The sequence below is a fragment of the Streptomyces sp. NPDC086549 genome, from assembly GCF_044746205.1.
GTDB lineage: Bacteria > Actinomycetota > Actinomycetes > Streptomycetales > Streptomycetaceae > Streptomyces.
Genome location: NZ_JBIVBS010000021.1, coordinates 1 through 55,724, shown reverse-complemented (window position 1 = coordinate 55,724; position 55,724 = coordinate 1). Strand labels below are relative to the sequence as shown.

The following is a 55,724-nucleotide window of genomic DNA, read 5'->3' as shown; positions in this document are numbered from 1 at the left end:
ACGCGTAGTGGAGGAACAGGTTGGCGAGCACGGGCGAAACCGCTGAACCCTGTGGGGTCCCGCGGTCGCGCTCTTGCAAGGTCCCGTCGGGCAGTGCCAGCGGTGCGACCAGCCACCGCTTGACATACAGCACCACCCACGGCAGGTCGGTGTTCGCCTCGACCGCTTTGACGATCAGGTCCCACGGCACGGAGTCGAAGAACTTCCGGATGTCCAGATCGATCACCCAGTCGTTGCCCCAACAGCGTGTCCGGCAGGCCCCGACCGCATCCAGCGCGGACCGCTTGGGCCGGTAGCCGTAGGAGTCCGGATGGAAGATCGGCTCGACCTTCGCCTCCAGCACCCCGGCCACCACCGTCTGCGCGATCCGGTCGGCGACGGTGGGCACGCCTAAAATTCTGGTGCCGCCGCCGTGCGGCTTCGCGATCTCACCGCGCGGACCGCAGGAGGGAAGTACGTCCCCGAGGACATCCGGTTCCAGATCTTGTACAGGTTGCCCCGCAGATCCTTCTCGAACTCCTCGATCGACACGCCGTCCACCCCGGCCGCGCCCTTGTTCGCCCTGACTTTCTCCCACGCCTCCCAGACAGCCCACTTCGAGATCTCGAACGGCTTGCGTGATGATTTCAGCTCGTCCACACGACTCCTCCCGGAGCACTTCCGGTTGATCGAACAAACGGCCACGAACGACCCGGTCCCTTGGCTCCACCCCCATTACAGGGGCTTCATCGCTACTACGAACCGGTCCGCCAGCACGACCCGCGACGGTACTCAAGTCCCCCTGCAACCCCAGCCGCAGGAGACGCTCCCTCTCGCCGCCCACGGGGCGGACAGTGTCGGATCGTGCCTTCTCACGTTCCGCGTGAAAGCCGCAGATCGGGCTCGCGTCGCCTCCATGCCGGACACCGCCTGGCCAGTCGACGGGCTTCCGCCAGGCTCATCCCGGGATCAAGTGGACACCCCGGTTTCGATGTCGTCTGCTTCTATTTCGACACGTCAGCAGCGATTCGCTTGCGCTCGCCTTCCCGATCCCCACCTGACGCCTCGTCGGACGCCTTTTCCACATCGCTCACCACGGTCGGCATTCAGCCGCCGCAGCATGTGGCGGTTTGGAGCCTCCCCCCGCAGGGCGACTCCGAAGGGCCAAAACCTTCATCTTCCACGCAGCACCGCCCCAGGAAGCGCTACCTACATCGAGCCTCCTTCGGCGTTCGTGACACACCCACTTGTAGAACCATGCCTCGCTCACGCCCAGGACACGGCAGGCCACCGTGTGCGGGATGCGCTGTTCGGCCTTGCAGTCGCTGATCACCCCGGCCAGGCGGGCCGGGTCCGCTCCAGCTACTTCACCCACAAGGCCATGCAGCGTTTGAAGACATCACGATCCATCTCCAGCTCGCGTATGCGCTTGTTCTTTTCGCTCATCTCCCGCCGCAGCCGGTCCAGTTCAGTGCGCTCGCTCTCCCGCAGCCGTCCGACGGAGCCGTCGGACACGGGCCGGTCCGACGTCGTTGAGCCATTGCGCCGCCATCGCGACACCCAGCTGTGCAGCGTGCCCGGATGCACCCCGAGCTCCTCGGCCACCTCCGGTATCGGCTTCCCGGTCTCGATCACGATGCGTACAGCACCCTCACGAAACTCAGGCTCGTACGTACGTTGCTTGGACCCCATGAACCCCAACTTCCCTTGCAATCACAGGCTCCACAGTACGAGGGGAGGCACACCTGGCACCTCATCAACGACCCGCAGGCCCGCTACCAGGAACTCGGACCAGACTGGCACCACAAGCACCTCAACCCGCAGCGCAGGACACGCGATCTCGTCCGGCAGCTCGAACACCTCGGCCACACCGTCACCCTCGCCCCGACTGCTGCGTGACCGCGCACCACAGACTCATCCGGCCGGCTTCGCCGGCCGGATGCTGCCGCCTGCCCACCTGAGCTTTGATTTTCCGTTCAGCCCTATCACGGTCACCAACCCGGCGATCCCGGTCTCCGTCCTGCACCGCATCCTTACCGCGTCTGCGGCAGCCCCGCGCTGAACACCGACACCCCGCACGGCGGCCGTGGTGGTCCGCCGCTGAACTCCGGCACGCCCATCCGACCACCCCCTACTCCAACTCCGCGAGCACCCGCCGTGCCCCGTCGTACGTGCGCCGCCAGCGCACCTGCAGGGTTGGCCGCGACGTCGTTCGGGCGGCCCCACCCGGGCGGCTGGAATCGGCCCCTACTTGAGCCTCGGCAGCTTTCTCAGACTCCGGCAGAGACCTGGCCCGTGACGGCGCGGGGACCGCTTCGAGCCGTCATGGATCTTCACGAAACGGGGCCGCTTCGAGTCGTCATGCCGGGCCGAATTACGACGTCGTAGCCAGTGATGGTCCTCCGCCCTCGGCGGAGAACCATTGTCCCGTCTTCGTCGATCTGGTCCCAGTCTCAAATGGTCTGGTCCGATTCGCTTGACGTCTCAGATGATCTGGTCCGCCAGGACTGCCAGCAGGTGTCAGAATCCGGGCAGTTCCATGAGGTGCGCGTTGCGGGAGCCTCCACGCATGGAGCGTGCAAGCTCGGAAACGTGTCGTGCCTGGGCGGCGGACAGACGCCGCCCCTCCCACAGCAGTGCTGCGGCATCCACGGCCTCCGGGGGCGGAGGCGGTGGCACCTCACACAGAATGACGCCCGTCAGCGCGGCCAGATCGCGGGCGTCGATCCCCAGCAGGGCAGCGAAGTCCGTTACCAAGCGCGGGGTCAGCTCCTTGCGACCAGAGCCGATCACACCGTAAGTGGCTGCCGACAGGTATGTGGGCGTCACGAACGCAAGCGTCATCGCCATTCCCGTCCAGTTCAGGCTGCGGTACTGGAGCATGCGGATGACCGAAGCGCCGGGACCGCCGGCGAGGGGCATGAGCGGCTTCGGGGCGAAGCTGGAACGCCGTTCCTCCTGCGGCAGTGAGCGGATCAGCTGCAGGAGTTCACGGCGTCCCGCTGCGGGGAGACGCACCGCATCCGTCACCGTGCTCTTCACCCACATCGCGGCCGTGGCGTCCAACGGCGCCATGTCGTCCGGGACCGCCAGCCTCGCGAGGATGAACAGATCGACGGCATGGAAACCCAGTGCGGGCGCAAGCCGTCGGAGCAGCTCCTCGCCGGGGCTGTTCCCTGCGAGCACTGCGCGGACCTCGTCTTCGTGCAGCCCAGCGCGGTCGGCCAATTCCTGCTCGCCGAGCTCTCTGTGGTCCAGCAACCGCGCCAGCATCGCGCCGAACCCGGGGTGCTCCGTCATGCCCGCAGACTAGCCAGAAGCGCGAGCGGGACACAGCCGTCGCCGGAGAGCTCGGGCCGCTGGGGTTCGCGTGTGAGGTTGTCACTGGTGTAGTTCGGATCGGTCCGTGGTGCTTGCCTGGATCCGGGGCCTGGCGCACGCAGCCGGGAACGATCAGCTCGGACAACGACCCGCCACCCTGCATCCCCCACCAGCCACAGCTGATGGGGATTCAGATTCACTCTGGCAACGACGGCTGCGGACTGCCGACAGGCCGTCAGCCGGGCAGCCTGTCACGCATCGTCAGGCACAGCCCATCGCCCCGATTCCTCGAATTCCTCACACCCGTCATGCTCGAACCGGATAGTCCCGTCGAAAGGCGACGCCGAGTTCGCACATGCACCGTAATCCGACCCAAGCGTTCCAGACAGTGGAATCCAGAAACGGCATCCGCCGCACTGCTCGTCGTACCAGGATTCTTGATACGCCGGATCGTCCGTGCGTCGATTCCTGTTCTGGATCCATCGGGAATGGATCACATCGAGCTCGCCAGGCTTGTGCATCACATGATCCTTACTCATCGCTAGCCACCGCCCAATATCCGCAGGATTCCGTCGATTGAAGTAACTCGGCGATCAATTGGAATGGCTCGGGATCCGAATCCTCCGTCCATCTGGCGCCCGCGATCTCTGGTCAGTACACGAGCATTCACATTCTCAGCAAATTGCATCAGCTGAGGATCCTTCGTTCCGCTCAGGCCCATTTCGGAAACGCTGCGCGCGTCATATCCTGCAGCCCGCAGCTGTTCGGCAAACTTGAGAGACATGTTCTCATCTACGATGATTCGCTGCCCATTTCCGGTGAACCCTGCCTTCTTGGCCAGCATTTCCCTCATTCCTGCGGCAGCGTCAGCGGCAGGGCAATTGTGAACGAGGACCGGAGTCTCGCCCGCCAGCACATAGTACGTGTGGAGCTGCTGGACGGTGAGGTTCCAACGGTCGGCCGTGCCGGGCATGGGGTGGATGTCGATCACGTAAGCGTGACCGTTGCTGGAGGTATTTAGGGCGTCGCCCTGGTGGAGTTTACCGGCAAGTATCCAAGCGTGAGTGGTGTCGTCCCAGAAGGGGTGGTTGGCGGTAGTGTGGACGACGGCAGTGCGGCCGTTCGTGGTGCGGATGGTGAGGTCGAGCAGCTTGCGGTCGTGGTTGATCCATACCTGCTGGACCTCGCGGGCGCCTACGTGCTGCCGCGACGAAGTACCACACCGCCCGCTTCTCCGAGAAGATCAGCACCCGGGTGAAGACGCGGCCGGAGCTTCAGAAGGCGCTGAAGCTGGCGTACGACATCAAGGAGGCCGCCCCCGACCAGGAGGTCATCCTCACCGTCCACGAGCTCAAGCGCCTCGCCCGCAACGCCGCCGAGCTGATGACGCTGTCCGGCCAGCTCCAGGCCGCCGGCGTCCAGCTCGAACTCCTCACCGGCCCGCTCAGCGGCATCTACGACCCCAACGGCATGGGCGCGATGTTCTTCGCCGTCCTGGCCGCCGCCGCCCAGATCGAGCGCAACTACATCCGGGAGAAGGCCCTGGAGGGCCAGGTGACCGCCGCCGCGAAGGGCAACCACGGCGGACTGCCGAAGGTCATCGACGACGACATGCTCACCTTCGCCCGCGCGTTGAAGGACAAGGGCGTCCCCGTCCCGGAGATCGCGAAGAAGCTGACCATCAAGACCGGCAAGAATGCCGGACAGCACCCCTCCGTCGCCTCCGTCTACCGCGCGCTCGCCGAAGCCGAGGAGAACCAGGCACCGGCCGGGCTGGAGATCATCGCCCCGCGCCGCCCGACCCGGGTGGACCTCACCGGGCCCGGCAGAGGCACCGATCCCGAGCTGATGGAACGCCTCCAGCGGCACGTTCTCGGCCCCGCCACCGGCGTGGTGGACACGCTCGTTGAACCGACCGAAGACGGGAGAGGCGACGTCGTGGCGGCGCTGCTGGCGCAGGCACGACACGAAGGGGAGGACACGTGATCCCGCTGCCGCCGCATCGTACGAAGGGGCCGGGCGTGCTCGGCGCGACCCCCGAGCAGCCCGCCGGGCCGTTCGGCCGCTGGCCCGGGCCCGGCGAGGACGAGGACCAGGGCGAGCCCGACGAGGAACATCCGGCCGGAAACCGGCGGTAGGCCGCCCGGCCACCGGGACAAGATCCATCTCAACGGTCGACAGCGGGCGATCGGCCAGAGACTCGGCAGGGCGCATCCAACTTGCGAGGAGGAGCGCGCCTACTGGCTCCCGCGCAGCATAACCTCGCCGCCGACGCGACCGGTCCAGACGCAGCCTGACAGCCAAGACCCGTGCTGCCGTGAATCGTTCGCGGTGTTCCCGCGCTGAAGACTTGAGCAGTTCAGCCCACCGGTCGGCTCCGTCATCGACGGCCGCATCGACGGCCATTCGGTCCGCATCCAGCTCACCGGCGGCCGCCTGTCTGCGGAGCTCAGCAGCCACCGGCCTATCGCGGTCAGCTCCAGGGGTCGGGGATGAGCTGGTCTTCCGTTGAGCGCCCGGGCTGCAGGGTCAGGCGGTGCGCGGTCCCGGCGGCGGGGTCGGCGACGAGCACGTCGGGAACGTCCCTCTCAAGGGACCGCAGGTAGCCGATGGTTCCGAAGGTGCTGGTCCGCGCGGCGAGCCATTCCACGAGTTGGCGGAGCTCATCGAATTCGTCAGGATGCACTTCCTGCCGGGCGGTGAGCGCCCAGCCCCGTTCCCCGCGTTGGATGTCACCGACGAGCGTTCCGCCGATCCGCGCGGCGGGCCCCCGGGCGGAGAGCAAGGGGTAGGCATCCGGGTCGGGGGACTCTTCGTTTTTCTCCCCGAGGTGCCAGCGCAGCAGCGCGACGTCGGCGGCCGGGAGGGAGTCCGGCAGGTCGAGGGTCAGCTGGAGTTCGTGGAAGTCACTCATGACAGCAGGCTATGAGGGCCACCGCTCTGCCCTGAGCGCCGGGGGGCAAGAGGTACGGGCCTGCCGACACGCCCGGCTTGCCCACAGCACCCCACCCGGCGCATCGGACAAGCCTGGTGACTGACCGCCGGGCCGGACCGCGCACCGACCGGCTGCCAGACTGGCCGAAGCGGGCGGAAACGTCGAAGGGCCCGGCAGTAATGCCGGACCCTTCGACTCTCGTAGCGGGAGCAGGATTTGAACCTGCGACCTCTGGGTTATGAGCCCAGCGAGCTACCGAGCTGCTCCACCCCGCGTCGGTAGTTCCACCCTAGGCCACCCCTTCCACACGGGCAGCCGAATTTCATCTGCGCCGGGCAGCCCGCCGCCCCCAGTCAGCCGGCGCTGAGCCGGGTTCAGTTGGGACAGCTACCGAAACATGGAGGACAGGGCCGACTTCTCGTCGGCGGTGGTGGTCAGCTTCCACACCGACTTGATGTGCGTGTAGTCCTTGGCATACGCGCACCAGAACGCGTGGTTGGCGGGCTTCCAGTCAGCCGGGCCACTGTCGGTGGTCGTTGCGCAATGCTCGGCTTTGAACGCCGGCGAACCAAATGTTTCCGGCGCGGATGCACGCGGCCTGGCGCCGCCCCTCCGCAAGCGGCCCCCGTCCAACCCGAACATCTGCGCTCCGGCGGTCTCGGCCTGGTCCGGGTTGAAGGTGCGGCCGGGCCCGCTGCAGCACCACCCACGTCGCCTGCCTGGTGACTGCTCCTTCGCAGCCAGGAACACGTCGCGCCAGCGCGAGGTTGGAAAGCCCTCATCGAGGCAGTTCGAGGGGCTTTCCAAAAGTTGCCCACGTGCGCAACGCACCGCTGTCCACCAGCAAAATGCCGTACCTCGCTGCTGCCGCCTCCGCGTCCTGAGTGAAGCGTGCGTTCGTCACCATGAGCGGATGCGTGGCCTGGTGATCCGGCCGTGCCGTGCCGTTGAACGTCTGCACCTCGGGGGATCCGATCTTGGCGGACGGAGTCTTCCGGAGCTTGCACTGTGCGACGATCCGCTCACCGCGGCCTCCCGTCGCGATGACATCCGCCCCCCTGTCGCCGGCGCCGCCGTGCGCGCGGTGCACCTCGTAACCATCGCGTTCCAGGAGTGAGGCGATGAGCATTTCGAACTCACGGCCGGAGAGATGGCGTATCGCTTCAAGAGAGACGCTGGCGGTGCTTTGGAGGAACTCCTGCCGCCGCTGTTCCTCCTCGGACAACTGCCGCAACTCGTCCCGGTAGCTCTCCAAGCAACGGGAGTAGCGTGCTCGTGCCCGCTTCAACTCCTCAAGCAACTCTCCCAAGGGAGCGGCTTTGGCAGAGGGAAACTGTGTGCGCCGCTCCCTCATCAGCCGGCCGAGGTCCGTGATGACGTCTAGAGATCTTTAAGGGCTGGGGTTACGGCGGTCGGAAGTCGAGTCCGGTCCTGGCCACGAGTCCCTCGCTGAAGCCTGGGCGGTACTGCATGCCGAACCCCCGCTGCCGGTGCAGCGGGGGTTCGGCGTCATGCGTACGTGGTGGCGTGCGAACGCTGACCGGCCCCCAATCTGGGCGGCCGTGGAGGCCGCTGCCGGCTGAATCGCGCAGCGACGGCAACCTTGCCGCCCTGTCGATGGTCCATCGTGTGTATTTGGCATCGTCGACGTGCGAGGGACCTATGAAGCGGATGCTGCAGGTGCTGCGGAAGGCGGAGGTTGCTGCTGACGGCGGTCCTGAAAGCCGATCGGTATCTCGGCATGGGCGAGAGGTACCGGCCTCCGGCGCCCATCGCGGTTCGCGTCGCCAGCCGCCCGCTGCGCTCCGCGGTTGTCCTGGCAGTGCCGCTCGCGGCGCTGGGCGGCATGACCTTCGGGGCATTCACCGATGGGACGCGTTTCTTGCAGGCGGTCTTGTTGGGCGCTGGGCTGATGCTGTTCTTCGCACTGTGCCTGCGGTTGGAGCGTCTGACTCAATTGCACTACGAGCGCGTCGGCTACGACCCCGCCGCCCGTCTGCCCGCGCACCGTCCGCGTCCCGGCGGGCTCGGACGGGCCCTTGCACAGCTGTGTACGAGCTGGGGCGTGCTGTCGGTGGTCTTCTGGAGTGTGGAAAGAGCCAAAGGAGCTCCGGTCAGTTGGCTCTTCAGTGGGGTTTCCATGGGGCTGGTGCTACTGGGCGCAACCGCGGTCGGCTACTTGGTGGAGCGGAAAAGGCAGCGGGCGCGCCCGCCGGGCAGCTAGAGATCGTTAATGGCTGAGGTTACGGCGGTTGGAGGTCGAGCCCGGTCTTGGCGATGAGGCCCTCGACGAGGCGGGGGCGGTACTGCATCCGTTTCAGCCGCGTCTTCACCAACGCGGTGAGCTGGTCGAGGCTGTGTTTGGTGAGGTTGGCCAGCGACCGCTTCAGGTGCGACCACACGCCCTCGACGGGGTTGAGCTCGGGAGCGTACGGCGGCAGCTGGTAGACGGTCAGCCATAATCGGGCGGCGATCAGCTCACGCATGGTGCGGCTGACGTGCGTGTTCAAGTTGTCCCAGACCAAAACGATGGGGCCGCCGAGCTGCTGGTGCGCGGCATCCAACAGGCGGACGTAGCCGGTCTCGGTGAAGCCCTTGCGACGGCCCTTGGCGGGACCGCGGTCGAGGTGGATGCGGTAGATCAGCCGTGATCTACGTCCGGCCTTGGTGCAGATCAGCGCCGCCATCGAGACACGTTTGGTGCCCGCGGCGGTGACCCGCACCACCGGGGTGTGGCCTCGGCGGCCCCAGGTGCGGCCCTTGGGCGGCCTCAGACCCTGGCCGGCTTCGTCCTCGAAGCAGAGCCAGGCGCCCAAGTCCGCCGCCCTCTTTTTATGACGGGCCACTGCTCGTCCTTCCAGGCGGCGATCTTCGCCTCGTTGCGCTCGGTGGCCTTGCGGGACGGGACCTGCACGCTCCAGCCGATGCGATGCAGCAACAGGTCCAGCCCAGCCAGGGTGTACTCGACGCCGAACCGGCGGCGCACGATCTCTGCGATCCGGGCCAGCGTCCAGCACTGGTCACTCCAGCCGGAGGCGGCCGGGCCGGCATCCAACACCGTCTCCATAACCCGGAGTTGTGTCGGGTCGAGCTTGCAGCGGGCGCCGCCGACGCCCTTGGAGGCAAGGGCCTGCCGACCCCCTGAAGCCAACGCCCGCCGCCAGCGATTCGCCGACATCCGGGTCACCCTGAACCGCCGGGCCACCTCCCGGTCACTGGTTCCCGCCTCGATCAGGTCAGCGGCGGCGAGCCGGACTTGCTCACGCCGAGCCCGGTCCTCGGCCGTCAGTCCACCGCCATCGGGATACCTCATCCTCCCGGCATAGCGCAGCCCACGGCAGCCGTCACGACCCGCCGCAACCCGCACCGTTAAAGACCTCTAGACTCTGTCCGATCGGATCTTACTCAGGAGATTGCTCGTCAAGCAGGCGTGCTCTCTACGAGGTTGTCGGCACTGCCTCAGCCGCGACGCGGACGTCGCGGTAATGGCAGGTCGTCAGGATGATGCACCAGGAATCTCTGTTCCCCGAGCCGTGTGGCCGTCATGGCGCTTGCGTTGGGCAGGAAGAGTTCCTCGCGGACCGCATGTCGGCTACGACCGCGGCTTGACTTGGCCATTGGGAAGCCGCTGCTGGGCGCCGTATGGCACGTCGGCGCTGAGCGACTCTGTCGGCAGTCTTGGGGGTCCGCCGCAGACATCAAGACCAGCTGGACAAGGTGACAGCACACGTTTGCGCCCAGATGATCTACGGCATCGTCCCCGGCGGGAAGCTCACCCTGCACCATCCGGACATGCCGGACGTGCACAGGACCCCGGACCGCAAGATGCAGAGCCTGCGCCTGCGTAAAACTTTGACCATCGGATCCTTCCGGACCAGTCCCCCCACCAGGCCCGGCGTCGCTAGAGTTCCTTCGACACGTGGGTGAACGGGGGTGGCGTCATAGAGGTCAGGACGATACCGGTCGTGCTCGTACTCGACACCGGAGACGACGACGCAGAGTATGCCGAGGAACAACTCCAGTATCTGATCGCCGAGTTAAGTGAGCTGGACCTTGACAGCATCAACCGCGTGACACAGGGCCCGCCGCCTCCTGGCAGCCGCTCCACGGAAGCCGTCCAACTGGGCGCCCTCCTCCTCGGCCTGGGCGGCAGCGGCGCCCTGCTCCCGGTGCTCGCCGCCCTCGTCCAGGACTGGCTGAACCGCCGCCGCACGGGCAGCGTCCGCCTCAAGATCGGCGAGGACGAGATCGAGCTGACTGGCACGAGCGACGAGGTGCAACAGCGCGCCCTGGAGGAGTTCCTCCGCCGCCACGGGGAGTGACCCGCCGTGGCGAGCCGCGCCCTGATCATCGCCAACAGCACATACGACGACGACCACTTCGCCACACTCCCGGCGGCCATTGCGGACGCCGCCGCCCTCGCGGAGGTGCTCGGCGCCCCCAACATCGGCGGCTTTGAGGTCGAGACTCTCGTCGACGCACCCCTTCGCCCCGCGATGCGCGCCCTGGAGTCCTTCTTCACCAATGCCGCCCGCGACGACCTGCTCGTGCTCCATCTCTCCCTGCACGGCTGGAAGGACACCAGGGGCCGCCTGCACTTCGTCATGCGGGATACCGAGCTCGACTACCTCCGCTCAACCGCCGTCCCCGCGGAGGTCCTCGGCGATTGGATGGGCGCGAGCCGCTCCCGCCGTATCGTCGTCCTCCTGGACTGCTGCTACAGCGGCGCTTTCCCCATGAACGCCCTGCGCCGGGACGCCGGCCCGCCCACCGTCGACGTGGCCGAGCCGTTCGCGGGCAACGGCCGAGTGGTCCTGACGGCTTCCACGGCTCTCCAGTACGCCTACGAGGGCGAACACGACGTCCGCCACAGCCGCGCCCCGGCCCAGCCGTCCGTGTTCACCTCGGCGGTGGTCAGCGGCCTCCGCGACGGCTCCGCGGACCTGGACGGTGATGGCTTCGTCTCCGTCGAGGAGCTCTACGAATACGTCCACGAGCAGGTCCGCAACCGCATCGCTGGCCAGACCCCCACCATCAGCGTGGACAGCGCCCAGGGCACGATCTACCTCGCCCGCAGCCCCCGCCACGCGGACGTGGACCGCCTGTCCGAGATGCGCGCGGCCACCTTGGACCCCCAGCCGTGGAAACGCATCGGCTCCCTCCACCTCGTCGAACAACTCCTCGGCAGCGTCCGCGAACCCACCCGCGACGCCGCCCGCGCCTCCCTCCTCGGCCTGATCGCCGACGCCGACCGCGAAGTGGCCCGCAGAGCACGACAGTTGTGGCACGACCGAGGCCTCGGCGAAATCCCCACGGCCCGCGCCCCCCGCCCCGCCACACCCCGCCCACCTGCCACGACTTCCACCTCCGGCAACGGCTACGGTCCGGTGGTGGGCATCGATTTCGGTACGACGAACTCGGCGATCGCGCTGTTCGAGGGCGAGGACGTCCGTTTGATCCCGAACGCGGAGGGCGCCCTGACCACTCCCAGCCTGGTGGCGATCACCGAATTGGGCGACATCCTGGTGGGCGCCCCTGCCAAACGCCAGGCGATCACCAACCCCGACTACACGATCCGCTCGGCGAAGCTGAAGCTCGGCACGGACTGGAGCATCACGCGGGGCACGGTTCGCCTGACGGCGGAGGACGTGGCGGAACACATCCTGCGGAGGCTGCGGGAGGATGTGGAGGCCTATGCCGGGGGGCCGTTGTACAGGGCTGTTCTTACGGTTCCCGCGAACTTCGACCTGGACCAGCGGGCAGCCTTGGTGGAGGCCGCTGACCGAGCTGGGATCCATGCCTGGCGGGTCATTAACGAGCCAACGGCGGCCGCCATGACGTACGGCATGGGGCACAACGGGGACGACTGGGTGACCGTCCTCATCTTCGACCTGGGCGGCGGCACCCTGGACGTCTCACTCATCGAAGTGACCGATGGGGTCGTCGAGGTGAAGGCGACCGCGGGCGACAACCACCTCGGCGGCGACGACTGGGACCGGCGCATCGTCCAGCATCTCATGCGCCGTGTGTGGGACTTGCACGGAGTTGGCCTCGGCCAGAACGTCGAGGCGATGCAGCGACTCCAAGCGGCGGCGGAAGCGGCGAAGATCGAACTGTCGTCGGCGAGCACCACGACCGTCACGCTGCCCTACCTCACGGCTTCGGGCGGCGCCCCGGTGCACCTCGAAGAGACCTTGACCCGCCGAGAGTTCGAGTCGATGACGCAGGATCTTCTGGAACGCTGCCACGGGCCGGTGGAACAGGCCCTCCGCGACGCCGGCATCCAGCAGTCCGACCTGAACCAGGTGATCCTGACCGGCGGCGCCACTCGGATGCCCGCCATCGGCGAGCTGATGAGCAGGATCATGAACGGCAGACGTCCCTATCGCGGCCTGATCCCGGAGGGGATCGTCACTGGAGCTACCCTCCAGAGCGGCGTCCTCGCCGGAGTAGTGAAGGACACGCTTCTCCTCGACGTCTGCTCGGCCTCGCTCGGCCTGGAGACCTCCGACGGAGCGATGACGAAGGTGATCGAGCGGAACACCACCATTCCGACGCGGCGCAGCGAGGTCTTCGTCACCATGGCGGCGAACCAGACGACGGTGGTCCTGCACATCCTCGAAGGCGAGCGGGAGCAGGCCGCGGAGAACCGATCACTCGCCGTCCTCGAACTGACCGATCTGCCACGCCACCCGAAGGGCACCCCACTGCTCGAAGTAACCTTCGACATCGACGCCAACGGGATCCTGCACATCGAAGCCACCGAACTCCAGGTCCCCGACTCGGCGGCAGCATTCACCAACCGCACGTGCTCGACCACGGTGAACCGCACCACCGCCGCCCAAGCTGCCGCCCTCGTCGGCTCGCCCCGCTGGCAATCTCTTCGCAACCTCGTCCCTGGAGGCCAGGTACCGTCCGAGCCCCCCGAAGCCTGAAACCCGCCGCAGCGTCACCTACCCAAACAGCCAGGTCACCGGAACTGGGCTAACCTTGCGCTTTCACGAGGTGGGCTGTCTGACGCTTGATCAAAAATGCGAGGAGCACATCTGACCTGGGACGATGTGACTTGTCTAGGGTCCTGTTCGTCGTCAGGAAACCTGCACTCCTCAGATGGAGAAGTCTACCGGGTCGTACCCACGTGTCCGTGTCGAGGGCGGTGGCCGTGGAGCGGTCTCGCAGGCCGGAGCCGTGTTGTTGGTGGAGACGGTCCGCAAGAGCGGCCTGGATACGGCGGCGTTGGCGCCGTGGCGCAAGGCGCCGGGGGCCGTGATCCGGGCAAGGTCCTGCTCGATGTGGCGCTCGCGGTGGCGCTGGGCGAGGACTGCCTGTCCGATGCCGCCATGCTGCGGGCCGAGCCGACGAATTGGCTGCGGAGCGCCAGTCAGGACAGGGATCGTACTGCGAATGGGTGGTTTCCATAGGCTGACTGACCCTTGTCACTGTGCGCACGAGCAAGCAAAGAGAGATCCCGGTGTTTCTGCGCGGACGTTCGAGGGCTGCCCGCCCGAGTCCGCGGGTAGGCCTGCGGCAACGCCGGTCCTAGATGGATGGCCGTCGCCCCGGCGTCCGCGAGGACACCGGGGAACAGAACCCGGCGTACAGCCCGACTCGTCTGCCCCCACCCGCGGCTCCGCCTCGAAGCGTCGGAATCACTGGTTGCCGGAGTCGTCGGGGCACACTACTTCGGCGGACACATGATCGGTACTCTTGCCGGAACTAAGATCCTTTCCCGCTGCGGACACCGAACTCTCGCATTCAAGTGTGGGCCTTACTGTTGCAGTAAAACTGACCAATCCGTTCTGTTTCACGTCCACCGCCCCCTGCGCCAAGGTCCTTCCCCCTGCCGTGAACACAAAATGAGCCTTTCCGCCCGGGGTGAAGTCCTCACCATCAACTATGAGTGAAGTGACAGGATGACGGTGGGGGATTTCGACGGGGAGATCGTTGACGGCATGGACGCCTCTGATCCGAGGGGTGGGTTGGGTCATGTTGCGATCCTCTGCGTCGGCTCACGTCTCCATGACCTGAGTGATGGAACCTTCGTTTCCAATGTGTGGCAAGTCCGGTATCACTGCAACCTGGGCGTAGGCACCTTCTGGTTCCGCTGACCGGAGGCCCAGTGACAGAGCCTCAGGACTCGGACACCGGGGAACTCGCCACTCGCCGACTGCGTGATTCGGAGGAACGTCACGGCCGAACCCGGGAGCACGGCACCCACTCGCGGACGGGCCCGTCCGCCGCGTTGCCGAACCTGTGCGCGAGACAGTCACACGCAGGAGACGGCGCGTTGGACTCCACGGAAGCGAACGCGACAGACTACGACAACAGGGCCTCCTGGTACTGCTCGGTTGGGATCGCAACCCCGAGCTACCAAGAGGCCCTGCTGCTATGCCCCGACCACCGGGAGATCACCCGAACAGGAACACTGTTCGACTGATCAAGCTTGTAGAGCGGTAAGCGGATGGCGTCTCAGCCCAGGGTGGGGAATTACGTGACGCTGATCATGAAGATCCTGGGGAATTGAATTGCATGACCGCAGACACCTACCACGTCATTTTCCACTGGAACCGGCTCGGCCTGTCCATCGGCACACAAAGCGCGCTCGCGCACGCCGCACGCACAGCGATTTTCGATCCGCCCGTATGGGGCTGACGTGATGCCTCCATGCGCCACCGCGTCTCCCAGAGTGACCATGGCCTCGCACGAAAGGCGGGATGCTCTCGCCGCACGGACCGATACCCGAACCGTTGCCGCCGCTGACTTGTGTGGGTCCCTTCAGCGCTCCCACACGTCGGGCCCGCCACCGCGCCATTCGATGAGCGCGGACCGGACGACGTCCATCTCGTCCCAGTCCTGCAGCCCAGCCTCCTGAAGGAACGCCGCGACATCCAGCAGCCCATAAGCCATGCCAACGAAGTGGTCGCCGACCCGGACACGCCGGCCGCCATCCTCGGCGGGCGGGTACACGACAACGAGATGGTCGCTGGCCATAGTGTCAGCGTCCCGCTGAGCCGGGTGGGGTGCACGGTGTGCTGCGCCAGCCGCGTGGCGGCCGTAGGCGGGCAGGTCCGCTACCAATGAGGCTGCGCCATCCTGAAGTGGCTGGTCAGCAGGGGTCGTGCAGCCCCTGCTCGCCTTCCGACCGCCAGCGGCGGAGCCACTTGTGGGCCGTGGCCCGCGAGATGCCCATTTCGGCCGCCACATGGGCGACGGGCCGACCGGAACGGACACGCTCAGCCAGAAGCCGTCTGCCGTGAACGGTCAGCCGGGCATTACGGTGGGGCACGAAGACCTCCGTGCGGTGTGTTCCTAGACAGCTCCACCACACCGGAGGTCTTCACCATGATCAAGCACCGTGACTGTCAACAACGCTCGTGATCAATACACCTAGGGCGTGTCCCTAGTCGTGATCAAGATGCGGGACGCCTCTTCCGGCGGCCGTTTGCCAACTGGTAGATGTCCAGCGTGGCGCATGAGGAACTCACGTATAGCGAGTGGGAGTTGGGGGCCGCCGAAAGGGACGAAAGGCGCAGACCGAGGACGAGGCGGACGAGTCCGACCCGCGTAGACGAGAGCGGCGGCGGATCCGGCGCAGGCGCCGGGTCCGCCTGAGGCCGCCCGGCTCGGGCGTTCGTGCGGCGGGCTGACCAGCAAGGTCCACCTGATCCGCAGGACCCTACGACGTACCTCCAAGCAGCACCACGCGGCTGACATGTCGGCGCTGAAGGCTTTCTACACGGCTGCGGCCATCCCGCCGCTCCGGCCAGACCTCACGGCAAGCGGTTGCCCCTGTCTACCAGCTGATTGAGGGGGCCGTCTGTCAGGGTCGCACGCTGGTCCGTCACGACGGGCAGCCGTGACAGCGCCGCGGGCTCGATGAGTTGCGTTTGGCTGAGGACCGATGCCTGGTCCCAGTAGATGTGCTCGCTCGAGATCAAGGAGCCCTCGAAAGTCACGATGGCGATCACGGCGATGCTGACGGGGCGCCCAGTCGGGGCCACCCCCGGAAGGATCCAGGGCACCTGGCTGTCATGGGTGAACGAGATCAGCATTTCATCGACGATGCGGTCGCGTCCCGTGGTGCGGCTCAGCGATGTGATCGTGAAGTCCTGCGGATTGTGTCCTACGAACCAGCGGGCGTAGAAGTCCCGGACGGCCGGCCTGCCGCGGGCGCCCATGGCTGTGGGCACATGGAGCACCTCAGGTGAGTCCGTCATCGTGGCCATGGTCGCATCGACATCGAGCGTGACGAATTCGTTGCTGGTATGGAGCTCCCAGATGCGCTCCAGGTCCTGGGCGGTGGTCATGAGCAACCTCCTCGAGGTCAGACAGTTGGCCGCACCGATCTTTTACCGCGCCGACGCGCGCCTGGCTGAAACACGCCGAGCGGGACCAACCATGTTGAGCGGATCGCCCGACGCGAGCCGCGCCCACCTCGCCCGGCTGGCGCCCTTGCGGTCACGGCCGAGGTCTGGCTCCGCCGACTTAACCCCACGGCGGCCGCCCCAGGGCTCTACCGCCAGCCGCCTAGTAGGACTCCATTAGGTCTCTCTTGATCTTGGTGTGATTCTGCTGGGCAGCGGTCGGCGGCAGGTGGTGCAGATGCCGGTCCAGCAGTTCAGCAGGTCCTGGAGGGCGTCGAGGATCTGGTAGAGGGTGAGTCCGTTGTGTCGACTTTTGGGGCCAGCCGCTGCTCGGTGAGGAAGGCATGGGCGGCGGTGACCAGGGTGGAGTGGTGGTGCCAGCCGTTCCAGGAACGGCCTTCGAAGTGGTCTAAGCCCAGGCCGTGCTTGAGTTCGCGGTAGTCGTGCTCGATGCGCCAGCGGATCTTCGCCAGCCGGACCAGGTCGGCGACCGGGGTGTCGTCGGGCAGGTCGGACAGCCAGAACCGGGTCGGTTCGTCCTCACCGTCGGGCCATTCGGCCAGGAGTCGCACCTCGGGCAGGACGCCGTCCCACCAGCCGTGCCCGGCCACCGCGGCTGCCTGGGCCAGCCGGCGCGAGCGCACCCCAGCAGGCCGGACCCGCACTGTGAGGAAGCGGGAGGTCATCGGCCCGCGGGAGCCTTCCCGCCAGGTCACCTCCCCGAAGGCTTCCCGTCCAGGGGCAGCGGCCAGTTCCGCCGCCGTCACCGGTGGCTGCCGGTAGCGGGGCACCGGCCGCCGGCCATTGCCGGACCAGGCAGGGGCGGCGGGCACCGCCTCATGCGGCTGGACGGTGATGTCGTGGCGGATGCCGACCACGTACGCATGTCCCCGCGCGGCCAGGCCGGCGCGGAAGTCGGCGTTCTGGCCGTAGCCGGCATCCGAGACCACGACCGGCGGCACAAGGCGCCATGTGGCCAGTTCATCCAGGGCGTCCAGCGCCAGCCGCCACTTCTCCCGGTGCCCGACGTCCTTGGGCACGCCGGTCCGCCTTCGCCGGACGGTGTCATCCGCCCACTCCTGGGGCAGGAACAGCCGCCAGTTCAGCGGGCTTGAGGCAGCGTCGGAGACTGCGTGCACGCTGACTGCGACCTGGCAGTTCGCCTGCTTGCCCAGCGCACCGCAGTACTGGGGAGCAACCCCGACCGACATCCTGCCGTCCTTGGGGAACGACACGTCGTCGACCGCCCAGGCGTCCGGGCCGATCAACGGCACCATCCGTTCAGCGATCCGCCGCCGCACCGGCACCGGATCCCACGTGGACTGGTTCACGAACTGCTGCAGGTTCTGCTCGTTGCCGTCCGGCAGCCGCGCGGCCATGGCCTGGATGGACTTGCGGCGACCATCCATCATCAGTCCCCGCAGATAGCAGTCGCTCTTGGCCCGCTGGTCCTTGCGCGGCACCGAGGCGAACACATCCGCCACGAATAACGCCAACGTCGCCCGAACACGATTGACTTCATGTGCGTCCACCCATTCAGAATGCCCCTGAACAAGGTCGACACACAGACCTAACGGAGTCCTACTAGTGCTCGATTCCGCTTTCGGTGGGTATAGCTGCTGGTAGCGGGGTGGTTGCGTGTGTTCGGGGGCGGGTGCTGGGGCATGGTGCTGAGGGCACGGCCGGGCCGTGACGAGGGCGAGCAAGCGGTGGTCCACCGCCTGGCGTCGGCCAGAAAGGCGTCGAAGGTTCTGGTGGAGCGGTGCCGGATGGTGGAACTGAGCTGGGACGGCTGGCTGGTCCCGCAGATCGCCGACGAGCTGCGGTGCAGTCAGAAGACGGTGCGCCGCTGGCTGCACCGCTTCAACCGCTCGGGGCTTGAGGGTCTGGAGGATCTGGGCGGGCAGGGCCGCAAGCAAAGGATCACCGAGGCCGAACGCTCCCGGATCATTGGCCTGGTCAAGCAGATCCCGCCCGGCCGGCTCGAGCTGCAGCCGTCGAATGTCAATCCCCCACGGTACGAGGGGAGGCACACCTCATTGCCGGGGAGCGTGATCCCGGTCGCCTGGCCGACCTTGCGGTCGGCCGGGCCCGCAACAAGATCCCCGCCCTCATCGAGGCACTGGACGGCGAGTTCACCGACCACCACGCGTTCATGGTCCGGCACTACCTGGACGAGATCGACCGCTGGAAGCGGGTCATTGCCGGCTTCGATGCCAGGATCGCCCGGATGTTGGCCGACCGCGAGCAGGACCTGGCGAGTCTCGTTACTATCCCCGGCATCGGCCGACTGGGAGCTGAGATCATCATCGCCGAGACAGGCGGCGACATGACCCAGTTCGCTTCCGCCCACCACCTGGCCTCCTGGATCGGAGTCTGCCCGGGCCAGAACGAGTCGGCCGGGGTGAGCCGGTCCGGCCGCACCCGCCCCGGGAACAGCAACCTCAAACGGCTGCTCGGAATCGCCGCCATGGTCGCGATCAGGAACAAGAACTCCTACCTCGGCGTCTTCTTCCGACGCCTGGCCGCCCGACGCGGCGGCAAACGGGCCCTGGTCGCCGTGATGCACAAACTCGCCATCGCTATCTGGCACGTCCTGCACGACAAGACCCACTACCGGGAACTCGGCGCCGACCACTTCACCCGACGAGATCCCGAACGGGCCATGCGCCGCATGCTCAAGGAAGCCAACAGCCTGGGCCTGACCATCCGCTTCGAACCCATCACGGCCTGACCGACGTACTCACCCACGAGTCATTTTCGTGTCAGTCCCGCGTGATGCTGCCGGCGATCCGGTGTTGTCTGGTCGATCAGGTACGAGGTGCGTCCGGCACTGCACACGGCTGTTCGGCGCTGGCTTGGGGCGGCCCTACGCCTCCGCGGGGGTGGTCGGTCGTGTCGCATATCGGTCGCGCATGGCGTCGCTGGCTGCGGGACCTGCGGTGAAGACGTAGGTGTCGCTGTCGTCGAGTCGGCGGCCGGTCTTGGCGTCGACGACGACGGGCTCGACTTCCTCGCCGCTGTGCGCATCGATGAGGATCATGCTGCGTTCGGCCGGCGTGAGGCGGGAGTTACCCCACGCGGCCAGGGCGACGATCACCGGCCGGAGGGAGTGCCCGAGTTCGGTGAGGACGTACTCGTGGCGTACGGGGTTGGTCTGGTAGGGCCGGCGCTCCAGCAGTCCGTCGGCGACGAGGGTTTTCAGCCGGGTGGTGAGCATGCTGGAGGAGATGCCCAGGCTCTCCTGGAACTGGTCGAAGCGCGTGTAGCCGTCAAAGGCGTCGTGGAGGATCAGCAGCGTCCACCACTCGCCTACGTGTTCCACCGTCGTGGACAGTGGGCACTCCCGGTCCTCCAGCCTGATCCGGCTTGCCATGGTGGCCATCCCCTCAGTTACTGCTAAAGTCGAAGTTAGTAGCTTCTATTTTAGCAGTAATGACGGGAGCGGCGCCTTCTGCGCCCGATCCCGGGAACGGAACACACCGTGACCACATCCATCAGCGAATCCCTCGAAGGCCGACGCGCTCTGGTCACCGGCGGTACCAAGGGCACGGGAGCCGCCATCGCCCGACGTCTCGCCCAGGCCGGCGCGACCGTGCTGGTAACGGCCCGCAACCGCCCCGACGACGTCGAGGAGAAGACGTTCATCACCGCCGACCTGTCCAGCGCCCAGGGCGCCTCTCACGTGGCCGCCGAGGTGGACGCCCGCGTGGGCGGCGTCGACATCCTGGTCAACACCCTCGGCGGGTCCGAGGCGCCGGCCGGAGGGTTCGCCGCGCTCGGCGAGGACGACTGGGCCAGGGAGCTGAACACGAACCTGCTGGCCGCCGTCCGCCTGGACCGCGCACTCCTGCCGCACATGATCGCCACAGGTAAGGGCGTGATCGTGCATGTCACCTCGATCCAGCGCCGCATGCCGCTGTGGAACGGAACCCTGGCCTACGCTGCCGCCAAGGCCGCCCTGACCACCTACAGCAAGGGCCTGGCCAACGAGGTCGCCCCGCACGGCGTCCGCGTCAATACCGTTTCGCCCGGTTTTGTGCAGACCTCGGCCGCAGAAAACCTCGTCGCCCGGATCGCCCACGACGCAGACATCACGCAGGAAGCGGCGCTGGGCCGGCTCATGGACTCCCTGGGCGGCATCCCGCTGGGCCGTCCCAACCGACCCGAGGAAGTCGCCGAGCTCGTCGCCTTCCTCGTCTCCGACCGCGCCTCGGCCATCGTCGGCGCCGAACACGTCATCGACGGCGGCACCACCCCCACCGTCTGAACCCGCCACCACCCCAAGGAGCGTCATGCACGACAACCAGCCCCGAACCAGCACCCCGGACACCCTGCCCGAGGTGATCACCCGCTACCTGACAGCGCACCGCGCCCACGACACCGCAACCGCAATCACGGCGTTCACCCGCGAAGCCACAGTGATCGACGATGGCAACACCTACGAGGGCATCGAGGCGATCGGGAAGTGGCTCAACCGATCGGCCACCGAATTCACCTACACCATCCACCTCACCGGCGCCCAGCAGACCGACGCAACCCGCTACATCGCCACCCACCACCTCGAAGGCAACTTCCCTGGCGGGACCATCGATCTGCGTTACCAGTTCACACTCCGCGACGGCCTCATCGAACGCCTCGTCATCGAACCCTGAGTCCCTGCCGGCGCCACCCGTTGCCGCCTCAGGCGAAAAGCCCCGCTCGCCCCGTAATCTCGGTGACTCACCTTCCTGCCAGGTCAGGCCGCCGATCGCTGGGGCCGTCCGCCCCAGCGGATGCCCTACTTTCTTGGTCCTGGGTTCGAACTGGTCATTCGTAGGATCAGCTGGACCCAGGGGCTCTGGGTATGGCTGTCAGCGGACCGCCGTGAGATGGCTGGAAAGGCTTGGCCGCCCGGAGCCCCGCGACGACTCGACCGCCAATTGGGAGATGCGACTCGATCGCTGTGTAGGGCAACGTCGGCGAGGTCGTCTGCTGGGCGTACGTGGTGCGACGAGCTGGCGGACGTGGCTGTGCCCCGGATATGGGCCGGAGTGGACATCGGTAAGGAACATCACCACTGCGTGTTGATCAACGCGGACGGTGAACGGCCGCTGTCCCGCCGGGTCCTGAACGACGAGACGGCCCTGCTGGAACTGATCGTGGACGTCCTGGCCCTCGACACCGACGTGCTCTGGGCCGTCGACCTCAACCCGGCGGAGCCGCCCTGCTGATCGGGCTGCTGCTCAACCACGACCTGCCCATGGCCTACATCGCCGGCCTGCCGTGCACCACGCCTCGGCTTCCTACCGGGGCGAGAGCAAGACGAACGCCAAGAATGCCTTTGTCATCGCCGACCAGGCACGCATGCGCCGAGACCTTGGCCTGCTGCGGCCTGGTGACGAGATCGCCGTGGACCTGCGGACCCTGACGACCCGCCGCACCGACCTGGTCTGCGATCGCACCCGTCAGATCAATCGGCTGAGCACTCAACTGCTTGATAGCGTGAGCTAGAGCTGACCAATAAGGGCCCCGTCGTCCTGCTGACGGGCTACCAGACCCAAGCGGCGATCCGCCGCAGCGGCGCCAAGCGCATCGAGACCTGGCTGCGCAACTGCAAGGTCCGCAGTGCCGCCGCACTCGCCAGGACGGCGGTGGAGGCCGCCGAGGCCCAGTACACCGCGCTGCCCGGCGAGAAGTTGGCCGCCGCCATGGTGGTCCGCCTCGCAAAGGGGGTGATGGCCCTCGATGAGGAGATCGCGGAACTCGACGCCCTGATCGAGGCCCGGTTTCGCGAACACCCGCACGCCGAGGTAATCCTCAGCCTGCCCGGCATGGGCAAGCAGATGGGAGCTCTGTTCATCGCCGCCACCGGCGGCGACATGGATGCTTTCGGCAGCGCCGACCGGCTCGCAGGCTATGCCGGCCTGGCACCAGCGTCGCGCGACTCCGGACGGGTCAGAGGCAACCTCCGCAGGCCTCGCCGGTTCCACCGCGGTCTGCCCAATGTGATGTATCTCTCCGCGCTGTCGAGACTGAAGAACTGTCCGGCCTCGAAGGCGTACTACTCGCGCAAACGCGCCGAAGGCAAGGGACATAAGCAGGCGCTGCTGGCGCTCGCCCGCCGCCGCGTCAACGTTCTGTGGGCCATGATTCGCGACGAAGCTTGCTACCAAGCCACACCACCTGTCGCGGCTTGACATCAGCATTGGGAAGCCTTTCTCGCTGCGGATGCGGGCGCGTTCCTTGCGTTCGGCGGCCAGGACGTAGCGGTGGCGAGCCGGACCGGCCGCCACGGCCACTCGGGGAGCTGTCGTCCGCGCCGATCGACCATATCGTCGCGCTCGTATCCGAGGAGTTCACCGACGTCAGCCGCAACGCCCGGGCGGACTACAAGCACGGCATGCGCCGCCTGCTGCAGCAGCTGGCCGCCGAGCCGGGGCAGACCTGGCAGGAACGATGGGAGGCGGCCGGCCTGAACCGGCCCGGCCGGGCCGTCGCCGACCTCGCAGACGGCGACCCCAAGTGGCGCAGTCGGCTCACCCGGGCTGCCGGGATCGCCTTCGCCATGCGGATGATCCAGCCGACCGAGGACGCCTTCCGGGCGACCCACCCTCCCCAGTACACCGAGAAGTTCCTGGCCCTCAGCCGTGATCCACTCCTGGAGGAGTTCCGCACTCGGCTGCAACGGCGCCCCGTCAGCGCCGACGGGCGCAAGAGCGCGATCCGACATCTGTGCCGGGCCATGACCGTCTATGGGATTGCCCTGGCCGACCTGACCCCGGGCGCGCTCGTGCACTACGCCAATGCCCATCCCGGATGCGGGATCGCCGCCGCCTGGCCACCGTTGCCCAACATGGGCGTCCTGCCGGCCTGGGTCTCGCAGACCTTGCAGGACGCCAGGATCCGCGGCCGCCAGTCCGCCGACGACCTGGTCGACCGCCACCAGCTGCGCAACCGCGAGATCCGCGACCTGCTGGTCGACTACATCCGCCGCCGCGCCGTCGAGGTCGACTGCGGCACGCTGGACAACCTGGTCCGCAACCTGGTCCGGTACTTCTGGAAGATCGTCGAAGAGATCAACCCGGACCAGGCCGACCTGCGGCTGAGCGAAGGGATCGTCCAAACCTGGAAAGAACGGCTGCTCGTCCGCCAGGACGGCAAGCCCCGTCAGCACATCGACGGCCCGTTCCTTGCCGTCCGCGCCTTCTACCTGGACCCGCAGACCTGGTCCGCGGCCGAGCCCGAACGCTGGGGACGCTGGGTGGCGCCCCGCCCGAACCGGGACGCCGATCTGCGCTGGTTCCACATCCGCCGGCGCCGCCTGCAGGAGCGGTGCGCGGTGAGGTCGAAGGGCTCGACCTCACCCTGAGGTTCCTGGCCAGCAAGCGCGCCCAGGCCCACCGGGCCGCCGCGACAGCCAGTGTGGACCTGGGCATGCCACCACGGCCCGGGGCCCGAGCAGGAACGGAACAGAGAACCGGAACGGGTGGGTTCAGGGGTGTGTGAGGGTGTCGAGTTGTGCAGCGAGGTCGGGGTGGGTGGTGGTCAGGTGGGGGCGGGTGGCGTTGAGGGGGCGGATGAGCTCGGCGGGATCGTCGTAGGCAAGGGCCGCGTGGAGCTGGCTCAGCGGGAGGCGGGCCGTGGTGGGCAGGTCGGTGAGGGCGATGATCTGGCCGGCGATGCGGCGCAGGTCGGCTGCGTTGTGGCGGGCCCAGGTGGCGGTGGTGCGTTCGGCGGCGCGGCGTTCGCGGGTGGCCTGGACGCGTTGTTCGCCGGTGGTTCCGGCGGGGCCGGGGCGGCCGCGCAGGTAGCGGCGTTCGGCGGCCTGGCGGCTGGCGACGCCGAGGGGGTGGGCGAGGTCGGCCCAGCTGGCTCCCGCGTCGCGGGCGGTTTCGATCAGGCCGGTCTCCCATCCGGCGAGCTGCTCACGCACCTGCCGCAGCAGCATCAGGGAGGCCAGCGCCTGCTCCGGCCCGGGACCACGTGCATCCGGGGTGTCCGGGGACTCCCGCTGGGCGTCGCGCAGGGCGTCGTCTATGGCGCGCAGGGCTGCCGCGGCGGCGAGGAACGACGCCGGGCTGTGGGCATTCGTGCTGGTCGTGGACGGCTGGTCGGCTGCGGTCACGGACACCTCCCTCTGTTGTCATCATGTAGACGACATCGTGTTTGTCATCCATTGGATGACATGTTACAACGGTGTCAGTGAGGCGCATTGGCAGTAACTGCCTGAACCTGCTGGAGGTGTTTTCACGATGTTGATGCGCACTGACCCCTTCCGTGAGCTGGACCGGCTGGCGCAGCAGCTGATGGGCCCAGGGACCTGGTCGAGGCCGTCGGCGATGCCGATGGACGCCTACCGCGAGGGCGACAAGTACGTGGTGGCCTTCGACCTTCCCGGTGTCACCACGGACGCGATCGACATCGACGTCGAGCGAAACATGCTCACCGTCAAGGCCGAGCGGAGGCCGGTGGCGAAGTCCGCCGACGTGCAGATGGAGCTGTCCGAGCGGCCGCTGGGTGTCTTCTCCCGCCAGATCGTGCTCGCCGACACCCTCGACACCGAGCACATCCAGGCCGACTACGACGCGGGCGTGCTCACCCTGCGCATCCCGATCGCCGAGCGCGCCAAGCCCCGCAAGATCTCCATCGGCGTGGAATCCGGCCGCAAGGAGATCTCCGGCTGACACCGGCCCGACGGGTGCGGAGGGCGGGCACCCGATCTCCCCCTCACCCCGCTCTCCGCACCCCCCGTGGGCAGTCCGACGAAGAAGGGGTGCCAGCCGAGATGACCCTGCGACACGAAGCGTTCCTCGGCCACGTGAAGGAACGCGGCGAGTACGACTCTGCGGAGGAAGCCGAGCGTGCGGCCCGTGTGGTACTCGCCCTCCTCGGCGCGCACCTGGTCGGCGACGTCCGCGCCCAGCTCGCGGCGCGCCTGCCTGAGGCGTTCGCCCTGATCCTGCTCAACCCGCTGCAGAGCGCCGAGCCGCTGCCCCCGGAGCGGTTCGTGCGCGCAACCGCGGCGTGGATCGAAGGCGCCACCGAGCAGACCGCGGCCTGGGACGTCAGTGCCGTGCTGTCGACCGTCGCCGACGCCGCCGGCGACGACCTGCTGGGCCAGATCCTGCTCCAGCTCCCCGTCGGCTACGACCTGCTCTTCGGCCGCCCCCAGCCCACCTGACCATCCCGTCCCCGGTGCCCGAACACCGGCCACAGCAAGAAAGGCCACCACCCCCGTGATCTCCGACCGGCACGCACCGTCCCGGCAGCCGTACGGGACGGCATACGAGCAGATGCTGGAGAAGGTCCGCTACGAGGGCGCCTACCCCACCCTCGAGAGTGCCGACGAAGCCGTCCGCCTGGTTCTTGCCGGACTGGGGCGCCAGCTGACCGGCGACGAACGCGTCGACCTGGCCGGCTGCCTGCCCTTGGAAGCCGTACGCGTACTGACCGCGCAGATCCCCGACCAACAGCCGCTGACCGGCTGGTCCTTCGTCAAGGACCTCGCCGCCCGCACCGGCGCCTCCCTGGCCACCACCCGCTGGGACACCGGATGTGTCTTCTCCGCCGTCGCCGCCTACGCCGGCCCTGACCTGATCACCCGCATCCTCCACCAGCTCCCCGCCGGCTACGCCCTGCTGTTCGGCCGCACCGAACTCGCCCCGGCGTACTCGGGGCGGACGCGACGACCACTGCATCGCTGTCCGCCCTGCGCCCCCGAGGCGCGCGAGGAGAAGGTCGTCGCCTTCCTGGCCGGGGTCCCGGCCCCAGGGGCTCTTTGACGCATATCTGGGTAACACACCCACCACGTCCGCCGTGGCGGGATACTCATCCCAGGTCCGGCCATCGAGCAGCCGGCCGCCAGCCTTCGGGGTCAGCCCACCGAGCAGCGGCTCCAGCGACAGGAACCGGACGGCAGCCGGGATACCCCGCAGCTCATCAGCCCGCCAGCAGTACTCATCCGACTCGATCGACGTGCCGATCCAGACGTTGGGCAGTGGCCACGAACTCAAGGCGTTCCAGTTGGCCACGTGCTTGCGCACGTCCTCGCGTACGGACCTGGCCAGCGGGACAGCATCGTCCTCTGACAACCGTCGCAGGCTCTCGCTGCCCTCGGCCTGATAGCGGCGGTACCAGGTGTAGTACGCCTGCCGGCTGATCCCGAGTACCGGCAGGACATCGCGACGTTCCCGGTGACCTCTTCGACGTGGCGCATGACCGCCAGGCGCCGCTTGGCCTCACGGTCAAGCGGCGGGGTGATGGATAGGGACTTCGGCATGTGGATCTCCGTAGTGATCGGAGACCCAGGTGTCAACGATGATCGGCAGTTTTAGATCGAGACGTGGACCATCGTCCGCTTCCCCCGGGCAGTTCCTTGCCAGGGTCGCGCACCTCGTCCGCCCAGTGCAGGGTTTGCAAAACCAGCAGCCGCTCCTCGGCGCGCAGCGCGGTGAAGTACTGCTTGCCGCGCATAACGAACGTCGCGATCCCGGCCTTGTCCGACTGTACTCCTTGCCACGGGGCGCGACGTAGTAGGTGCGGTCGAAGTAGACCGGCTCGATGTCGGCCAGGTCGACGAAGTCGGTGATGTCGATGGTCTGGGAGCGGCCCGGCGCGATCTGGTCCAGCTCGTCGGGCTCGACGACGATGTACTCACCCTCGGCGAGCTCGTAGCCCTTGATGATGTTCTCCGACGGTACTTCTCTGCCGGTCCGTTCGTTGACGCGCCGGTTGCGGATCCGGTCGGCGGTGCCGCGTTGCAGCTGGTGGAAGTGGACCGTGTGGTCCTCGGTCGCCGTGTACAGGCCCACGGGCACACTGGCCAGTCCGAAGGTGATCACACCGGTCCAGATCGAGCGTGCCATGACCGTTCACTCCCGTGCCTGATGCTGCTGGTGGCGCGCCCGGCAGGGTGCGCCTGGTGACCACGGTGTCATTCCTGAACCAGGGGCGCGCGCGGGGCGCTGGCGTGAAGAGCCGCAGGTGGAGTCGGGAGGAACAGCCAGCGTTGCGCTCTGCTTCCTGTTCCGCCTATGTGGTGCCTGTGGTCATGCGGCGTACGTGCTGGGCGGTCTCGTGTGCCGCCCGCTCGGCCTGGGCGAGGGCGTCGGCGGCGGACCGGCTGTGTTCCTCGGCTTCCTGCTGTTCGTTCTCGGCTTGCAGGCACTCCTCGCGTGCCTGCTGCAGTTGCTCCTCGATGGCGGACATCCGCCGGTGGGCCTGCTCGGTGCGTTCGCGCGCCCGTTGCAGCTCGGCGTCGACGTCCGCTTGCCGTGCGCGTTCTTCGCGCAAGTGCTGCTCGGCCGCCTCGGCTGCCTGCTTGGCCCGGGCCAGCTGTTCCTGGTGGGCGCGGCGCCGCTCGGCGAGTTCGTCCTTGGGGGCCCGTGCCGGAGGCGGGGGCGCGGGGCGGCTGCGTGTGCTCGGCCTCTCGGCTGCTGGTGCGGTGCCGGGGCGGAATTCCGATGGCGGGGTGAGGGCGTTTACCAGGCGGCCGCCCGCCCACTAGTCGGCTGCGTCGGGATCGGCGAGCACGGCGCGCAGGGTCGCTTCGAGGTCCTGCTGGACCGGCTCCGAGAGGCGGTGCCCGGCGTCGCGGGCGAGCTGAGCGGCCTGCCGGGAGAGGGCGTAGGAGACGCGGCGGCGCTGCGCGGAGAGATCTTTGAGTCCGTCGGCGTCCAGGGCGTGGTAGGCCTCGCGCAGCGCGCGCCCCAGTTCCAGGAACTGTCGGCTTTCCTCCGGCTGGGAGCGCAGCAGGAGGTTGGCGGCCCAGGCAGCGATGGTGGGGCGGCGCACGGCATGGATCTGGCGGGCATCGTCCACCCGGCCGGCTGTTTTCGCGGCGGCGGCCAGCGTCTCCCGTCGGGCGACGAATTCGGACGGCGGCGTGGTGTAGAGCTCGTCGAGGACGGCTTCCACGTCGTGCCCTTGGCCGCCGTGGCGGTCTTTGCGCCCGTTCAGCGTTTCCACACCTCGTGCCACTCGATGCATCCCGACTCGGCGACATCCAGCTCGTCCCAGCCGGTCAGGCCCGCGTTCGGCGGGTAGACGAACATGCGGCGCTCCGACATGGCATCAGCCTCACGCGTACCTCACTGCCCCGCATCCCGGCCGAGGCGAGTCCCGCCTCGAAGGCCCGGTGGCACGAGAACGGATCTGACGTTGTGACTGAGCGTCTCAGTTGGCCACTCTGAGCGTCACAGTTGGCGCCGGGTAGCGATCCGTCCCGTGCGTAGTGGCGGGCAGTACCACCAAAGTTCAGTCAGGCAGGAGGAGGCCGCAGGTACGTTTGAGGTCGCAGCGGTGGTGCGCCGTATGTAGGAAGCACTCCAGAGGCGGCAACGTCGAAGTCGGCGGGCCAGACAGTGGTGGCATCGGCGACCGCGCCGGTGAATGTGGCGGCTGCCAGATTGACACTGGTGAAATCGGTACCGCGCAGGTCCGACAGATCGAATCTGGCGCCTCCGACGACCGCACCAGTCAGATCAGCTCCGCTGAGGTCCGTCGCGCGCAGGTCCGCATCATCGAGACGTGCATGCCACAGGACTACGTTGCGCAGATCGGCTTGATCGAGGTTCGCCTTGATCAGAACTGCGCCTGCTAGCCATATCCCCGTCAGGTCGGCGCGCTCCAGGTCCGCGCCTATCAATACCGCGTCCGTGAGATCGGCGTAGTGCAGATCGGCGTCGGCTAGGTCTGCGTACGACAGGCGAAGACCTCGCAGGTCGGCGCGGTCCAGGTGCAACTCCTGATCCTGCCGCGGCCGTGCACGGCGGCCGAGCACTGACATCGCGGCCTGCACATCCGGGGCACGTACAGGGAGGGGGACCTCTCCGGCGTGGGAGCGGGCCAATTCGCCTTTGTGGGCCGTATCGCGCGGGGAGGGCCGCGCAGCAGGGGGAGACGCCAGAGCGGTGCGTTTCACAAAGGCGCACAGCACCTCCGCGATGGTGGCCCGCTCGTCGAGGGAGTCGTAGGCAATCCGCTCCATCGCATAGATGGAGCCGATGCGCACCTCCATGCTCGCGCTGCCCAGGCGCTCCACTGCGGCAGTGAACCTCTCGGTGATCTGCCCTTGCCGAGTGACTTGCAGCTGCCGCCAGGTGAAGAACGCTCCGACCAGCAAGGCCACTCCCGCGAGTCCCTGGAGCAACGTGGCCCGGATGTCGTTGATCGCCTTCGCTCGATCGGCGGCGGGTGTTGATGGGGCATCCCAATCCAGCAGATAACGCGGCGCTACAACCACGACCAGTGCGACAAGGAGGACACTCAGGCACACGACGACAAGGGTTAGCGCCACCGGCCGGCCCCGGGGCGGGGCGCTGGGTCGTACCTGATCTCGGACCGGGTGGCCGGGCAGCACGTGAGGTGTTCTTGGCGACCAAGCCACTGCCCCCACCGCCCCGTCGCCGATGCGTCGCCCGACTTCTGCCGGGCAGGTGCCGGTGCTGCCTGAGAGTGCTGTTCAGCCCCGCTGTAGCAGAGGGATGCGCCTCGGGAAAGATCTTCAAACGCACAGCTGCCGATACGGCAAACGTCACAAAGAGCTGAGCGCCGAAGTGGCCAACTGAAGCACTCAATGGCCAACTGAAGTGCTCAGTCACAGACGTCACCCGGGCGACACGTGAGAGCACCACACGATTTCGAACAAGTTTTCGGTTTTCGGTTATGGTGGAGACCTGGAGGGACACCGGTCAGGGGAGGGACAAACGAGAGGCAGGAGGTGTGCAGCGGTGGATTTACTCATCTGCACGTCGCCTCCGGCTATTCGGCCCGCTACGGCGCATCCCTCCCCGGTGCCCTCGTGCAGCGCGCTGCCGAGCGTGGGAGACGACGCTCGCGCTCACCGACCGGGACACCGTCGCGGGCACGATCCGCTTCGCCACCGCCGCCGCGGACGCCGGTATCCGCCCCGTCTTTGGTGTCGACGTCGCCGTCGCCCCGCTCGCCCCGCCCGACCCGGCCGCGGGTCGGCCGCGTACGCCCGTGCGCGGCGGCGCGTACGTGCTGGAGCGGCCGCTGCGGATCACCCTGCTCGCGCAGAACGCGACCAGGTGGGCACGGCCGTGCCGCCTGGTGTCCGACGCGCACACCGAGGCCGGCGGCGCGGCGCCGGTCGTGTCCTGGCCCACCTTGCGTACGTACGCCGACCAGGACCTGGTGGTGCTGCTCGGCCCGGCCTCCGAACCGGTGCGGGCCCTGTCCGCCGGCCGCCCCGACGTCGCCGAGCAGCTGCTCGCGCCGTGGCGGGAGCTGGCCGGAGAGCAGCTGCGGCTGGAAGCCGTATACCTGGGACGGCAGGGCACCGGCGCGGGCTCACTGCGGCTGGCCGCGCGCACCGTGGGCCTGGCCGACCAGCTCGGCGTCCGCACGGTGCTGACGAACGCGGTCCGCTACGCCGACCCCGAGCAGCACCGGCTGGCCGACGTGCTCGACGCGGCCCGGCTGCTGCGGCCCGTCGACCGCCGGCACCTGGACGGCGGCGAACGGTGGCTGAAGGCCCCGGCCGTCATGGCGGCAGCCGCCGACCGCATCGCCCGGGCCGTCGGCGACGACCCCGCCCGGGCGGTCCGCCTCCTGGCCGAGACCGAGGCCACCGGCCAGTCCTGCACCCTGACCCCGGTCGATCTCGGGCTCGGGCGTCCCCACTTCCCCGAACCCTCCGTCGTCGGCGCCAGCCCCGAGCGCGGTTCGGCCATGCGGCTGCTGCGGCAGCGGTGTGAGACCGGGATGGTCGCCCGTGGCCTGGACACGGACGAGCGTGCCGTACGACAGCTCCGCTACGAGCTGGACGTCATCGGCCGGCTGGGTTTTGAGGGGTACTTCCTGGCCGTGGCCCAGGTCGTCGCGGATACCCGGGCGCTGGGGATCCGGGTCGCCGCGCGCGGCTCCGGCGCCGGCTCCATGGTCAACCACAGCCTCTTCGTCGCCACCGCCAACCCGCTCGACCACCGGCTCCTGTTCGAGCGCTTCCTCAGCGAGCGGCGTACGTCGTTGCCGGACATCGACCTCGACGTGGAGTCCGAGCGCCGCTTGGAGGTGTACGACGCGATCATCAAGAGGTTCGGGAAGGAGCGGACCGCGGTCACCGGCATGCCCGAGACCTACCGGGCCCGGCACGCTCTGAGGGATACCGGCCTCGCCCTCGGGATTCCGCCGCAGGTCGTCGGCGAGATCGCCAAGAGCTTTCCGCACCTCCGCGCCCGGGACATCCGCGGCGCCCTGGCCGAGCTGCCGGAGCTACGCCAACTCGCCTCTCAGGCGGGGAAGTTCGGACCGCTGTGGGAACTCGCCGAAGGCCTGGACGCGCTGCCCCGCGGCTACGCCATGCACCCGTGCGGAGTGATCCTGTCGAACGCGGCACTGCTGGACCGGCTTCCGGTGCAGCCGACCCCGGCCGGCTACCCGATGGTGCAGACCGACAAGGAGGACGTCGAAGATCTCGGCCTCCTGAAGCTCGACGTCCTGGGCGTCCGCATGCAATCGGCGATGGCGTACGCGGTCGCTGAAATCCGCCGCACGACCGGACGCCTGCTTGCTCTCGACAACCCCGACCACGTCAGCCTGAACGACCAACAGGCCTTCGAAATGATCCGGGCCTCGGACACCGTCAGCCTCTTCCAGCTCGAAAGCCCTGGTCAGCAGGATCTGGTGGGACGTCTGCAACCCCGGCACATGCAGGACGTCGTCGCGGACATCAGCCTATTTAGGCCAGGACCCGTATCAGGGGGCATGCCCGCTTGAGTCGCGGCATTGCCCGTGTCCCTCGCCGATCTGTCGCATTACAAGCGTGCTGGAAACACTGCGCGCGAGATCGTGATCAAGGGTCGGAGAGTCGCTTTCCGGTCGCGTTCATGTGACGGAGGACACAACCGATTTGGGACGTGGCCACCTCCGTTCGAGGGTCTCAGACATGGAGCTCCGCGGCCATGCCGGAAGGGGCACCGTCACCAGATCCAGGCGTACGTGGAGCGGCTCATGCATCTCCACGTAGCGTCCGGCTATTCCATGCGCTACGGCGCATCCCATCCCGAGGCCTTGGTGCGGAGAGCCGCCGAGCGGGGCATGGAGTGGCTCGCTCTGACGGATCGCGACAACGTCACCGGGGCCGTTCGGTTCGCGAAGTCGTGCGCAGCGCATGGAGTGCGCCCGATCTTCGGCGTTGACCTGGCGGTTGCTTCCACGAGGATTGGCGGAGGTTTCGCGCCTGTCCCCGGCGCTCGGCCGAGCCACGGCAACCTCGTGACCCGGCGGTCCCGCCCCGCCTCCGATCCGAGGCGGGGCGTCAGTCCGCGGAGTCCCTCTCCGGCGTCCCGTCGTCCACGGTGTCCGGATGTGAGACGCGGCTGGCGGACTGGTCGTCGGTGTGGTCCGCCCCCTGCGGGTCGATAGTGGCCGCCCAGCGTCCCGCCCAGCGGGCGAGGGGGTTCAGGGCGTGGCGCGCCTCCTGTCCCAGCGGGGTGAGCTCGTAGCGGCTGTCCGGTAGTTGGTGAATCACCTGGGCATCCAGCAGTTCGGTCAGGCGCTGCCGCATCACGCTGGAGGACATGTCGTCGCACCGCTTCTGCAAGGGGCGGAATCCAAGCGGGCCCGCGCGAAGCTCCCACAGGATGCGCAGACTCCACCGCCGCCCGAACAGATCGAGTGCGGCCATGAGGGGGCGGCCGGTGGTCGAGCCGCGAACAGGATTGCCAGGCCTGGGTGTTGCCATGTCGGGATGTCCAGCTCTCCAGGGTTGATGCTTCGAATACCGACACGCTAGCATCAGTGACCGCTTCGGAAATCGAAACGGATGAGGCTGTTGTGGCACCTGCCCCGACGACCTGGGTGAGAGGCGTTCCTGAAAGCCCGTGTCGACGGAGGCGAGACCGGCCGGGAGGACCGGTACATGCGCATGGTGCCCCGAGTTCGACGTCGGCGCCGAGTCGCACGGACGGCTCACTCGGAACTTGTTCGTGGCGGGGGGACGGGTGACCGGCACGCGGGAGATCGAGTACAGGATCCACCAGGTCCTGTGAACCGGCCCAGCGGAACTTCAGTGCTGCCTCGTCGGCGGTTGCCGCCACCAAGCCAACGTCCACTCAGAGCTGGAGACCAGATGACCACGACCGAGTTTCCCTCGGCGGCAGCACGGGCCGCCGCCGCTGCCGCCCTGGCCGAGGACGCGTCAGGGAAGGACATCACCACCGTGTGGAGCGTTCCCGAGGAACTGGTGGCCACGGCCGAGATCCGCACCCGGCAAAGCGGCATCGCCGCCGGCCTCCCCGTGGTCGCCGAGGTCTTCGCGCAGGTCGACCCCGAGGTCAAGGTCGAGCCGGCCGTCGCCGACGGCGCCCGACTGGCCGACGGCCAGGTCCTGGTGCACCTATCCGGTTCGGCGCGCAGCCTGATCACCGGGGAGCGTACGGCGCTGAACTTCCTGCAGCGCATGTGCGGCATCGCGACGCTGACCGACCGCTACGTCCAAGCTGTGGCAGGGACCAGGGCGCGCATCCTGGACACGCGCAAGACGGCGCCGGGCCTGCGCGCCCTGGACAAGTACGCGGTCACCGCCGGCGGCGGCCACAACCATCGCCTCGATCTCGCGGCGATGGTCCTGCTCAAGGAGAACCACATCGCCGCGGCGGGCGGGGTGACCGCCGCGATCGAGGCGGTCAGGCGCGGGATGGCGCGCACCGGGCAGACCGTGGAAAGCGATGTCGAGGTGCAGACCGTCACACAGGCCGCCGAGGCCCTCGACGCCGGAGCCCGCTGGATCATGCTCGACAACATGCCGGTGGCCGACATCGAGCAGATCGTGAAGTTCCGGGCCGGGCGGGCCGACGCTTCCCGGATCCTGCTGGAGGCCTCGGGCACCATCCGCCTGGACACAGTTCTCGCCATCGCCGGGACGGGCGTCGACCTAATCTCGGTCGGGGCGTTGACGCACAGCGCGCCCGCACTGGACCTGACCATGCTGCTGACCACCGGCCCGGTGCCATGTCCGAGGTAGCGGTCGTCGTCGCGTGTCAGCGAGACGGCACGGGTGGCAGCCCGACCGCCGTTCTGGATGATGCGCCGTTCACCGACGAGGAGCGATGCCGCATTCCCACGGCGTTGGGAACATCGCACGCCGTCTTCCTCCGCGCGACCGGAATCGAGCATCGTCAGCCCGCGTACACACTGCGGTTCTTCACCGCCCAGGGCGAACTGCCCGCCTGCGGACACGGCACCGTCGCCGCCCTCGCCGTGCTCGCCGAACGGGAAGGCGGCGACCACGACTACCGCGCCGCCCTGCGTACGGCCCACCGCAGCTTCGACGGTCGGGCAAGCCGAAACGGTGACGGCCTGACGGCGTCGTTCGACCCGGGCCCGGTCAGCCTGCGTAGCACCGGTGGACCCGAACTGAGGGCAGTCGTAGGCGGCCTCGGACTGACAGAGGACGCGGTAGCCGGCGACGCCTGCGTGGCGTCGAACGGGCGGCCGAGGCTTCTGCTGCCCATCCGATCCCGCGCCGCACTGGCCGAACTCACGCCGGACTTAACCCTGTTGCGCGCAGCCTGTGACCGCTACGGTCTGCTGGGCTGCTACGCCTACTCGCCCCCGGACCGACACGGCCGAGCAGCAGCCCGGATGTTCGCCCCGTCGATCGGCGTCCCCGAGGACATCGCCAACGCCAACAGCACGGCCTGCCTGGCAGCGCATGCTGCCGGGTTCGGCACACACCGCCTCGCTGTCGACATGGGTGATCACCTCGGCAGCCCGTCCACCATCACAGCGACCGCCCACCGCGACCGCACGGGACACCGGATCCGAGTCGGCGGCCAGGCAGCGATCGTGCGCACGGTCATGCGATGAGGCCTGCGCGCTCAAGGCGAGGGTGCCGGTCCGCAGCAGGTCCAACTGCTCCTGTGAGAGCCCGGCCAGTTCTGGCGGCATCTGTGGCAGGGGCTCAGGGTTGATGGCCGATCACGTCGTACTGGTGCGACTCGTACCTACTTGTCGGCTCCTATTCGTTCTAGTCCGGGCCGCGGCCCTTCCGGCGAGGCCAGTCATCGACTCGACCGGCTCTGGCTCGTCCTCGCCCGCCGAAGCTCACCCGAGACCAATCCGATCGCAGCCCCGGCCGGTTGATCGAAGCCGTCCGACTTCGACGCCGTCTCCGTCGGCTCGCTGACCCACAGCGCGCCGGCCATGGATCTGAGCATGCTTCTGATCATCAATTCCGAACACAGGAGGCACCGTGGCCAAGGGCTACTGGGTCAGCGTCTACCGCACCATCGCAGACCCTGAGAGGCTTGCTGCCTACGACAAGCTGGCCGGTCCAGCCGTCAAGGCCGCGGGCGGGCGGCTGCTCTCCCGCGGCAGCCGGGTCGTCGCACACGACGCCGGAATCGCCGAGCGCACCGTCCTGATCGAGTTCGACAGCTTCGAACAGGCGGTCGCCGCACGCGCGAGTGCGGCCTACCAGGAGGCACTGGCCGTACTTGCTGACGGCGTCGAGCGCGACTTCCGCATCATCGAAGGCCTCGACTGACGACCGATGCCGCGTCAGGGAGGAACACGATGCCGGCTGCGGGGATCACCCCGGCTCGTCAGCGCGCCGCACCGTCGCGAACAGCGTCAGGCCAGTGGCATCGGCGGTGATGTCCGGTCCGGCGACGGTTCCTTCCCGGCGGCGCGGCGGCTCGGACGTCGGCCTCGATGGGGTACATGCCGCTGCGGCGATGCCCGGTTGGAGTCCTCCCGCGATCTGGGCTCAGCACGCGCTGAGTTGAGGGGCATTGCGCTCACTTCTGCGCCTTTGGTTCCGGCTATCGTTTCGTCTTGGGTGTGGGCCATCGTCGCAGCGGACCCATGGGGCTGCGCCTCTTGACGGCGACGTGACTGCTGTTGACGGAGGATGCGGTCGGCTTGGCCGTCGTGCAGGGGTCGGCTCAGATCCTGGCGGGGGCGGTGGGTTCCTGGTCGGCGTCGTCGGCGAGCGCGTCGATCAGGCGGCGCAGGCCCTGCGGGCGGTTCTGGAAATTCATCGACACCCAGGAATCCGGTTGTTAAGTTGATCGTGCTCAGCAAAAACGGCCGAACTAGCAGATACGGTGGCGCAATTGACTGAAAACGACCAAAGCAATAGAGGGAGCGCCCTAGGCCGTCGCGCGTTCCTCCGGACCGGCACAGGAATAGCCGCCGCCGCAAGCGGCGGCATTTCCTTGTTGACGGCTGGAACGGCGCACGCGGTCGTCGACCCTTCGCAATACTTCGTACTCGGGGGAGATGGCGACGATCCCGTCGTCCGAAGAACGCTCCACCAGCCCTACTGGGCGATGCAGTCCTTCGCCTTCGACCACGTCCACGGGCACATCTACTTCGTGCAGAGCAAGCCCGGAAGCACTACCGGTGACCTCTGGGTGACCAGGACCGACCTGAGCGGCAACGTGCTGGGCTCCATGGCTCTCCACGCGTTCGACCATGGCTCTTCGATGGGAATCCAGCCGGACACGTCCGGATCTCCCTTCATCTGGCTGGCCGGCGACTGGCGGAGCCTGACCACCAATGAGGCCCCCAACAGCCACACTATCTGCCGCATCAAGTACCAGGACGATGGGCTGATCGACTACCACACCAGTCCCGGCGTCGCGGAATTCAAGATCGGTCTCTCCGATTTCCTGGACTGTCCGAGACCGTCGATCGATCCCTACACGAACCGGTTGCTCGTCCGGTACATGGGGACGACGAGTCCGTGGCGCCTCGCGCTGTTCGACCTCTCCGATGTCATAGCCCGGGGCATCAACGACAACACACGCCCCCTTACCAAGCGCGCCTTGCCGACCAACGCCCAACTCGGTCTCAGCGACTCCGACCTCTTCCAGGGCATGACCTCGTACGGCCAGTACGCATACCTCTCCTACGGTGGTCCGCCCGAGAATCCCTCGGATCCGGCCAGGCCCTCCTATCTGGTCCGAATCGATATGAACCAGACCGGGGGGGCAGTACAACGAGAAGTTCCAGACAACCGCGGGTAACTCGCTGCCCGGTCGCGAACCTCAGGGAATGGCGATCTGGCGGTCGTCCAGTGGCCCGCGGCTCGCGTTCGGCTACTCCAGCAAGATCGCTGTCAGTCCTGACGAGTTCCAGGCGACCGTCTTCTACAAGAGCGAGCTCGCCGGGTAAGCAGCGCTGAGGCCCGGCCCTCTCCGCGTATTCGCGCGGGGAGAGCCAGGCTTCTTCGTGTTCAAGACCGTCACCGGCCTCACCGACCGGCTCCCGGCCGTCGCGCCGGACCTGCCCGAGCACTCGGACTACCCCCGCATCCTCGCCGCCTTCAACCAGACGACCGGGCCGCTACGGGCCAAGGACGTCTGCGAAACCCTCGGCCACGAACTGCTGCCGAAGAACGTCGAAGGCACCCGCGCAAAGCTGAAACGCCTGGTCAGACTCGGCATCCTCACCGCGGACAGGCAGCTTCGCCAGGAAGCAATAGCCGACGGAACCCCCACCAGCGACCTTGCTCCAACCTTAGCCGGAAACGGACATCACCCAACGAGCCGCCCACTAAGAGGTCGCGCAAATTGGCGCGGGGCGCCCCGTCGGCGCAGATCTTGTTGATTTTTGAGTTGCTACGCTCTGCAATCATCAAGAGATCTGTGGCTGTCCCGCCATCGTGGCTGATCGAGCCGCTATGGGATCAATTCGCCGCGCTGTTTGCCTGAGCGGCTGGCTCACTACCCGCCCCGCCCGCTGGGCTGCCATCGCCAACGCATCAGCGAGCGGATCGTTACCAGACGACCGGGCCTGTCTTGTCGAAGAAGCCGCCGGTCGGGCCGTCGGAGTCGATCGAGGCCATACGGACGATGATCTCCGCGCCCTCCTCGATGGTTTGCGTGCCCGTGTGGCCGTTGAGGTCGGTGGCGGTGTAGCCGGGGTCGACGGCGTTGAAGCGGATGGCGGGGAAGGCCTTCGCGTACTGCGCGGTGACCATGACCAGCGCGGTCTTGGAGGAGTTGTAGTCCAGCGCCATTACCTGGAACTCCACCCGGCTGGGGTCGGCACATGCCGCTGGCGAGCCCAGACCGCTGCCGACGTTGACGACGACCGGGGCATCGCTTGCTTCCAGCAGCGGCAGGAAGGCGTGCGTGACGCGCACGACGCCGAAGACGTTCGTGTCGTACGTGGTCAGCATGTCGGCCCCGGTGACCTCGCCGACCGGCTTGCGCGCACCCACGATCCCGGCGTTGTTGACCAGGACGTCGAGACGGCCGGCGTCCGCGCGGACGAATTCGGCGGCAGCCTTGACGGAGTCCTCGTCGGTGACGTCGAGCTGACTGAAGCGGGCGCCGAGCTACAACGGACACCGGCCCCACCAGGGCATCGCCAACGCCCGACCGCTCCACCCCTTACCTGCACCGGCCACCGATCCAGTACGACGACGCGACCGCCTCGGCGGCATCCTCCACGAGTACCGACATGCAGCTTGACCTGCACGGACAAGATTTCCGGCAAGAGCAAGGACTGCCTCCGCGGTTCACGGCCCTGGACGCCTTCAGCGCTGCCGAAGAGGCCCGTCAGATGCTGGACCGGATGACCGCCCGCTCCCAGTTCCTGCGCCCCGGCTTTCGGAGACCAGGCGGCAACAGCACCCACCGTGGCGGACTCCCCCGGAAACCCCCGCACGCCCGCTGTGCCGCCCCCTGCTTCCACGAGATCACGACAGGCCCTGTTCCGCATGTTTTCCACACCGTCAGTGGTGGGGCCCGCCGCCACGCCCGCCACGCCTGTCATCGCCGTCATCATGGCCGCCCCGGCCATCGTGCCCGTTATGGCCGTCATCGTGGTCGTCCGTGTCGCCGCGGCCCGGCGGCAGGTCGACGGTGTCGCAGTACACCACCGGCCCCGGAGTCGTGGGCGGGACGGGCCCGTTGGCCGGAATGCCCTCGGTCTCGACGACCAGCAGGCGCAGCGGCACCCCGCGTCGCACGGGGGGTACCGGGACCTGGCCCGTGTAGAAGGGCCTGTGGGAGGACTCCGCAGAGATCGAGGTGAGTGGCGTGGCGGTGCCCTCGACTGTCACCCAGCCGAGGTCCGCGTCGGCGATGACATCGTGCCGGCGCTGCAGCGTGGCGGTGATCTGCGGCGGCACCGAACCGGTGGGATCCCAGGAGGGGCCGGTGACGCTGACCGACACGGAATCGCCGAGCCTGACCGTCAGTTCCCGGTCGGGCAGGGTGCGCACGAGGTCGGCGAGGACGACCGGTGAGATCTCGGCTCCCGGGATGGAGTCCGGCTGGAAGCGGACCAGGGCGAGCCGCACGAAGGGCAGGCAGGCGTCCCCGGTGTCCAGGTCCAGGTCGAAGAACCAGCGGCCGTCCTTGCCGTCCGCGTCGAATTGCGGGGCGAAGCCCACGACCGTGACGGTGAGCGGGCCGGAGGGCGTGGTGATGGAGAGTTTCCCGGACTGCCGTACCGCGTTCGTGAAAACGTCCGGGGTCGGCGCGACGACGGGTGCGGAACGGTGAATGGGGTCGCGGCCCATCAGGGTGACCCTGGCGTCCCGCACGGAGTGCGGGTCACCCCCCGGCGGCTCGCCGAGGACCACGCCGAGCAGTTCGCCGTCTCCGGAGGAGAACCAGGTACGGCCCACGTACACCCGGATGCCACCGCCGCGCCGGCGTTGGACGATGGCGCCGGGCGGTGCAGGGACGTGCTCCAGGGCGAGGGTGGGCATGCAGTACAGCAGCTGCGGCGCCGTGGGCGGCGCGCTGCTGGGCACCGAGTGCTCCTTCGCTTCTCCCGGTACGGACAGTTTGTTCTCGGGCGCGGCGAACTCGGGAGGGAAGTAGTCGCCGAACTTGCTGCCCGCCACCGGGCGGTAGCTCACGGTGCGGTGTTTGGTGTCGCCGAACTCCTGCTTCTCGGGTACGGGCGGGATCCTGTCCCCGCTGTTCTGGCTCGCCTTCGCCCTGGCCTCGGCGGCCTGGGTGCTGAATGTCAGGATGCCGTCGCGGAGGAGGGCGGGTTCGGTTCCGGGGACGCCTGCGCGGCTCGCCCTCGCCGTCAGGAGCCCGAACACCGGGACGGTCATCTGCTGGGTGTGGCGGCCCGTGGGGCCGGCGTCCGTCACCTCGGTCCACTCCGCGACCAGGTCGATCCGGTCCGTGCTGCCCTCGTCCAGCGCGATGGTGCCGGCGAGGTGCTCGGCCGTCGCGCCGGAGGCGCGCGGGTTCGCCAGGGGGGACAGTTCCAACACCGGTGCGCTCAGCGGTCGTTGTACGGCGTGTACGAGGGCCAGTTCATGCCAGGGGGTGAACAGCCAGTGCTGACCGGCCGCGGCCACCTCCAGCGCGCGGTCGGCTCTGTGCTGCTCCGCCGCCCTGCCCGCCGCAGCCTGCGCCTCCGTCTCCGGCATGACCTGCGGTGCCGGCTGCGGCAGTTCCCGGCACCATGAGGCCAGACCCATGATTCTCTCGTCAAAGTCGATCATGGAGCACATCCGGACGGTCGCCACGGCGCCTTTCGGCAGCGATACCGTCAGCACCCGGGACGCCTCATCGAAGCGAGGTGGTGCGGTCCCTTCGGCCAGCCTCAGCCTGAAGGACTGGGGACGGTGCCAGACGGGGCCGCCCCAGGGGACTTCGAAGGGCTCCCCGGCGGGCATTCCGGGCAGGTCCAGGAAGACGGCTCCCCTGGCCAGCGGATCGCGAAGATAGCGCACTTCGACCTGCTCCCCCATGTGCAGGGCGGTCGTCGCGGGGTTGGCGGGGTCCGCCGCCGGCGACTGGACCGGCTCCAGTCGTACATTCGGCTGGGAGGAGTCGTTCAGTGAGCCGCTCTCCCGTATGGCCAGCGCGTAGACCGTGTCCTGGACATGCTTGTCGGTGGAGCCGATGGCCTCGTCCAGGAGTCCGTGCCACTCCACGCACCGCAGCGACGCCTTCGGCGCCACCACATGGCGTTCGTCCACCCCCTGGTAGGCGACATGTCCTTCCTTGGTGACCAGTGACGACCGGTTGAAGTCAGCGGCGTACTGCTCCGCCGTCACGCCCGCTGCGGAGCCCGTGCGGGCGGCGGTGGCGGTGTGAGTGCCGCAGTCGACGGTGAAGCCGCTCTTGCGGCCCAGTTCGGTCAGGGACACACAGCCGGGCTCGCCATCGGCATCGCGCCCCGAAAAGCCCTGGTCGCGTTGCTCTTCGGCGTAGGCGGCCTTGGTCTGCTTGCCGAAGACGCCGTCCGCGCCGCCCGGAAGGCGGTGGCCCTGGGCCATGAGTGCCTCCTGGACGACGCGGACGTCGTCGTTGGTCTTGCCGAACTGGACGTTGGACAGGGCGATCCTCACCGCATGCCCCCCAGGGCCGGGGGGACCGGCTGGGGGCGGGCCGGACCCGGGGCTGCTCCGGATCACCATCCGGAAGTCCGAGGCGCCTTCCCCGAACGGCAGTCTGGGCGCCACGGCAGGCGCCAGGACGGGCTCGAACCGCTGAAAGACCAACAGCCCGGAACCGGGGAGCGCCAGGTCGTTCCCGTCCATCAGGGCGTCGGCCTCCGTCAGGCCAGGGCCGTTGCCCGCCAGGTCGACGGTGCGCAGCCGCACCCGGTACTGGTGTCCGAACCGGAGCCTGGGCAATGAGCCGGGCTGCGCCTTGGCCGTGATCTCCAGGTGCAGGGGAGTCTGCGCCTTGTTGCCGACCTCTACGGGCTGATTGGGAGGCTTGTTCTCCTCGACCGAGCCCTCCTCGATGTCCAGAACCAAGCCGGGGCGGGGCGCGGACAGCGACCACCCGTCCCAGGTGGCCAGATGTTCGGGTACGTAGAGATGGTGCTCATCGGCGTCGTTCGGTGGGGAGACCAGGTTGGCCTGGAAGAAGCCCTCGTCGGCGGCCGTGAGCAGGAGCGGTCCGCCGTTCGGCTGGCGGTACTCCAGGCTGCGCTCGTGCAGCGAGAACCAGCGCTGCCGTTCCTCGTCCCAGATGTCCATCCGGTGGCCGCGTACCAGATCCTGGGCGGCCAGCTCGGGGCCGGGCTCGGGGGCCTGCGCCTCCGGCGGGGCGGCCCCCGGAGGCTGCGGGTCCGGCGCCGCGACACGCGCTCCGTTCTGCGCGAGCACCCGGGTAAAGGCCTGGTTGTGGTCCACCGCCCGCTTGAGGTCGTCCTGGAGGCTCTTCAGGCGTTCGTCCCTGACCAGTGAAATCCCATGGGTCCGCACCGGGGACAGCCCCTTGGCATCCGCCGGGAGTGACATGACCTTCAGCGCGGCGCCGTCGATGTCGGCCTGCTCGACGGAGAATTTCCCGGACAACGCCACCAGGCCGCGCGAGGGCGGCGCCAGCGGCTCGCCGTCCGTGGGGGCCTGGGCCGCCGGGGCGAAGACATGGCGGTCCGGGAGGAAGACATACCGCGTGCGAGGAGCCACGTCGTGCGAGTCCTTCCGCAGTGCGGACGTCCAGTGAGGGGTCACGCTCAGGAACAGCTCGCCCGAGGAGACGGGGAGCCGGTCGGCCGGCAGGAGGAAGTCCCGGACCAGTCCGAGGCGCCGGAGCAGCGTGGGGTGGTCCCCGAGCGAGGTGAGCATCTGGTGGAAGTCGGGTTTCGGCAGTTCCGGTGGCGGCGGTGGGGGCTCCTCTCCGCGGACGATCGAGTCGCGCATCCTGGCCTTGTGGAAATCAGCCAGCTCCACCAGTTCCGGGGGCATGCCGTCACCGGTGCCTCCGGTCGCCGCCGCCACACCTCTTGCGCCGGGTGATGCGGCACGCAGGGAGCGCAGCGTGTCCCTTGCCGCGGGCGGCGTCTCCGGCGACGACTTGGCGGCCTCGGCGTAGACCGCCCTGGTGCGGTCGCTGACCTTCGTGGCCGAGTAGGTGCGAAATCCACGCTGTCTGGCGTCCTGGAAGACGAAGGGTTCCACAGGGGTGTCCTCGTGGAAAAGACTTGTCCACAACTTCGTGTCGGGGGGCGGGCCTTGCGGCACGAGCGGGCTGGTGAGGAAGGCGGACGGTACATGGCTGTCGTCCGCGGTGGCGAACTCGAAGGTGACCGCCTTGACCTTGTCCGGCCAGGTGACGAAGTCGGGGAAGTGTTCCAGCGTGGTGACGGGCGGCTTGTCGGGGCCGGGGGCCTCCGCGCCGGGCGTTTCCAGTCGAGGGGCGATGAACACGGACACCCGGGCCTGGGTGCCGTCGTCCGAGAGCCCGGCGGGCAGAACGGTCCAGTTGATGTGCTGTTCAAATGCCATGGTCGTCTCCCACCGGACTCACGCGGCGAACGCCTGGCAGTACTCCTGCCAGTGCGACGGCAGGACGCAGTCGGCGAACGTGGGGTCGCCCGGCGCGCCGGAGAAGCTCCGCTCGAGTTCGAGGTCGACGGACTTGCTGAAGAAGGCGATCCGCACGCTGACCGTGATGATGCCCCTGCCGCGGACCACCGACTCGTGTGTGTCCGGGTGCTTCTCATAGGCGAGCTGCAGATAGAACTCGACGGACACCGTGACGATGCCCAGTACGGTCAGAAAGCCGTTGCACCGCAGGTATCCGCTCAGGGAGACGGCCGCGGCATGGAACTCGTCCCCGGCTTCGTACGTGAAGAGGATGCCCGCCATGACCGACACCCCGCCGCTGGCAACCCCGAGATTCAGTGACGCGCTGCCGCCGAACTCGATGGCGCCCTCGATCTGCTCCACGCCGCCGGCGCCGACCCGCATGGCGAAGTAGCCGCCGCCGCCGAACAGGGAGACGGTGACATTGAAGGGGTGCTCGCGCTCGGAGACCGAGAAGCGGAACAAGACCGGCTTGCCGTCGAAGGGGATCGCCAGCTCGGCCGCCAGCGAGACGTTCGACAGGGTGAGGACGCCGACGGCGAGGGAGGGAAGCGCCAGTTTGTAGCCCGCGCGGACGCCGGTGGGCTGGACGTCCACGAAGGCACCGGCGCCGAAGCCGTCCGCGGGCAGGGCACTGCGAAGGGTGTTGATGAACTCCAGCGCGCCGCTGAACTTGAGTTCCAGGCCGGCGGCCGTCACGTCGGGCTTCGTCCCCGTGCCGGTCCTGAACCTCAGGTCGGCGATCTCGACGCGGGCGATGCCGGCGAAGGCCAGGGCGAAGTTGGTCAGTGCGCCCTGCACGGTGGCCTGGTCGACGGCGTCCTTCGAGCGGACGGTCCGGGCGTCCAGGGTCAGAGCGGCATGGGTCGCGTCGAGGATGTCCGTCTTCCCGTCGTCCGGCGGCGCCAAGGGCGTCTTCCACACGTACCGCAGTTCCTTGCTCTGACCGTCCGCAAGGTCACGGATACGCAGCACCGGCACCGGCAGCAGCCCACCCGGGGCGCGCAGGATCTCCTCGATCTGGTGGTCGTCGCCGAGCTGGCGCAGGGTGTCGAAGCTGTCCTTGGCGATGCTCTTCAGGAACCGGCCGAGGTCGATGAAGCCGAGCAGCTTCGCCCCGCCGAACGCCGCCCTGATGGTCTCGACGGGAAGCGCGTCGACGACTTCCCCGGTGTCGGGGTTCGGCTTGAACACGTCCGGCACGACACCCGCCTGGCTCGTGATCAACTTGACCGCGGCATTGGGGCTGGCGACTCCGCCGCCCTTCTCCGCGCCGAAGGTCAGATCGAGCGGATTCTTCAGATCCAGGTACGCGCCTGCCGGATGCTTCTCCATCGTCTGCCGGAGATAGGTGTCGTTGAACTGGACGACGCAGTCACCGGCGTTCGGGATGAACTGCTCCACGGCCGGGACCCGTACCGTGGCGGCCGACACATGGGGCAGGCCGACCACGAAGCGGCCTCCGTCACCGGTGGTCCCGAGCCCGAAGGTCAAGGTGCCGACCGCATGGCTGGTGCTGCCGGGAGCTCCGGCGGGTGGCTCCGCCATGGCCATCACCTGGCCTCCCATCGACCGGTTCAGACGGCCTGGCAGGCGTGGTTCCTTCGACGGGTCGTAGCGTCTCTCCAACTGCTCCTGCTCATCGAGCAGTCCGTCGGGCACAAACACCAGTGGCATGGTAAAGCTGACGTTGCGGCCCTCGGAGTCCGTACCGATCAAGGTGAACTCGTAGTCCGGCCCGGGGCCGGGGAGAACCACCCAGAAGGCCTCGGTGTCAGGCTTCGGCTCGATCGGCGGGGTGACGCGGTCGGTGATGCGCAGCACACGGAAGGGCATCTCGCGCCCGTGGTGGGTGAAACCCTTGTCCGCCCCGTAGTGGACCTCCGGCTGCGTGACGATTATCCGGTCCTCGCGCTGCAGGTAGGCGACGATTCCGTCGTCCGGGCGCGCGACGAACACCCGCGTGAGCTCATGCACGTGCAATGACTCATGGCCGGTGCACAGGCGACCGCGGGCGACGACGCGAATGAACTGCTCCCGCCCCAGGCCCGTGATGTGGTCGTACGCCGCCAGGTTCGGGGGGCGCCGCCGGACCTCCTTGTACTGCCCCTCACCGGTCTCCGACAACTTCGCCCAGGCGCCGTGCAGGTGTGCCGAGGATCCGAGCGGCGTGACGATGAACTGCTCGGCGTGCAACGGCGCACTGGGGACTTCAAGGGGCGCTCCCCCGGGGCCGGGTATCTCCGCCCGGCTGGTGAGGGTGACGATGTCCTCCAGCCTGTCGGCGATGAGCGGACTGCGGTCGCCCGGTACGTCCTGGTTGTCGATCGTCGCGAAGGCTCGCAGCAGTACCTCGCCGTCCCGGGCTCCGTGCAGCCGCGCGTGCCACAACGCGGTCCGGCCGGCGGCCTGTTGGGGCTCCGGTCGGCCCACCCAGTCCACCGGCTCGTCGTACGTGATCAGCAGCCGGGTGGGGAATTCGATGACACTTCTCGGGATGCCCTGAAAGACCGTCGATCCCGCCGTGTCCGGGCTCTTCAGGCCCGTCGGCACCGTCATCGGCACCAGTGGTGCCCAGTCGAGCAACGAGGTCAGCGACAGCTCAAGGCCGTCCACATCGTCGGGAATCGAGAAAGCCAGCCGGGCCGAACCGGCGGTCACGGCCTTCATAGGACCAAGGGCGGTGGTAACGGTGTTCAGCGGCGGGGGAACCTCCTCCCGCACATGCTGCGGCGGCAACCCGATGAGGACGAACGCCGGCTCGGCCGGGTCCCGCCGCACCAGGCGGTGGCCGTCGAACCGCAGATTGACCAGGGCTATGTCGACGACGAGCATGTCCGCCGGCCGCACCACCCGGAACGGTCCTTCCGCATCGTCCTCTTCGTGCGGCCGGTGAGGGGGTCCGCCGGGGTGGGGGCCAGGACGCGGACCGTGGTCCGGGCCGAAGGGCCGTTCTCCGGCGAACCCTGCGCCAGGGCCGTCGCCGTCGTGACGACCCGCACCGGAATGGTTCCGCACCTCCTGCCAGAGCCTCAGGGCAAGAGGGCGGGTGGTGTTGTGCGACATGAGAACGCCTCATCCGAGATCGGAAGAGCTGTGAAATCCCGGGATGCCGCTCACTTTGTTCCATGCTCACTCCGATGGCGGATCCCCGCCACTGGACGCCCGCGTGCCACCAGTTGAGCCTGCAGGCGCCCCGCTGACGACGTCCCGGTGCCCCGACGGCCCACCCCGCGACATGCGGGTGCCGGCCCACCTCGGTCCGATCGGCCCCCTGGACCGGCACGCCCTCGCCAGCGCCTTCGTAGCCTGGTGGCATGCGTCCCGGCCCGACCTGTCCGCGTGAGGCCCTCGCGGTTGAGGGCTTCCATGGCGCTCCACTGGCCGTATGCGTCGCCGTAGGGCTGGTGCATCGGGACGATCAATGTCGGCAGGGGGCCGATCCGCGGGGTCACGGTCACCCCGGACGGCGCCGAGCTCTATGTGCCGAACTACTTCTCCGAATCGGTGTCCGTCCTGCGGATGCCGGTCGGCGCGGCGTGAGACAAGGTGGAAGGATGCCTCTTACGTCGAAACTCTTCCGCGATGACCCGGCGCTGCAAAAGTGCCTGGTGTCCGACGCCAGTCACGTCACGCCCGGCGCCCAGGGCGATCACGTCACCAAGATCCAGGCAGCGCTCGTCACGCTGGGCGCCGGGGTGATCGCGCCCGACGAGGTCGAGGGGATGCTCTACGGTCCGACAACGGTGCGGACCGTACTGGCCTTCAAGGGACCGCCACGCAACATCCTGGGTCCTGGCCAGACGACGCCGGACAACATCGTCGGGAAGAAGACGATCGCCGCGCTCGACAACGAGATCGTGGCGTTCGAGAACCGGCCGCCGCCCGCCGTGATCAGCCTGTTCGTCTCGTTGACCCACGAAGGATCCCCGCACGACCACAGCACGTGCCCGGTGGACACCAGCGGGCGCCCGGTCGACCACATGGCCACGCCGATCAACCCGGGCCTCGGGCGGAAAGTGAACATCGGCGGCGAAGGGGAAACCCAGTACCAGGGCTTCGAGGACTTCGTCACGGACCCCGGCGTCGTCGGCGGACCACCTCGCCCGGTGACCGACACCATTGCGACCGACACGGCCACGGACATCGCGCTGCGGTCCGCGCCCATCACCACGCGCGGAGAGCGCGAGATCCGCCGGATCGCGGCGTCCGGCGCACGCCTCACCGTCGCCACGAACTCGTTCACGCTGCCGAAGATGGAGCAGATCGTGCAGCGGCTCGGCGGGGTCGTCATCGAACGCATCTCACTGCCGGACACCTCGGTCCCTGACGGACTCGGCTACCAGGTCCTGGTCGTCGTACTCCCGATCAAGTTCTGAGGCGGCTGTTCCAGGCGTTCAGGAAGGGGGGCGTTGCTTCTTGAGTGATGGGTGGGTGGCTGCGGTCACGCCGCGAGGGAGTTGTCCCTGTAGCGGACGGCGTGGGTGTGCAGGACCACCGTCGACGCCAGCCGGACGACCACCGCTTCGAGCCCATGCATCGCCCGACCTCCCCGTTGTCCGCGAAGGGCATCGTGGGCAGATGACCGGCCATCGATGGGCGAGATCGCCCAGAACATCGGGGGCGCCTTGCCGACCTGGTGGCCCCTGCGGATCGTCAGCCACCGCAACCTTCAAAGCCCCACCCTGGTGAACAGCACCGCCACCGGTAACCGGCTCCCGAACGGGGCGCAGGAGTGCATCATCAGGTCGGCACAGCCTGCCCTGGACTGCTAAACCTGCCGAGAGCACGAGCATGGCTGCCTTGTCATACCTGGCGGACCATGGTGGTGGACGGTGAGCCGCTCATTCGCGTCCCGTTGCCAGTGGCGGGTCTGTCAATCGAACGGCTCTGTCCCGTGATCGGGATGCTGTTGGTGATGTCCGCTTGGCCAACTGCCGGGCGAAAGTTGGCTGTTCTGGCAGATCCGCTGGAACGGGGTGAGCGGCCGTGGTGGCCTATGTGGTGTGGTGCCGGGCGGGAAGCATTCGCTGAGGCGGACGATGTTGGCGCCGGCGGCGGTGAGGACGTGCTGGTCCTTGAAGCCGATCCAGGCCGCCTTCCCCGGACGGTGGGCGAAACGGGCCTCGGCATCGTGCGGAGTGACAATCTCCGTGCCCGACCAGGGCACCCACGCCGAGGCCGGATCCGGGCTGCCGGCACCTAGGCCCTCGGAGCGGCGCGGGGTACCACGGCGGCTGAGCCGATCCTTTGTGTCCTTCAGGCCGCGCCAGCCCAGCTGCCTGTTGGCGTCGTAGAAGTACTGCTGGATCCACACCTGCCGCAGCACCTGGACCTGGAACAGCGTGCGCGACCGGGGTGGGGTGTCGTCCTGGTGGACGGTGCGGAGCAGCCGCATGCGTCCTCACCGACCTGCAGCACGTACGCGGCCAACTCCGGTCTCGTCTTGGGTAGTCGGTCGTAGCGGGCTGGACGCCCGTAACGATCCGCCCACCCTTGCGTGATCAGAGCAGCCAGCCACTGCTCGTCCGCCGCGACGAGCTCCTCCAGCGCGGCCCGCAGCGTCTCGGCGACCAGCTCCTCTCGGTTCAACTTCCGTACCGCGGCCAGCACATGAGTGGAATCGATCCGCATCCGGCCGTGCCGCTTGATCAGGCCCGCCGCCACCGGCTGATCGACCATCACGGTCAGCAGCCGGTTTGCCCGCTCCCCGACAGCCATGCGGTCCCGGAACTCGCTGAGGACCGAGTGATTGAACCCCGGATCATCTGGTGCTCTGACCACGTAGGTTCGCCGGATTCGGTGTCCGAGCGGTTGGATGAGCGGTGACGTCCGATCTGATCGCTGGGGGTGTGGGGGCTGAGCCTGTCCGTGTGCGCAGATTGACTGACCAGGAGGGGCAGAAGCTGCAACAGCATCGTGCGCCGGGGCAGCACCAGTTCGGTGCGTTACCGGCGCGCGATGATGTTGCTGGCCTCGGCCGGCGGGAACCGGGTGCCGGTGATCGCAAAGTTGGTGCAGGCCGACGAGGACACGGTCCGGGACGTGGTCCACCGGTTCAACGAGATCGGTCTGGCCTGCTTGGACCCTCGGTGGGCGGGAGGCCGTCCCCGCCTGCTCAGTCCTGACGACGAGGACTTCGTCGTCCAGACGGCCACCACCCGGCCGACCAAGCTCGGGCAGCCCTTCACCCGCTGGTCCCTCCGCAAACTCGCCGCCTACCTGCGCCGCGTACACGGCCGTGTGATTGTGTGATCCGGATCGGCCGCGAGGCATTACGGTGCCTGCTCGCCCGCCGCGGCATCACCTTCCAACGCGCCAAGACCTGGAAGGAATCCCCCGACCCCGAGCGCGACGCCAAGCTCGACCGGATCGAGCACGTGCTGGAGAACTTCCCGGACCGCGTTTTCGCGTTCGACGAGTTCGGCCCGCTCGGCATCAGGCCCACCGCCGGGTCGTGCTGGGCCGAAGAGGGTCGGCCCGAGCGGCATCCCGCGACCTATCACCGTACTCACGGGGTGCGCTACTTTCACGGTTGCTACTCGTCGGCGACGACAGGCTCTGGGGCGTCAACCGGCGCAAGAAGGGGGCCGCGAACACCTTGACTGCGCTGAGGTCAATCCGGGCGGCCCGCCCGGACGGCGCCCCGATCTACGTCATCCTGGACAATCTGTCCGCTCACAAGGGCGAGACCATCCGGCGCTGGGCAAAGAAGAACCGAGTCGAGCTGTGCTGCACCCCGACCTACGCGTCCTGGGCCAACCCGATCGAGGCCCACTTCGGACCGCTGCGGCAGTTCACCATCGCCAACTCCAACCACCGCAACCACACCGCGCAGACCCGAGCCCTCCACGCGTACCTCCGCTGGCGCAACGCGAACGCCCGCCACCCCGACGTGCTGGCCGCCCAACGCCGCGAACGCGCCCGTATCCGCAGCGAGAAGGGCATCCGCTGGGGCGGCCGAAGTCAGGCAGCTGCTGCCTAAGAAGCCGTTGCCATACCGATCATGGAGTCTGTCGATCGAACGGGAGTCTCGATCGGGTGATCGCGGGCACTGCCCGGCATGAGAGCAGGGCCTGGCGGTATACGGGGAAAATCCAGGGGCGCGGACGGCCGCGCGCTGCTACGGTCGGGCGCTATGAGCTGGCTCCCCGATGACTTCGTCCATCGCGTCCTGGTACCGCTGCCGGGCAGTGGTCATCACCTGCGGCCGATCCGGGAGGCAGACACCCCGCTCGACTATCCGGCTGTGATGGGTTCGCGCGAGCGGCTGTGGACCATCTTCGGCCCAGCCTGGGGCTGGCCCGCGGCCACCATGACCTACGAGGCCGACCAGGCCGACCTGTTGCGGCACGAGAAGGAGATCGCCGCACACCAGTCTTTCAACTACGCGCTGTTCGACGCGGCGGAGACAGCTCTGCTCGGCTGCGTCTACATCGACCCACCGGAGAGGGCCGGCGCGGACGGCGAGATCTCCTGGTGGGTGGTGGACGAGCTGGTGGGCAGCAAGGTCGAGCAGGCCCTCGACGAGCTGGTGCCGCAGTGGATCGCCGCCGACTGGCCGTTCGAGCAGCCGCGCTTCCTCGGCCGCGAGATCTCCTGGTCGGACTGGCTCGCCCTGCCGGAGCACCCCGACGCGTAAGTAGCTTTTGTCGTAATGCTCTGGGGACTTGGTGCTCGAACGGCCGTCTCGATTGGGTGGTCGTCGGGTGCTCGGCGCATGCGAGGAGGGCCTCCTGAACAGCTCGCTGGTGTCGAATCACCGAGCATCAGGAGGCCCTGGTGTCGCAGTCTTGCGTGCCGATGCCCGTGCAGTCCCCCGCGGGTACTCGGGACTGCGACTGTCTGGCTCACCGGTTCGGAAACGCTGCCGACAATCGCCTGCGAGTGCGTCGGTATCCGAGCGACATGACGGACGCGGAGTGGGTGGTGGTGCGGCCGCTGCTGCCGGTGCCGGGTTGGATGCAGGGCCAGGGCGGGCAGCCGGAAGCGTACTGCCACCGGGCGATGCTGGACGCGATCGGCTATCTCGTGGACAACGGCATCAAGTGGCGGGCGATGCCGGCCGACTTCCCGCCGTGGGACCGGGTCTATGCGTTCTTCCGCCGCTGGCGCGATCGCGGCCTGGTCCGGGAGTTCCATGACCGGGTGCGCGGGCATGTCCGGGAGAGGGCAGGGCACGATGCCCTGCCGACGGCTGGGGTGATTGATTCGCAGTCGGTCAAGGCGGATGCCGTGGTCGGCGCCGGCACCCGTGGCTTCGACGGCGGCAAGCTGGTCAACGGACGCAAGCGGCACGTCGTGGTCGACACCCTCGGCCTGCTGCTGGGCGTGATGGTCACCGCTGCGGATGTGGGCGATCGCGCCGCTGCCCACATCCTGCTGGAACAGGTGGCTGCCGCTCACCATCGCCTGGCCCTGGTCTGGGCCGACGACGGCTACACCGGCAGTCTGATCGAGCACTGCCTGGCCGCGTTCGCCCTGGTCCTGGCGATCGTCAAGCGCAGCGACAACATGAAGGGATTCGTGGTGCTGCCCAAGCGGTGGATCGTCGAGCGTCTCTTCGCGCACCTGATGCGAAGCCGCCGCCTGGCCCGCGACTTCGAGCGTCGTATCGCCAGTGCCGAGGCGATGATCTACTGGTCGATGGCCGCCCTCATGACCCGTCGCCTGGCCCGGCCACACCGGGGCCGAGGGTGAACCGGCCGGGTGCGGGCTCGGCCAGCCAGCCTCGGGCGACCAGGCGTTTCGCCTTCGACCGCAATGCCTCCACCCGCGCCGGCACCACGTCCATGCCGAACACTGCGGCCATTTCCTGGCCGGTCAGCGGCTCCTGGCCGAGACGGACACGGTCCGCGACGGCTTGAAGGATGCGCTGGTAGTCGACCGACAGCACCGAAGAGGCGACCTCCTCACGCCACACCGGCACCTGCGATTTCGGGTTGGCCGCATCACGGGACGCCGGCTGCTTGTCCGCCTCCCGAGGCCCGGCGGCAGCTCGGGGGTCGGCGTCAGCGGCGCTGTCCGGAGCCAGAACCGTATCGACCCACCGCCGGGCGATCGCCCACCCCTGCCATTCCTCCTCGGCCGCGGCCAACTCGGCCTGAATACGGTCGGCCTCCTCACGCAGGCCATCGACCCGACGCCGAGCAAAGAGCTCGTGCTGTTCCAGTAGTCCAACGACTGACGGCATTCGAGACCTCCCGGGGAACGACGACCTGACAGGCCACTGCTCCCACGGGTCTTACGCACCTATCCGCAACCAGCGGAAACACGCCAATCACACCCGGAAAGACAACAGCTTCTCAGACAGGGAGACCGGGGGAAACAGCGGCCCGCGAGGAGCGTCCGCGTAGTAGGCAGCCGCCTCCTCGCTCCCAGCCTTGAGCTGAACCGTCCCGTCGCTGCCGTACGACACTATGTCGTCTCGATCCTGCTCCAACCGTGGCTTGCCGTAACGCTCGGCAAGCCACACGACAGGGACGTCTGCACGGTCAAATCGCAGGCCCGGATCCCATGCGCGAGCCCGCAGCGCTTTGATCAACGCGTCGTCGTCCGCTTCTTCGGCCCTGGGTTCAGGGCTGGGCTCCTGGCCGGGTGGCGCAGGCGTGCGGTGAGGAGGAAGATCACGCGTCAGGAGCCTACTGCGGGGCTACGGTTGACCGCAGAAGCCGTCGGAGGCAGATGATTCCGCAGGCGAGTTCGAGCAGGCCTTGGTGGAGGTCGGCGTGTCGCTCGTAGCGGACGCGGAGTCGTTTGAACTGGTACGGCCAGGCGAAGGTGCGCTCGCCCAAGGCCTCCTCGGCGCGGAATCGCGGTGCCCAACAGTCGTCATGTCCAGCTGCGTGCCGGCGGACGGTGGCTATGCGAGTGTCACGCAGCGGACTCGTCGCCGTCGGCGCAGTTGCCGAACGTCAGGGCGTTCACCCACCGCTGTGCCGCCGCGAGGTCGGGTGCGGTCCCTGCGGGGACAAAGCGGAAGCCGTCCCATTCCTCCAGCACCCTTGGCTCATCGGGGCAAAGGTGCCCGCCGCCGACACGCACAGGGCGGTGCCGGCGGTACTGATCAAGCGGCGGCCGACGTCGCTTGTTGTACGCCTCGAGCGGGTCACTTGAGAAAATGCGTGGGACCACGCGGGAGGGCTGGTTCGGCGGACCGGGTCGGGAATGCTTGCCCATGGGGTCGATAGTCTCAGGCGGCGATCGGCGAGCAGCGCTTTCATGGCGGGCAGTGCCGTTTTCGCTGCGGCGACGCCGAGTAGGCCGAGGGCGTCGCCGGGGTGGCCGAGGTAGATCCCTCCGCACTGGACCCGGAAGCCGAGATCGCCGCTTTCGACCGCATCCGCCGGCTCGCCGCACCGAACCGGGCCGTCGTCCTGGTCACCCACCGCATGTCCGGAGTCCGCCACGCCGACCACATCTCCGTCCTGCACCAGGGCCGACTCGCCGAACACGGCACCCACGACGACCTGATGGCCGCCCAGGGCCGCTACGCCGCGATGTTCGACGCCCAGGCCGCCCAGTACGCGCCCGCCCATCCCATCCCGCGCCCCACCTCACCCACGGTCACGGACCCCACGTGAGGGGCCCCTGCCCGAAAGGCTCGCCGTGCCCACACCTCCCACCCAAACCGGGCCGCACGACCCCCCATTCACCCCGCTACGCAACCGCCCCACCGAACAACTCGTCGCGGCCGGCCACCGCGCATCCTCACGGCGTTGGCGAATCGCTCGCCAATGCAGTCGACGCGGACAAGTTCGAGGCCAGCAGCCTCAGAGTCCAGGACGTTCTGTCCCCCGGAGGCAGCCGATGAACCCGCGCGCCTCTCGCCGCCGGGGGCCAGCGGACTCCTCAGACCGATTCGCCGGGCCTCAGATACCGGTAGCCGTTGTTGGTCTCCTCTGTGAGCCAGCCGTTGACGCTGCTGAGGCCGCGATCGTTGATCTGGGCGTCGTGTATCGCGAACGCCCGCTGCGGTTTGACCGCCTTGACGAAGTCGATCGCCTCAGCTGTCTTCATCCACGATCCTTGGGCCGGAACCAGGAGCGTCTCGATCGGCTGCTCGGGCACGTGCAACGAGTCACCGGGGTGGTAAATCGCCTCGTCGATGATGTAGCCGAGGTTCGCGCAGTCCGGTTGGCCGTCGTAGATGAACGCATGACGCCCGCCGACCGCCCGCACGCGGAAGTCGGCGGCGATGAACTTTGTGCCGGAGGAGACCCCGACTACCTCCAGCCACGGAACGTTCGCCTCGGCAGGGGCGTAGACCGGCACGCCGAGCCCGGCCAGGCGAACGACATCGATGTGATCGGCGTGTTCGTGAGTCACCAGCACAGCGTCCGCACCAGTCAAGGCAGCCGACTCGCTCCACACCCCGGGATCGATGACCAGCACCCGGCCCCCGTGTTCCAGCCGTACACAAGCGTGGGTGTACTTCGTGATCCGCATTGCGTCCCAACGTACCGCAGCTGCGCCACCGGGCACGCGCCGATTCCAGCCTGCACGCGTACGGCGCCGCGGACCACGACATGCGTACCGAGGCTGCGGACGGCCCGGGCACGGGACCCGGGCCGTCTCAGGTGTGGCTGTCGGGGAAGAAACCCCGTCGCGGCAGTGCCGTGTCAGCGTCGGTGGCTCGCCTTGACCAGAGCCGGTACGAAGCGCAGGGCGTCCACCGTGCCCACGCCGGTGGCCATGTCGTAGCCGTCGACCGCCTTGTAGCCGATGACGTCCTTGTAGCTGTTGTCCGTGCCGTCGTTGACGTCGACGATGCCGGTGTTCCGGTCGTGGTGGGCGGCGCGCCCGGAGAGGGCGTACAGCGCCTCGTTGATGTTGCCCAGCCGGTGGCCGGCCGCCTGGTCGG

Annotated in this window: 49 protein-coding genes, 1 tRNA gene and 17 pseudogenes (1 of these 67 running past the window's edge); 32 read left to right on the top strand and 35 right to left on the bottom strand. The window is 68.1% G+C overall.

What is annotated here, in order from left to right:
• The 3 genes from ltrA to ACIPSA_RS42865 all read right to left on the bottom strand — a co-directional run.
• Positions 1–388 carry the 5' portion of a group II intron reverse transcriptase/maturase gene (ltrA, locus tag ACIPSA_RS42875; RefSeq protein WP_402645435.1) on the bottom strand. 623 nt of this gene lie to the left of the window's left edge, so only the first 388 of its 1,011 coding nucleotides appear in the window; it begins with the start codon at positions 386–388; the stop codon falls past the left edge of the window.
• A 2-nt stretch (positions 389–390) separates the two neighbouring features.
• Entirely contained in the window at positions 391–639 is a 249-nt protein-coding gene (locus ACIPSA_RS42870) for a hypothetical protein (RefSeq protein ID WP_402645432.1), read from the bottom strand.
• 702 nt (positions 640–1,341) lie between these two features.
• Positions 1,342–1,671, bottom strand: a complete 330-nt coding sequence (locus tag ACIPSA_RS42865; protein ID WP_402645430.1) for a transposase — start codon at positions 1,669–1,671, stop codon at positions 1,342–1,344.
• A 15-nt stretch (positions 1,672–1,686) separates the two neighbouring features.
• Here ACIPSA_RS42865 and ACIPSA_RS42860 point away from each other — a divergent pair, with 15 nt between their 5' ends.
• Positions 1,687–1,878 (top strand): hypothetical protein, encoded by a 192-nt coding sequence (locus tag ACIPSA_RS42860; RefSeq protein ID WP_402645427.1) that lies wholly within the window; start codon positions 1,687–1,689, stop codon positions 1,876–1,878.
• 621 nt (positions 1,879–2,499) lie between these two features.
• On the opposite strand, the gene ACIPSA_RS42855 is transcribed toward ACIPSA_RS42860, so the two are convergent.
• The 4 genes and pseudogenes from ACIPSA_RS42855 to ACIPSA_RS42840 form a co-directional block, all read right to left on the bottom strand.
• Positions 2,500–3,279 carry a hypothetical protein gene (locus tag ACIPSA_RS42855; protein ID WP_402645426.1) on the bottom strand — a complete coding sequence of 260 codons (780 nt, stop codon included), beginning with the start codon at positions 3,277–3,279 and terminating at the stop codon, positions 2,500–2,502.
• Between the two features lie 272 nt (positions 3,280–3,551).
• On the bottom strand, positions 3,552–3,821 hold the full coding sequence (locus tag ACIPSA_RS42850; protein ID WP_402645423.1) for a DUF3027 domain-containing protein: 270 nt from the start codon (positions 3,819–3,821) through the stop codon (positions 3,552–3,554).
• A 20-nt stretch (positions 3,822–3,841) separates the two neighbouring features.
• Positions 3,842–4,144, bottom strand: coding sequence for a DUF5615 family PIN-like protein (locus ACIPSA_RS42845; protein ID WP_402645623.1), 303 nt, complete (start codon positions 4,142–4,144; stop codon positions 3,842–3,844).
• Positions 4,145–4,180: 36 nt separating this feature from the next.
• Positions 4,181–4,489: pseudogene (locus ACIPSA_RS42840) on the bottom strand (polymorphic toxin-type HINT domain-containing protein); the annotation flags it as partial.
• 65 nt (positions 4,490–4,554) lie between these two features.
• Between ACIPSA_RS42840 and ACIPSA_RS42835 the strand changes: the two are divergent.
• On the top strand, positions 4,555–5,286 hold the full coding sequence (locus ACIPSA_RS42835; RefSeq protein ID WP_402645420.1) for a recombinase family protein: 732 nt from the start codon (positions 4,555–4,557) through the stop codon (positions 5,284–5,286).
• Positions 5,283–5,438, top strand: a complete 156-nt coding sequence (locus ACIPSA_RS42830; protein WP_402645417.1) for a hypothetical protein — start codon at positions 5,283–5,285, stop codon at positions 5,436–5,438. Before ACIPSA_RS42835 ends, ACIPSA_RS42830 begins: the two co-directional genes overlap by 4 nt.
• A 335-nt stretch (positions 5,439–5,773) precedes the next feature.
• On the opposite strand, the gene ACIPSA_RS42825 is transcribed toward ACIPSA_RS42830, so the two are convergent.
• The 4 genes from ACIPSA_RS42825 to ACIPSA_RS42810 all read right to left on the bottom strand — a co-directional run bounded on the left by ACIPSA_RS42825 (position 5,774) and on the right by ACIPSA_RS42810 (position 7,490).
• Entirely contained in the window at positions 5,774–6,214 is a 441-nt protein-coding gene (locus tag ACIPSA_RS42825) for a hypothetical protein (protein WP_402645415.1), read from the bottom strand.
• Positions 6,215–6,436: 222 nt separating this feature from the next.
• Positions 6,437–6,510 (bottom strand) — tRNA-Met (locus ACIPSA_RS42820).
• A 112-nt stretch (positions 6,511–6,622) separates the two neighbouring features.
• Positions 6,623–6,877: a hypothetical protein gene (locus ACIPSA_RS42815; RefSeq protein ID WP_402645412.1), complete on the bottom strand. Its 255-nt coding sequence runs from the start codon at positions 6,875–6,877 to the stop codon at positions 6,623–6,625.
• 136 nt (positions 6,878–7,013) lie between these two features.
• Complete coding sequence (locus tag ACIPSA_RS42810) at positions 7,014–7,490, bottom strand: restriction endonuclease (protein WP_402645409.1); 477 nt, start codon at positions 7,488–7,490, stop codon at positions 7,014–7,016.
• A 444-nt stretch (positions 7,491–7,934) separates the two neighbouring features.
• Here ACIPSA_RS42810 and ACIPSA_RS42805 point away from each other — a divergent pair, with 444 nt between their 5' ends.
• A complete protein-coding gene (locus tag ACIPSA_RS42805) occupies positions 7,935–8,459 on the top strand; it encodes a hypothetical protein (RefSeq protein WP_402645406.1) in 525 nt (174 codons plus the stop codon).
• A gap of 19 nt (positions 8,460–8,478) precedes the next feature.
• Here ACIPSA_RS42805 and ACIPSA_RS42800 read toward each other — a convergent pair whose 3' ends face one another.
• Both ACIPSA_RS42800 and ACIPSA_RS42795 read right to left on the bottom strand, forming a co-directional pair.
• Positions 8,479–9,009: a transposase gene (locus ACIPSA_RS42800; protein WP_402645620.1), complete on the bottom strand. Its 531-nt coding sequence runs from the start codon at positions 9,007–9,009 to the stop codon at positions 8,479–8,481.
• On the bottom strand, positions 9,006–9,548 hold the full coding sequence (locus ACIPSA_RS42795; RefSeq protein WP_402645404.1) for a winged helix-turn-helix domain-containing protein: 543 nt from the start codon (positions 9,546–9,548) through the stop codon (positions 9,006–9,008). Before ACIPSA_RS42795 ends, ACIPSA_RS42800 begins: the two co-directional genes overlap by 4 nt.
• Before the next feature lie 652 nt (positions 9,549–10,200).
• On the opposite strand from ACIPSA_RS42795, the gene ACIPSA_RS42790 reads away from it, so the two are divergent.
• From ACIPSA_RS42790 to ACIPSA_RS42780, 3 genes and pseudogenes are all read left to right on the top strand, one after another.
• Complete coding sequence (locus tag ACIPSA_RS42790; RefSeq protein WP_402645401.1) at positions 10,201–10,557, top strand: hypothetical protein; 357 nt, start codon at positions 10,201–10,203, stop codon at positions 10,555–10,557.
• Positions 10,558–10,563: 6 nt separating this feature from the next.
• Positions 10,564–13,170, top strand: a complete 2,607-nt coding sequence (locus ACIPSA_RS42785) for an Hsp70 family protein (protein WP_402645398.1) — start codon at positions 10,564–10,566, stop codon at positions 13,168–13,170.
• Positions 13,171–13,345: 175 nt separating this feature from the next.
• Positions 13,346–13,593 (top strand): annotated as a pseudogene (locus tag ACIPSA_RS42780) (IS1380 family transposase); the annotation flags it as partial.
• Positions 13,594–13,884: 291 nt separating this feature from the next.
• On the opposite strand, the gene ACIPSA_RS42775 reads toward ACIPSA_RS42780, so the two are convergent.
• Positions 13,885–14,223: a hypothetical protein gene (locus tag ACIPSA_RS42775; RefSeq protein ID WP_402645396.1), complete on the bottom strand. Its 339-nt coding sequence runs from the start codon at positions 14,221–14,223 to the stop codon at positions 13,885–13,887.
• 541 nt (positions 14,224–14,764) lie between these two features.
• Here ACIPSA_RS42775 and ACIPSA_RS42770 point away from each other — a divergent pair.
• Positions 14,765–14,887, top strand: coding sequence for a hypothetical protein (locus ACIPSA_RS42770; protein WP_402645394.1), 123 nt, complete (start codon positions 14,765–14,767; stop codon positions 14,885–14,887).
• A 123-nt stretch (positions 14,888–15,010) separates the two neighbouring features.
• Here the strand turns inward: ACIPSA_RS42770 and ACIPSA_RS42765 are convergent, their stop codons facing one another.
• The 4 genes and pseudogenes from ACIPSA_RS42765 to ACIPSA_RS42750 form a co-directional block, all read right to left on the bottom strand.
• Positions 15,011–15,226: a hypothetical protein gene (locus tag ACIPSA_RS42765; RefSeq protein ID WP_402645391.1), complete on the bottom strand. Its 216-nt coding sequence runs from the start codon at positions 15,224–15,226 to the stop codon at positions 15,011–15,013.
• Between the two features lie 124 nt (positions 15,227–15,350).
• A pseudogene (locus tag ACIPSA_RS42760) lies at positions 15,351–15,521 on the bottom strand (helix-turn-helix domain-containing protein); the annotation flags it as partial.
• A 484-nt stretch (positions 15,522–16,005) separates the two neighbouring features.
• Positions 16,006–16,542: a nuclear transport factor 2 family protein gene (locus ACIPSA_RS42755; RefSeq protein ID WP_388637184.1), complete on the bottom strand. Its 537-nt coding sequence runs from the start codon at positions 16,540–16,542 to the stop codon at positions 16,006–16,008.
• A gap of 311 nt (positions 16,543–16,853) precedes the next feature.
• Positions 16,854–18,131 carry an IS701 family transposase gene (locus tag ACIPSA_RS42750; RefSeq protein ID WP_402645388.1) on the bottom strand — a complete coding sequence of 426 codons (1,278 nt, stop codon included), beginning with the start codon at positions 18,129–18,131 and terminating at the stop codon, positions 16,854–16,856.
• 132 nt (positions 18,132–18,263) lie between these two features.
• On the opposite strand from ACIPSA_RS42750, the pseudogene ACIPSA_RS42745 reads away from it, so the two are divergent.
• Both ACIPSA_RS42745 and ACIPSA_RS42740 read left to right on the top strand, forming a co-directional pair.
• Positions 18,264–18,569: pseudogene (locus ACIPSA_RS42745) on the top strand (transposase); the annotation flags it as partial.
• 68 nt (positions 18,570–18,637) lie between these two features.
• The gene (locus ACIPSA_RS42740; RefSeq protein WP_402645617.1) at positions 18,638–19,333 is read left to right on the top strand and encodes an IS110 family transposase; all 696 of its coding nucleotides are present in this window, start codon (positions 18,638–18,640) and stop codon (positions 19,331–19,333) included.
• A gap of 135 nt (positions 19,334–19,468) precedes the next feature.
• Here the strand turns inward: ACIPSA_RS42740 and ACIPSA_RS42735 are convergent, their stop codons facing one another.
• Positions 19,469–19,975: a winged helix-turn-helix transcriptional regulator gene (locus tag ACIPSA_RS42735; protein WP_402645385.1), complete on the bottom strand. Its 507-nt coding sequence runs from the start codon at positions 19,973–19,975 to the stop codon at positions 19,469–19,471.
• A 108-nt stretch (positions 19,976–20,083) separates the two neighbouring features.
• Here ACIPSA_RS42735 and ACIPSA_RS42730 point away from each other — a divergent pair, with 108 nt between their 5' ends.
• The 4 genes and pseudogenes from ACIPSA_RS42730 (at position 20,084) to ACIPSA_RS42715 (ending at position 23,950) form a co-directional block, all read left to right on the top strand.
• Positions 20,084–20,869: an SDR family oxidoreductase gene (locus ACIPSA_RS42730; RefSeq protein ID WP_402645383.1), complete on the top strand. Its 786-nt coding sequence runs from the start codon at positions 20,084–20,086 to the stop codon at positions 20,867–20,869.
• Between the two features lie 25 nt (positions 20,870–20,894).
• Entirely contained in the window at positions 20,895–21,254 is a 360-nt protein-coding gene (locus ACIPSA_RS42725) for a nuclear transport factor 2 family protein (protein WP_402645380.1), read from the top strand.
• A 351-nt stretch (positions 21,255–21,605) separates the two neighbouring features.
• Positions 21,606–22,778, top strand: a pseudogene (locus tag ACIPSA_RS42720) (IS110 family transposase).
• A gap of 203 nt (positions 22,779–22,981) precedes the next feature.
• Positions 22,982–23,950, top strand: coding sequence for a hypothetical protein (locus ACIPSA_RS42715; protein WP_402645377.1), 969 nt, complete (start codon positions 22,982–22,984; stop codon positions 23,948–23,950).
• A 123-nt stretch (positions 23,951–24,073) separates the two neighbouring features.
• On the opposite strand, the gene ACIPSA_RS42710 is transcribed toward ACIPSA_RS42715, so the two are convergent.
• Positions 24,074–24,706: a type III effector protein gene (locus ACIPSA_RS42710; RefSeq protein WP_402645374.1), complete on the bottom strand. Its 633-nt coding sequence runs from the start codon at positions 24,704–24,706 to the stop codon at positions 24,074–24,076.
• 127 nt (positions 24,707–24,833) lie between these two features.
• Here ACIPSA_RS42710 and ACIPSA_RS42705 point away from each other — a divergent pair, with 127 nt between their 5' ends.
• The 3 genes and pseudogenes from ACIPSA_RS42705 to ACIPSA_RS42695 all read left to right on the top strand — a co-directional run.
• Positions 24,834–25,265 (top strand): Hsp20/alpha crystallin family protein, encoded by a 432-nt coding sequence (locus tag ACIPSA_RS42705; protein WP_402645372.1) that lies wholly within the window; start codon positions 24,834–24,836, stop codon positions 25,263–25,265.
• 101 nt (positions 25,266–25,366) lie between these two features.
• Positions 25,367–25,762: a DUF2267 domain-containing protein gene (locus tag ACIPSA_RS42700; protein ID WP_402645370.1), complete on the top strand. Its 396-nt coding sequence runs from the start codon at positions 25,367–25,369 to the stop codon at positions 25,760–25,762.
• 112 nt (positions 25,763–25,874) lie between these two features.
• Positions 25,875–26,249: pseudogene (locus ACIPSA_RS42695) on the top strand (DUF2267 domain-containing protein); the annotation flags it as partial.
• A 219-nt stretch (positions 26,250–26,468) separates the two neighbouring features.
• On the opposite strand, the pseudogene ACIPSA_RS42690 reads toward ACIPSA_RS42695, so the two are convergent.
• The 5 genes and pseudogenes from ACIPSA_RS42690 to ACIPSA_RS42670 form a co-directional block, all read right to left on the bottom strand.
• Positions 26,469–26,612: pseudogene (locus tag ACIPSA_RS42690) on the bottom strand (DUF5131 family protein); the annotation flags it as partial.
• 334 nt (positions 26,613–26,946) lie between these two features.
• Positions 26,947–27,446 (bottom strand): annotated as a pseudogene (locus tag ACIPSA_RS42685) (Ku protein); the annotation flags it as partial.
• Between the two features lie 166 nt (positions 27,447–27,612).
• Entirely contained in the window at positions 27,613–27,873 is a 261-nt protein-coding gene (locus tag ACIPSA_RS42680) for a hypothetical protein (RefSeq protein WP_402645367.1), read from the bottom strand.
• A 210-nt stretch (positions 27,874–28,083) separates the two neighbouring features.
• Positions 28,084–28,497, bottom strand: a complete 414-nt coding sequence (locus ACIPSA_RS42675; protein WP_402645365.1) for a hypothetical protein — start codon at positions 28,495–28,497, stop codon at positions 28,084–28,086.
• A gap of 343 nt (positions 28,498–28,840) precedes the next feature.
• Entirely contained in the window at positions 28,841–29,857 is a 1,017-nt protein-coding gene (locus ACIPSA_RS42670) for a pentapeptide repeat-containing protein (protein WP_402645362.1), read from the bottom strand.
• A 444-nt stretch (positions 29,858–30,301) separates the two neighbouring features.
• Here ACIPSA_RS42670 and ACIPSA_RS42665 point away from each other — a divergent pair.
• Positions 30,302–32,319, top strand: a pseudogene (locus tag ACIPSA_RS42665) (PHP domain-containing protein); the annotation flags it as partial.
• A gap of 237 nt (positions 32,320–32,556) precedes the next feature.
• Positions 32,557–32,766, top strand: a pseudogene (locus ACIPSA_RS42660) (PHP domain-containing protein); the annotation flags it as partial.
• A gap of 97 nt (positions 32,767–32,863) precedes the next feature.
• Here the strand turns inward: ACIPSA_RS42660 and ACIPSA_RS42655 are convergent.
• On the bottom strand, positions 32,864–33,232 hold the full coding sequence (locus ACIPSA_RS42655; RefSeq protein WP_107055416.1) for a helix-turn-helix domain-containing protein: 369 nt from the start codon (positions 33,230–33,232) through the stop codon (positions 32,864–32,866).
• Between the two features lie 444 nt (positions 33,233–33,676).
• Here ACIPSA_RS42655 and nadC point away from each other — a divergent pair, with 444 nt between their 5' ends.
• The 6 genes and pseudogenes from nadC to ACIPSA_RS42625 form a co-directional block, all read left to right on the top strand.
• On the top strand, positions 33,677–34,570 hold the full coding sequence (gene nadC, locus ACIPSA_RS42650; protein WP_402645359.1) for a carboxylating nicotinate-nucleotide diphosphorylase: 894 nt from the start codon (positions 33,677–33,679) through the stop codon (positions 34,568–34,570).
• Positions 34,558–35,415: a PhzF family phenazine biosynthesis protein gene (locus tag ACIPSA_RS42645; protein WP_402645356.1), complete on the top strand. Its 858-nt coding sequence runs from the start codon at positions 34,558–34,560 to the stop codon at positions 35,413–35,415. The genes nadC and ACIPSA_RS42645 overlap by 13 nt, the downstream gene beginning before the upstream one ends.
• Positions 35,416–35,800: 385 nt before the next feature.
• Entirely contained in the window at positions 35,801–36,094 is a 294-nt protein-coding gene (locus tag ACIPSA_RS42640) for a DUF1330 domain-containing protein (RefSeq protein ID WP_030978521.1), read from the top strand.
• A 571-nt stretch (positions 36,095–36,665) separates the two neighbouring features.
• Complete coding sequence (locus ACIPSA_RS42635) at positions 36,666–37,580, top strand: hypothetical protein (protein WP_402645353.1); 915 nt, start codon at positions 36,666–36,668, stop codon at positions 37,578–37,580.
• 214 nt (positions 37,581–37,794) lie between these two features.
• Positions 37,795–38,038: pseudogene (locus ACIPSA_RS42630) on the top strand (hypothetical protein); the annotation flags it as partial.
• Between the two features lie 163 nt (positions 38,039–38,201).
• Positions 38,202–38,334 (top strand): annotated as a pseudogene (locus ACIPSA_RS42625) (IS5/IS1182 family transposase); the annotation flags it as partial.
• On the opposite strand, the pseudogene ACIPSA_RS42620 reads toward ACIPSA_RS42625, so the two are convergent.
• From ACIPSA_RS42620 to ACIPSA_RS42610, 3 genes and pseudogenes are all read right to left on the bottom strand, one after another.
• Positions 38,333–38,896 (bottom strand): annotated as a pseudogene (locus ACIPSA_RS42620) (SDR family NAD(P)-dependent oxidoreductase); the annotation flags it as partial. The pseudogenes ACIPSA_RS42625 and ACIPSA_RS42620 overlap by 2 nt on opposite strands.
• Before the next feature lie 399 nt (positions 38,897–39,295).
• Positions 39,296–43,780, bottom strand: coding sequence for a peptidoglycan-binding protein (locus ACIPSA_RS42615; protein WP_402645350.1), 4,485 nt, complete (start codon positions 43,778–43,780; stop codon positions 39,296–39,298).
• Positions 43,781–43,798: 18 nt separating this feature from the next.
• A complete protein-coding gene (locus ACIPSA_RS42610; RefSeq protein WP_402645347.1) occupies positions 43,799–46,714 on the bottom strand; it encodes a hypothetical protein in 2,916 nt (971 codons plus the stop codon).
• Positions 46,715–47,472: 758 nt separating this feature from the next.
• Here ACIPSA_RS42610 and ACIPSA_RS42605 point away from each other — a divergent pair.
• On the top strand, positions 47,473–48,240 hold the full coding sequence (locus ACIPSA_RS42605; protein ID WP_402645344.1) for a hypothetical protein: 768 nt from the start codon (positions 47,473–47,475) through the stop codon (positions 48,238–48,240).
• A 216-nt stretch (positions 48,241–48,456) separates the two neighbouring features.
• Positions 48,457–48,636, top strand: a complete 180-nt coding sequence (locus ACIPSA_RS42600) for a hypothetical protein (RefSeq protein WP_402645341.1) — start codon at positions 48,457–48,459, stop codon at positions 48,634–48,636.
• A 101-nt stretch (positions 48,637–48,737) separates the two neighbouring features.
• Here the strand turns inward: ACIPSA_RS42600 and ACIPSA_RS42595 are convergent, their stop codons facing one another.
• A complete protein-coding gene (locus ACIPSA_RS42595; protein ID WP_402645338.1) occupies positions 48,738–49,259 on the bottom strand; it encodes a hypothetical protein in 522 nt (173 codons plus the stop codon).
• A gap of 98 nt (positions 49,260–49,357) precedes the next feature.
• Between ACIPSA_RS42595 and ACIPSA_RS42590 the strand changes: the two genes are divergently transcribed.
• The 4 genes and pseudogenes from ACIPSA_RS42590 to ACIPSA_RS42575 all read left to right on the top strand — a co-directional run bounded on the left by ACIPSA_RS42590 (position 49,358) and on the right by ACIPSA_RS42575 (position 52,561).
• Positions 49,358–49,690 (top strand): hypothetical protein, encoded by a 333-nt coding sequence (locus ACIPSA_RS42590; RefSeq protein WP_402645335.1) that lies wholly within the window; start codon positions 49,358–49,360, stop codon positions 49,688–49,690.
• A gap of 23 nt (positions 49,691–49,713) precedes the next feature.
• Positions 49,714–50,846 (top strand): annotated as a pseudogene (locus ACIPSA_RS42585) (IS630 family transposase).
• Positions 50,847–50,999: 153 nt separating this feature from the next.
• Positions 51,000–51,503: an N-acetyltransferase gene (locus ACIPSA_RS42580; protein WP_402645332.1), complete on the top strand. Its 504-nt coding sequence runs from the start codon at positions 51,000–51,002 to the stop codon at positions 51,501–51,503.
• Between the two features lie 266 nt (positions 51,504–51,769).
• On the top strand, positions 51,770–52,561 hold the full coding sequence (locus ACIPSA_RS42575) for an IS5 family transposase (RefSeq protein ID WP_402645329.1): 792 nt from the start codon (positions 51,770–51,772) through the stop codon (positions 52,559–52,561).
• On the opposite strand, the gene ACIPSA_RS42570 is transcribed toward ACIPSA_RS42575, so the two are convergent.
• From ACIPSA_RS42570 to ACIPSA_RS42560, 3 genes and pseudogenes are all read right to left on the bottom strand, one after another.
• Positions 52,518–53,054 carry a hypothetical protein gene (locus ACIPSA_RS42570; RefSeq protein WP_402645327.1) on the bottom strand — a complete coding sequence of 179 codons (537 nt, stop codon included), beginning with the start codon at positions 53,052–53,054 and terminating at the stop codon, positions 52,518–52,520. The two genes, ACIPSA_RS42575 and ACIPSA_RS42570, sit on opposite strands and share 44 nt — an antisense overlap.
• Before the next feature lie 448 nt (positions 53,055–53,502).
• Positions 53,503–53,649, bottom strand: a pseudogene (locus tag ACIPSA_RS42565) (IS5/IS1182 family transposase); the annotation flags it as partial.
• An 85-nt stretch (positions 53,650–53,734) separates the two neighbouring features.
• Positions 53,735–54,040 carry a DUF6087 family protein gene (locus tag ACIPSA_RS42560; protein ID WP_402645325.1) on the bottom strand — a complete coding sequence of 102 codons (306 nt, stop codon included), beginning with the start codon at positions 54,038–54,040 and terminating at the stop codon, positions 53,735–53,737.
• A 119-nt stretch (positions 54,041–54,159) separates the two neighbouring features.
• Between ACIPSA_RS42560 and ACIPSA_RS42555 the strand changes: the two are divergent.
• Positions 54,160–54,444: pseudogene (locus ACIPSA_RS42555) on the top strand (ABC transporter ATP-binding protein); the annotation flags it as partial.
• Between the two features lie 268 nt (positions 54,445–54,712).
• Here ACIPSA_RS42555 and ACIPSA_RS42550 read toward each other — a convergent pair.
• On the bottom strand, positions 54,713–55,309 hold the full coding sequence (locus ACIPSA_RS42550) for an MBL fold metallo-hydrolase (RefSeq protein ID WP_402645322.1): 597 nt from the start codon (positions 55,307–55,309) through the stop codon (positions 54,713–54,715).
• Between the two features lie 173 nt (positions 55,310–55,482).
• A pseudogene (locus ACIPSA_RS42545) lies at positions 55,483–55,724 on the bottom strand (protease); the annotation flags it as partial.

Coding starts and splice junctions, on each gene's coding strand:
- ACIPSA_RS42775 (WP_402645396.1), bottom strand. CDS start 14,223: ATGACCCAACCCACCCCTCGGATCAGAGGCGTCCATGCCGTCAACGAT.
- ACIPSA_RS42825 (WP_402645415.1), bottom strand. CDS start 6,214: ATGAGTGACTTCCACGAACTCCAGCTGACCCTCGACCTGCCGGACTCC.
- ACIPSA_RS42845 (WP_402645623.1), bottom strand. CDS start 4,144: ATGCTGGCCAAGAAGGCAGGGTTCACCGGAAATGGGCAGCGAATCATC.
- ACIPSA_RS42595 (WP_402645338.1), bottom strand. CDS start 49,259: ATGCGGCTGCTCCGCACCGTCCACCAGGACGACACCCCACCCCGGTCG.
- ACIPSA_RS42615 (WP_402645350.1), bottom strand. CDS start 43,780: ATGGCATTTGAACAGCACATCAACTGGACCGTTCTGCCCGCCGGGCTC.
- ACIPSA_RS42550 (WP_402645322.1), bottom strand. CDS start 55,309: ATGCGGATCACGAAGTACACCCACGCTTGTGTACGGCTGGAACACGGG.
- ACIPSA_RS42715 (WP_402645377.1), top strand. CDS start 22,982: ATGCGCCGCCTGCTGCAGCAGCTGGCCGCCGAGCCGGGGCAGACCTGG.
- ACIPSA_RS42645 (WP_402645356.1), top strand. CDS start 34,558: ATGTCCGAGGTAGCGGTCGTCGTCGCGTGTCAGCGAGACGGCACGGGT.
- ACIPSA_RS42580 (WP_402645332.1), top strand. CDS start 51,000: ATGAGCTGGCTCCCCGATGACTTCGTCCATCGCGTCCTGGTACCGCTG.
- ACIPSA_RS42850 (WP_402645423.1), bottom strand. CDS start 3,821: ATGCACAAGCCTGGCGAGCTCGATGTGATCCATTCCCGATGGATCCAG.
- ACIPSA_RS42735 (WP_402645385.1), bottom strand. CDS start 19,975: ATGGCAAGCCGGATCAGGCTGGAGGACCGGGAGTGCCCACTGTCCACG.
- ACIPSA_RS42855 (WP_402645426.1), bottom strand. CDS start 3,279: ATGACGGAGCACCCCGGGTTCGGCGCGATGCTGGCGCGGTTGCTGGAC.
- ACIPSA_RS42725 (WP_402645380.1), top strand. CDS start 20,895: ATGCACGACAACCAGCCCCGAACCAGCACCCCGGACACCCTGCCCGAG.
- ACIPSA_RS42770 (WP_402645394.1), top strand. CDS start 14,765: ATGACCGCAGACACCTACCACGTCATTTTCCACTGGAACCGGCTCGGC.
- ACIPSA_RS42600 (WP_402645341.1), top strand. CDS start 48,457: ATGGGCGAGATCGCCCAGAACATCGGGGGCGCCTTGCCGACCTGGTGG.
- ACIPSA_RS42700 (WP_402645370.1), top strand. CDS start 25,367: ATGACCCTGCGACACGAAGCGTTCCTCGGCCACGTGAAGGAACGCGGC.
- ACIPSA_RS42865 (WP_402645430.1), bottom strand. CDS start 1,671: ATGGGGTCCAAGCAACGTACGTACGAGCCTGAGTTTCGTGAGGGTGCT.
- ACIPSA_RS42795 (WP_402645404.1), bottom strand. CDS start 9,548: ATGAGGTATCCCGATGGCGGTGGACTGACGGCCGAGGACCGGGCTCGG.
- ACIPSA_RS42560 (WP_402645325.1), bottom strand. CDS start 54,040: ATGGGCAAGCATTCCCGACCCGGTCCGCCGAACCAGCCCTCCCGCGTG.
- ACIPSA_RS42765 (WP_402645391.1), bottom strand. CDS start 15,226: ATGGCCAGCGACCATCTCGTTGTCGTGTACCCGCCCGCCGAGGATGGC.
- ACIPSA_RS42755 (WP_388637184.1), bottom strand. CDS start 16,542: ATGACCACCGCCCAGGACCTGGAGCGCATCTGGGAGCTCCATACCAGC.
- ACIPSA_RS42705 (WP_402645372.1), top strand. CDS start 24,834: ATGTTGATGCGCACTGACCCCTTCCGTGAGCTGGACCGGCTGGCGCAG.
- ACIPSA_RS42815 (WP_402645412.1), bottom strand. CDS start 6,877: ATGTTCGGGTTGGACGGGGGCCGCTTGCGGAGGGGCGGCGCCAGGCCG.
- nadC (WP_402645359.1), top strand. CDS start 33,677: ATGACCACGACCGAGTTTCCCTCGGCGGCAGCACGGGCCGCCGCCGCT.
- ACIPSA_RS42575 (WP_402645329.1), top strand. CDS start 51,770: ATGACGGACGCGGAGTGGGTGGTGGTGCGGCCGCTGCTGCCGGTGCCG.
- ACIPSA_RS42655 (WP_107055416.1), bottom strand. CDS start 33,232: ATGGCCGCACTCGATCTGTTCGGGCGGCGGTGGAGTCTGCGCATCCTG.
- ACIPSA_RS42570 (WP_402645327.1), bottom strand. CDS start 53,054: ATGCCGTCAGTCGTTGGACTACTGGAACAGCACGAGCTCTTTGCTCGG.